The sequence below is a fragment of the Variovorax sp. RCC_210 genome (assembly GCF_041355175.1).
In the GTDB taxonomy this organism is placed as follows: Bacteria; Pseudomonadota; Gammaproteobacteria; order Burkholderiales; family Burkholderiaceae_C; genus Variovorax.
This window is the reverse complement of record NZ_JBFUPJ010000004.1, coordinates 55,783-112,541: the sequence shown is the minus strand read 5'-3', so window position 1 is coordinate 112,541 and position 56,759 is coordinate 55,783. Positions and strand designations below refer to the sequence as shown.

Here is a 56,759-nt window from a genome sequence, read left to right as displayed (position 1 = left end):
CGGGCTTTGCTATGGTCGTGGGTTGCCTTTTTGCCAGCCCGCATTGTTTTCCCGATGACCACCGACCCCACCACCGCCTCCCGCCTCGTCCACGAACTCGTCGCGCTCATGCAGCTCGAACCCCTGGGCGGCGACCGTTTCCTCGCCCAGAGCGAGGACATCGGCACCCCCGCCGTCTTCGGCGGGCAGGTGCTCGGCCAGTCGCTGATGGCCGCCAGCCTCACCGTGGGCGCCGAGCGCCCGGTGCATTCCATGCACGCCTACTTCCTGCTGCCGGGCGAGCATGCGCCCATCGAGTACAGCGTCGACCGCGTGCGCGACGGCCGCAGCTTCACCACCCGCCATGTGGTGGCGCGCCAGCAGGAGCGCATCATCTTCGAGATGTCGGCCTCGTTCCAGACCGTGGACGACGGCGTCGAGCACCAGTTCGACATGCCCGAGGTGGCCGGCCCCGACGGCCTTGCCAGCGAGCTCGACCAGCGCATCGCCCTGGGCGACCGCCTGCCCGAACCGTGGCGCGCCAAGGCCACGCAGCCGCACGGCATCGAGTACCGCCGCGTCGACCCCGAGGACCTGATCGCCCCCGCCGTGCGCCCGACCTCGGCGCAAAGCGCCATCTGGATGCGCGCCATCGCGCCGCTGCCCGATGACCCCATGGTGCACCGCGCGTTGCTGGCCTACGCCTCCGACCACGGCCTGCTGCGCGCGGCCATGCTGCCGCACGGCCTGAGCTTCATGAGCGGCCAGGTGCGCCCCGCCAGCCTCGACCACGCAATGTGGTTCCACCGCGATTTCCGCATGGACGAATGGCTGCTGTACGTGCTCGACTCGCCCAGCGCCGGCGGCGCGCGCGGCCTGTGCCGCGGCAGCCTCTATGCGCGCGATGGGCGGCTGGTGGCGTCGGCGGCGCAGGAGGGGATGCTGCGCATCAGGAAGCCGGCGGCGCGATAGCGCCTGTCGCCCCTGCGTTCCCTCCGGGCTCGTTCATGAGCGTGGGCGGCAGCCCGTCGCGCGTGCGCTCGTCGAGCAGCCGCTGGTAGTTGTCGCGCAGCAGGATGCCCGCGTAGTACACGTGCTCGCGCATCAGCTGCTCGGCGCGCGCGGCGTCCCCTGAAATCACGGCCTGCACGATGCGGTGGTGGTCGTCGTGCGAGCGCAGGATCACGCCGTGGTCGTTCCACAGCATGATGCGGTCCGACGCGAAAGGCACCGCCTGCGCCTGCGCGCCGAAGCGCATCACCCACGGGTTGCGCGCCCCGTGCATCAGCGTGTTGTGCAGCTTCACGTTCATCTGCTGGTAGGGCGCCAGGTCTTCCAGCAGCAGCTGGCCCTTGGCCAGTATCTCGTCGCCTTCGCGCAGGCACTCGCGCAGCAGCGCGGCCGTGGCGTCGTCCACCCCCAGCGCGGCAAAGCGCCGGCAGGCCAGCCCCTCCAGCACCGAGCGCACCTCGTACGCCGCGAGGATGTCTTCGAGCGCGAACGAGCGCACCAGGTAGCCCTTCTTCGGCTGGTGGTCGATCAGCCCTTCCATCGCCAGCGCGGCCAGCGCGGCGCGCACCGGCGTGCGCGACACCTTGAGGCTTTCCGCAATGGGCACCTCCTCCACGCGCATGCCCGGCGAAAGCCGCCCGTGAAGGATCCAGGTGCGCAGCGTCTCTGTGACTTGTTGGGAGAGTGTGTCCATGTCAGGTATACATGATGCCCGTGAATTGGGACGATAGTTCGAGTTATTAGGGAAAACGAGGGCGCACAAGAAGGTTCATGTATACACAATGCGACCCTCGATCAACTTTCAAGCTGCCCCCGGGCGGCCCGGAGACCTTGCAGCCCATGGCGGAACATCATGCACAACCCAACGGCCGGCTGGCCCTCGTGACCGGCGGCGGCCGGGGCATCGGCGAGGCCGTGTGCCGCCGGCTCGCGGCCAGCGGCTTTCGCGTGGTCGTGGCCGACATCGACGGCGACAACGCGCGCAAGGTGGCGCAGTCGCTGGGCGGCGGCCACCAGTTCCGCCAGTTCGACGTGAGCGACGAGGCCGCGGTCGAGGCCGCGTTCGACGCCATCGAGGCCGACCTGGGCCCGGTGGCCGCGCTGGTCTGCGTGGCCGGCGTGCTGCTGATGCCGGGCGGCGAGCGTTCGCTCATCAAGGACACCACGCTCGAAGACTGGGAACGCACCTTCGCCGTGAACGCGCGCAGCGTGTTCCTCTGCGGGCGCGCCTACCTGCGCCGGCGCGAGGCCGCGCCGGTGGCGCACGGGCGCATCGTCACCTTCGGCTCGGTGGCCGCGCAGCTCGGCGGCTACCGCTCGAGCGCCACCTACATCGGCGCCAAGTCGGCGGTGCTGGGCCTCACCAAGGCCATGGCGCGCGAGTCGGCGCACCTGGGCGTCACGGTCAACTCGGTGGCGCCGGGCCTCATCGACACCGACATGCTGCGCGGCACCGTGCAGAGCAGCGGCGCGCTCACGGCCGCGGCCGCCAACATTCCGCTCGGGCGCATCGGCACGGTGGACGACGTGGCCGGCGCGGTCGACTACCTGCTCTCGGAGCAGGCGGCGTACATCACGGGCAACGTGATCGACGTCAACGGCGGCTACCGCATGCAGTAGGCCGGCCGGGTTTTCTTTCACTCACTCGATTCCAACGGAGACACGCTCATGAAAAAGAATTTCCTGGTTTCTGCACTGGCACCCATGGCCCTGGGCGCGGCGCTGTGCGCCGTCGCGGGCGCCGCCTTCGCGCAGGCCGAGCCCGGCCTCACCGACAAGACCATCAAGATCGGCATGTTCTCGCCGATGTCGGGCGCGTCGATGAACTACGGCTTCGACGTCATCAACGCCGCGAAGATGTACTACGACAAGATCAACAAGGAAGGCGGCGTGAACGGCCGCAAGATCGAGCTCGTGGTGGAAGACGACCGCTGCAACGCCAACGACCTGCTGGCCGCGGTGAAGAAGCTGACCGAGCAGGACCAGGTGTTCCTGCTGAACGGCGGCTCCTGCTCGGCCGCGGTGGTGGGCGCGCGCGAATACGTGGAGCGCGCGAAGATTCCGCTGGTGATGCTCAACGCCTCGGGCGACGGCGCGCTGTACCCGCCGTCGAAGTACATCTACGGCGCCTTCTCCATCTCGCAACACGCCGTGGGCGGCTCCATGGTGCAGTTCGCCAGCGAGCAGCTCAAGGCGAAGAAGATTGGCTACATCAACCACGACGACGCCTACGGCGGCTGGAACCTGGAGTCGGCCCAGGCGCAGGCCAAGGCGCTCGGCGGCATCGACCTGCAGGTGCAGTCGGTCAACCCGAACATCACCGACGTGACGGCGCCCATGCTGAAGATCAAGGCGGCCAACCCCGACGTGCTGCTGCTCACCACCTACGCGCGGCCCGTGAGCCTGATCGTCAAGCGCGCCTTCGAGCTGGGCTTCAACAAGCCTATCGTGCTGGCCGTGAACTCCACCGCCGACCTGAAGCAGCTGGTGGAAAACGTGGGCAACAAGGACGCCTTCAAGAACGTCTACATCCAGGAAGTGCTGGCCGACGTGCCCGGCGGCCCCAAGCTGAAGTGGGTGTACGACATGTACAAGGCCGCCTACCCCGACCTGGCCTCCAAGCCCGGCTACCCGCAGGCCTACATGCCCTACGGCATCCCCTCGGCCATGGCCGTGGTCAACGCACTGAAGGCCGCGGGCCCCAGCCCCACGCGCGAGAAGGTGCTCACGGCGCTGTCGACCATGAAGTTCGACTCCGGCGTGATGGCCGGCCCCATCGAGTTCGGCCCCGACGACCGCGCCGCGCAGGAGTCGGCCATCTACATCAAGTTCGACGGCAGCAGCATGGCGCTGGTGCCCGGCAGCTACAAGAGCGTGTGGAAGTACAAGCCCTGAGGGCGCGCGCGACATGAGCCTTTCCGACATCTGGCTTTTCGTGCAGCAGGGGGTGCTGTCCGGCATCGTCACCGGCAGCGTGTACGCGCTGCTCGCGGTGGCGATCGTGATGGTCTTCAAGACCACCGACGTGCCGAACTTCTCGCAGGGCGAGATCTTCATGGCCGGCGGCTACGCCGCGCTGTTCCCCCTGGTGGTGTGGGGCTGGCCCTACTGGGCCGCGGTGCTCGCGAGCATCGTGGTCACGGCGGCGCTCGCCGCCGCGTTCCAGCGCGTGGTGATGCAGCGCGTGACGGCCTCGCGCGGCGTGGGCGTGCAGCTGGTCATCGCCACGCTGGGCTTCGCCTACCTGCTCAAGGGCCTGGTGCGCAAGACCGGCCTGGGCGACACGCCGCGCTCGCTGCCTTCGCTGGTGCCGCAGGACCCGATCATGATCGGCCAGGCCTCGCTCACGCTGCTCGACCTGGCCATCTTCGGCTCGGCCGTGGTGGTGATGGTGCTGCTGTACCTGATGTTCACGCGCACCCGCACCGGCCAGGCCATGCGCGCGGTGGGCATGAACCCGCGCGGCGCGCAGATCGTGGGCGTCAGGCTGGGCACCATCCGCATGAAGATCTGGGCGCTCACGGGCGTCATCTCGGCCATTTCGGCGCTGCTGATCACGCCCAAGATCCTGATCACGCCCGACATCGGCCACATCGCCATCCTGGCCTACGCGGCGGCCATCGTGGGCGGCTTCACCAGCCTGCCGGGCGCGGTGGTCGGCGGCTTCATCATCGGCATCGTCGAGAACCTGGTGGGGCTTTTCATTTCGTCCAACGCCATCGTGGTGGCGCCCTTCGTGGCGATCATGGTGGTGCTGCTGGTGCGCCCGCAGGGGTTGCTGGGCGGCAAGCCCCAGGTGAAAAAGGTATGAGGAAGGTATGAGCGCTTCCACAGTTTCCTCCCCCTGGTGGGACCGCGGCGTGCTGCTGGCCATGGCCGTGGTGCTCGCGGTGCTGCCCTTCACCACCAGCGGCTACGTGCTGTACGTGGTCAACCTGCTGATGGTGTTCTCGGTGCTCGCGCTGGGCATGCACCTGGTGATTGGCGAGACCGGCCAGTTCGCGCTGTCGCACGCGGCCTTCTTCGGCATCGGCATCTACACGGCCGGGCTCATCAACAACCACTGGCAGCCGCCGTTCTTCGTGTCCATTCTTGCGGGCGCGTTGCTGTCGGCGGCGCTGGGCTGGGTCATCGGCCTGCTGGCGCTGCGCATGCGCGACATCTACCTGGCGCTGGCCACCTTCGCCTTCGGCGAAGCGATGCAATGGGTGTTCCTGAACTGGGAGCAGGTCACCAACGGCTCCAACGGGCTGCAGATGAAGCCGGCCTCGCTCGGCGGCTACCAGCTCATGAACGATCTGCAGGCCTACCCCTTCGTGGTGGCCATCGCGGCGCTGATGCTGTGGCTCACCGTGGCGCTCGCGCGCTCGCGGCTGGGCTCGTCGTTCAGGGCGGTTCGCGAGAGCGACGTGGCGGCCGTTGCCATGGGCGTGAACACGCGCGCGGTGAAGGTCACGGCCTTCGTGCTGTCGGCCGCCTTCGCAGGCGTGGCCGGCGGCATGTACACGCTGTTCACCTCGTTCATCCACCCCGAGAGCCTGGGCTTCCAGACCACCATCCTGATCCTCACCATGGTGGTGGTGGGCGGCCTCGGCTCGGTGCGCGGCGCGGTGGCGGGCGCCATCGTGTTCGGCCTGGCGTCGGAGCTGCTGCGCCAGGCCCCGTCGTACCAGGAAATCATCTACGGCGGCATCCTCATGCTCTTCATGATGTTCCTGCCCAAGGGCATGGCGTCGCTGTTCGCGGCGCGCCGCAAGTCGCAGCGCGCGAGCAGCGTCAACGTGGCGGAGAAGCACGCATGAGCGCGACCACGGCATTCCTCGACGTGCGCGACATCAGCGTGGTGTTCGGCGGTCTCAAGGCGGTGAACGGCCTGTCGTTCCAGGTGGAGCAGGGCCGCATCCATGCGCTGATCGGGCCCAACGGCGCGGGCAAGTCGACCACCTTCAACTGCATCTCGCGCTTCTACACGCCGAGCAGCGGCAGCGTGAGCTTCGAAGGGCGCGAGCTCACCAGCGTGTCGCCGCACCGCATGGCCTCGCTGGGCATCGCGCGCACCTTCCAGAACCTGGAGCTGTTCGCCGAGCTGTCGGTGCTGGAGAACGTGCTGCTGGGCACCCACGCCCGCGGCGCGAACACCCTGGGCCGGTTGCTGCGCCGCCCCGACCGCGAGACCGAAGACTTCGCCATGCACCTGCTGGAGCGCGTCGGCCTGGCCGGCGAGCGCCACCAGCCCGCGCGCGACCTCGACTTCGGCCGCCAGAAACTGCTGGAGCTGGCGCGCGCGCTGGCCATCAAGCCCAAGCTGCTGCTGCTCGACGAGCCCGCCGCCGGCCTGCGCAACCGCGAGATCGAAAGCCTGGACCGCTTGCTGAAGGAGCTGGTGGCGCGCGACGGCATCACCGTGCTGCTGGTGGAGCACGTCATGCAGCTGGTGATGTCCATCTCGGACCGCATCACCGTGATGGCCTTCGGCGAGAAGATCGCCGAAGGCACGCCCGCGGAAATCGGCAGCAATGCGCGCGTCATCGAGGCCTACCTGGGCAAGGGAAAAGCACAAGCACATGAAAGGGAGGCCGCGCATGGCTGAAGCCCTGTTGTCCCTTCGCGCCATCTCGGCCGCCTACGGGCGCATCCAGGCGCTGTGCAACGTGTCGGTGGACGTGCCCGAGGGCGAGATCGTCGCGCTGCTCGGCAGCAACGGCGCGGGCAAGACCACCACGCTGAACTGCATCTCCAACCTGGTGGACTGCACCGAGGGCGAGGTGCGGCTCGACGGCGAGCGCATCGACCGGCTCGGCTCCGACGCGCTGGTCAAGCGCGGCATCGTGCAGGTACCCGAGGGCCGGCAGGTGTTCCGCGACATGAGCGTGCGCGAGAACCTCGACCTGGGCGCGTATTTGCGGCGCGACCGCGCGGGCATGCGCAACGACCTCGACGCGGTGTACGCGATGTTCCCGCGCCTGAACGAGCGCCAGCACCAGATGGCGGCCACGCTCTCGGGCGGCGAGCAGCAGATGCTGGCCATCGGCCGCGCGGTGATGGCGCGCCCGCGCGTGATGCTGTTCGACGAGCCGTCCATGGGCCTGTCGCCGCTGCTGGTGGAGCAGATGTTCGGAATCATCGAGCGGCTGCACCGCGAGCAGAAGCTCACCATCCTGCTGGTCGAGCAGAACGTGCAGCTCGCGCTGGCGGTGGCCAGCTACGGCTACATCCTGGAGAACGGCGAGATCTCCCTGCACGGGCCCGCCGCGCAGCTTGCGAACGACGAGGCCGTGCGCCGCGCCTACCTGGGCGTGTGACCCGGTGTGCGCCCCGGCATCTGACACCGGCTCTTTTCAAAGGAAGGTTTTCATGCTTCTCGAAGACAGACTCTCGCTCGTCACCGGCGCCGCACGCGGCCTGGGCGAGGCCATTGCGCGCCGCATGGCCGCCGAAGGCGCGCACGTGCTGGTGGTGGACCGCGACCTCGAAGGGGCGCAGCAGGTGGCCGCGTCGATCCGCGCAGCCGGCGGCCGCGCCGATGCCGAGAGCGTCGACGTGAGCGACGCGGCGGCGGTCGATGCGCTGGCCGCGCGCGTTGCGGCGTCGCACGGCGACATCGACGTGCTGGTGAACAACGCCGGCATCTCCGCGCGCTCGAAGTTCGACGAGCCCGGCGCGCGCGAGGCCTGGGACCGCGTGATGTCGGTCAACCTGCAGGGCGTGTTCAACGTGACGCAGTCGTTCGTGCCCGCGCTCAAGCGCACGCACGGCAACATCGTCAACCTGTCGTCCATCGTGGCGTTCGGCGCGGGCATTTCGTCGGCCGGCTATGTGGTGGCCAAGGGCGGCGTGCGCTCGCTCACGCAGGTGCTGGCGCGCGACCTGGCGCCGTACGGCGTGCGGGTGAACGCGGTGGCGCCGGGCCTCATGGTCACCGACATGACCGCGGGCCAGCGCGAGACCGAGCACGGCACCGACTGGTACCTGAGCCGCGTGCCCATCAAGCGCCACGGCGAGGCCGACGAGATCGCCGGGCCGGTCGTCTTTCTTGCGTCGTCGATGGCCAGCTACGTCAACGGCGTGGTGCTGCCGGTCGACGGTGGCTACCTGGCGGTCTGAGCGCCGCGCTTCAACGGAACAAACATGAACAACAGCAGTGCAGACAAGCCGCTCGTCCTCGTGACCGGCGGCGCCAGCGGCATGGGCCGTGCCATCGTCGAGCGCATGGCGCGCGACGGCTGGCGCGTGGTCATGGCCGACTACAACGGCGCGCTCGCCGCGCGCGAGACGCAGGCGCTGCGCGCCGCCGGCCTCGAGGTGGAATGCCGCGCCATCGACCTGACCGACGAGGCCGCCGTGCGCGCGATGGTGCAGGCGCTGCCGCCGCTCACCGCGCTGGTCAACAACGCGGGCATCTTCGACGAGCGCGCCTTCATGGACGTGAGCTCGGCCGACTTCCGCCGCATGTACGAAGTGAACCTGCTGGCCGTGGCCACGCTCACGCAGGAGGCCGCGCGCAAGATGAAAGACGGCGCGCGCATCGTCAACATCGCCTCGCGGGCCTACCTGGGCGCGAAGAACCACGCGCACTACGTGGCCTCGAAGGCCGCGCTGGTGGGCTACACGCGCGCCAGCGCCATGGAGCTGGCGTCGCGCGGCATCATGGTCAACGCCATTGCGCCGGGGCTCATCGACACGCCGCTGCTGCGCGCGCTGTCGCCCGAGCGGCTCGCCGCCCAGCTGGCGTTGCAGCCCACGGGCGCGGCCGGCAAGCCCGAGGACATCGCCAACGCCGTGGTGTTCTTCGCCTCGCCCGCCACCTGCTTCGTGACCGGGCAGGTGCTTTTCGTCGACGGCGGCAAGTCGCTCGGCGGCTCGGGGTCGTGATGGCCGGGCAGCAGGACAAGACCGCGTACGACGTCGTCGTCATCGGCAGCGGCGCGGGCGGGCTCAGCGCCGCGCTCACCGCGAAGCTCGAAGGGCTCGACGTGCTGGTGGTCGAGAAGACCGACCGCATCGGCGGCTCCACCGCCATCTCGGGCGGCGCCGTGTGGGTACCGCTCAACGACCAGGCCGAGGCCGCCGGCCACCCCGACACGCGCGGCAAGGCCTGGACCTACCTGCAGAACACCGTGGGAGCGGCCGGCGACGAAGAGCTGCGCCACGCCTTCCTGGACGCCGGCCCGCTCGCGCTGCGCTACCTGCGCGAGCGCACGGACGTGAAGCTGGCCGCGCGCACCTACTCGCCCGACTACTACCCCGAGCGCGAAGGCGCCGCCATGGGCGGCCGCTCGCTCGACCCGATCGAGTTCGACGGGCGGCTGCTGGGCGCGCACTTCAAGACCCTGCGCGACCCGCTGCCCGAGTTCTGCGTGCTCGGCGGAATGATGGTCAACATGACCGACGTGAAGCACCTGCTCGGCGTGTGGCGCTCGTTCGCGTCGTGGAAGCACGGCGTGAAGCTGGTGCTGCGCTACGCCGGCGACCGGCTGCGCGGCCACCACCGCGGCACCCGCGTGCTGCTGGGCAACGCGCTGGCGGGCAGGCTCTTCCACAGCGTGCTGCAGCAGGGCATTCCGTTCTGGCTCGACACGCCCGCGCTCGGCCTGGCGCAGGACGCGGGCGGCAGGGTCACCGGCGTGAAGCTGCGGCGCGACGGCAAGGACATCACCGTGCACGCGCGGCGCGGCGTGGTCATCGCCACGGGCGGCTTTCCGTGGAACGCCGCCATGCGCGGGCGGCACTACCCGGCACCGACCGGCCCGTATTCGATGTCGCCGCAGGACAACGTCGGCGAAGGCATCGCGATGGCGCAGCAGGCCGGCGGCGTGCTCGGCACGGGCCATGCGGGGCCGGCCTTGTGGGCGCCGGTGTCGTTGCTCACGCGGCCCGACGGCAGCGTGCTGCGCTATCCGCACCTGGTGTGGGACCGCGCCAAGCCCGGGCTCATCGCGGTCGATGCGCGAGGGGAGCGCTTCGTCAACGAGTCGACCTCGTACCACGAGTTCGTGCGCGGCATGTACCGCGCCAATGAGAAGACTGACGCCGTGCCCGCGCTGCTGGTGTGCGACAGCCCCTTCATGGAGAAGTGGGGCCTGGGCCTCGCGCTGCCCGGCGGGCGCCCGCGCGAGCATTTGGTGCGCGCCGGCTACCTGTACCGCGCCGATACGCTGGAAGATCTCGCAAAGCAGGCGGGCGTGGACCCGACGGGCCTGGCGCGCACGGTAAGCAGGTTCAACCCGCTCGCCGCGCAAGGCCAGGACCCGCAGTTCGGCAAGGGCGGCGACGCCTACAACCGCTACCTCGGCGACCCCGAGCACCAGCCCAACGCCTGCCTTGCGCCGGTGCAGCAGGCGCCGTTCTACGCGGTGAAGGTGTACCCCGGCGACATCGGCACCGCACTGGGCATCCGCGCCGACGGCAACGCCCGCGCGCTCGATGCGCAGGGCGCCCCCATTGCCGGGCTCTACGTGGCCGGCAACGACATGCACTCGGTCATGGGCGGCGAGTATCCTGCGCCGGGCATCACGCTGGGACCCGCGCTAACCTTCGGCTGGGTCGCCGGCATGCACCTGGCGCATGGCGGCGAAGCACACGTTTGAAACCCGACAGACCTCATCTCCTCATCATGCAAATCTTCTTTTCCCCCGCCTCCCCCTTCGTGCGCAAGTGCATGGTCGTGGCGCACGAGCTCGGCGTGGCCGAGCGCATCGAGAAGCTGCCCAGCGCCGCCGGCCCGGTGAAGCGCGACGCGACCATCATCCCGAAGAACCCGCTGGGCCAGGTGCCGACCTTCATCACCGACGACGGCCAGGCGCTGTTCGACAGCCGCGTGATCTGCGAGTACCTGAACGCCACGCAGTCGGGCACGCTGTTCCCCGCCGACGGGGCCGCGCGCTGGGCGCGCCTGACCGAGCTGGCGCTGGCCGACGGCATGACCGGCGCCGCGCTGCTCGCGCGCTACGAGAACGTGCTGCGCCCCGAGCCGCTGCGCTGGGCCGATTGGACCGACGGCCAGCTGGCCAAGGTGCGCACCGGCCTCGAGTGGCTGGAAACCGCGGCACCGTCGTTCGGCGAGCGCGTCGACATCGGCACCATCGCCTTCGGTTGCGCGCTGGGCTACATGGACTTCCGCTTCCCCGACGTGAACTGGCGCGCCGAAGCACCGAACACCGCCAAGTGGTTCGACGCCTTCAACCAGCGCGCGTCGATGCAGGCGACGCTGCCATCGGTGTGAGCGAAGGCGCAGGCGAGTTGACGTTCGGCGACCTGTCGCAGCGCACCGGCATCGCGTTGCCGCCGCTGTTGCGCCAGCTCATCGACAACGGCCAGCCCACGCTGGCCAGCTTCTACGATTTCGAGTGGATCGATGCCAGGCAGGCCAACGAGACCCTCGACGAGTGGCTGGACGCCAAGTGGCAGGGCGGCCGCCGCTTCCTGCCTTTTGCGCAGTCGGGCGGTGGGGATGCGTACTGCCTGGTGCCATTGCCCGGCGGTGTGGTGAGCGATGTGGTGGGCGTGTCGCTCGTGTGGCACGACGACGAGCAGAGCCGCGTCGACCACGGCACGTTCTCCGATTTCGTCTGCGCCATGTTCCTGCAGACCTTCGCCGACATGAGCCATCTGGAAGCGTGGGACCTGTCCGGCCCGGAGATCGCCGAGCGCGTGATCGCGGACGTGGCGGTCGTCACGGCGTTCATGGACGCGAAGACCGCGGGCTGGCTGCAGGGGCTGAGCCGCTTGCCTGTCGAATCGCGGCCTTACAAGGCGGGGCCCCGCGCGAAGCCGGAGCAGGTGCCTTCGCTGATTTCCCAAGCGCAGCTCGATGACGAACTCAAGCGTTTTCAGTTGCAGGGCGCGGAGGCGTTTGCCGTCACGCCGCGTTGGGAAATCGGCGAATAGGCGCGAGCCCTCAGAGCATCCGTTGATCGGCCGCACACCGACATCGTGCCCAGGTGAACAGGGCGTCGGGTGCTTCCCGCAGCGAAATAAAGGAGGAGCGAAGCGGGGGACATTCGCGGAGGGAAGTACCCGGCGGCCTGTTCACACGCCCTGAACAGCAGCGCCGCTCCCTGCCTTCCAAAATCAGAACTTGTAGTTCACCGTCAGCAGCACATTGCGCGGATCCCCGTAAACCCCGGTGCCATAGGAGCCCAGCCCCGGCATGTAGGTCTTGTCGAGCAGGTTGTTGATGTTCAGCGCCAGGCTCAGGTGGCGGTCGAACTCGTAGCGCGCCATCAGGCCGACCAGTGCGTAAGACGGCTGGTCCGCGCGGAAGCCGGTGCCATCGGAGGCCTGGTAGTAGGTGCGGCTCTGCCACGACAGCGAGCCGCCCACGGTCAGCCGGCTCCAGTCGCCCGGCAGCCTGTAGCTGGTGCTCAGCTTCACCAGGTGCTTGGGCTGGTTGGTGTTGACCGCACTCAAAATTTCATCGGGCTGCGGCGGAATGCGCGACATGCGGAAGGTGTAGCCGCCCGCGATGTTCCACGCCGGCGTGAGCTGCCCCGACACCTCCAGCTCCAGCCCCTTGCTGGTGATGCCGTTCACCGCCTTGTAGACCTCGTTGCCCGTGGTGTCGCTGCTGCCGACGTACTGCGCCGCGTTCTTCTGCTTCACGTAGAAGAGCGCCAGGCTGGTGTTGAGCCGGCGGTCGAGCAGCTCGCCCTTGATGCCCACCTCGGCCGCCTGCCCGGTCAGCGGCGCCAGCGCGCGCTCGGAGGCGTCCTTGTAGAAAGTCTGCGGGTTGAAGATGTCGGTGTAGCTCGCGTACAGCGACCACTGGCGGTTGACGTCGTACACCACGCCCGCGTACGGAATGGTCTTGTGGCTCACGCTCAGGTCGTCGGCCACGCTGTAGCTGCCGTCCAGCCCGAGCGTGCTGTCGTGCAGCTTGTACCAGCTCACGCGCGTGCCCAGGATGACCGACCAGTCGTCCGCCGGGCGCAGGCGCACCGCGGCGAAGGCGCCCTTTTCGGCGATGCGCGTCGTGCGCTGTTCCTTCAGCATGAAGTCGGGCCGGGCGAAGTTGCCGTCCCACGCGAAGTAGTTGGGCACCGGGCTGAAGTCGCTCGTGTAGCCCGGCGCGCCGCGCGTCTGGCGCGACCAGCCCAGGCCCATCGACAGCTCATGCTCGCGGCCGAACAGCTGGAAGGGGCCCGACAGCGCCAGGTTCACCGCGATGGTAGTGGCGTCGGTCGGAATCTTGGCCGACAGCACGTTCAGCCCCGCGCCGGTGAAGGCGTCGAGCGAGCCGTAGCTGGCGGCGCCCACCTCCACGTCGCGCGACTGGCGCAGGCGGCTGGCGGAGAGATCGAGCTTCCAGCCGTCGCCGAACTCGTGCTTCAGCGTGCTGAACAGGTTGGTGCTCTCGTTGTTCCAGTAGCTCCAGTTGGTGGCCGGGTTCCAGCGGCGCGAAAAATGCGTCTGCCGCCCGTCGCTGAAGAACAGCGGAATGTGGCCGTAGCTGGCGCCGTGGGCGCGCGTTTCCATGTGGTCCACGCCCAGCGTGAGCAGCGTGCGCGGCGCCAGGTCGACCTCGACGATGCCGTACAGGTTGCGCGTGTCGCGCCCGTAGTTGTTCACGTACGAGTCGGCGTTCTGCGCCGCGGCCACCAGCCGCCCGCGCACGCTGCCGCTCGCGTTCAGCGGGCCCGAGATGTCGGCCACGCTGCGCACCTTGTTCCACGAGCCGATGCCGGCCGACACCGAGGCCTCGAACTCCGGCGTGGGGCGCTTGCGCACCAGGTTGATGGTGGCCGACGGGTTGCCCGCGCCGGTGAGCAGGCCGGTGGCGCCCTTCACGATTTCCACCCGGTCGTAGATGGCGCTGTCGCCCAGCGAGGTGGTGTACTGGCTGGCGCTGTCCATGGTGTTGGGCACGCCGTCGAACTGGAAGTTCTCGATCGTGAAGCCGCGCGCGTAGAAGGTCGAACGCTCGCTGTCGTTGCGCCCCACGGTGACGCCCACGGTCTTCTCCAGGATCTCGGGCACGTTGGTGAGCGCCTGGTCGTCCATCTGCTGGCGCGTGATGACACTGACCGACTGCGGCGTTTCGCGCAGCGACAGGTTCATGCGCGTCGCGCTGCTGCTCGCGCGCGCCGCGTAGGAGCCGGTGCCTTCGCTGGTGTTGTCGCCGGTGGCTGTCACGGTCACGGGCGGCAGGTCGGCGCCGGTGGCCACGGGCGCGTCCTTGAGCGTGAAGAAGCCCGGGCTCGACTGCGTGGCCACGATGCCGGTGCCGGCCAGCAGCCGCTCGAGCGCCTCGCGCGGGGTGTAGCTGCCGGCGAGCGCCGGTGCGCGCAGGCGGGCGAGCTTGTCTTCGTCGAACAGCAGCTGCTGGCGGGCCTGGCTGGCGAAGGCGCGCAGCGCGGCCGGCAGCGGCTGGGCGGCAATGTCGAACTGCACGCGAACCTGCTGGGGCTGCGGCTGCGGCTGCGCGTGCACGGTGCCGGCCGCCGCCAGCAGGGTCAGCACGCCCGCCGACACCGCCGCCATGGTCGCCCGCGAGGCGCCTGCCCCGGCGCGCAGGCCCGTGGCCAATGCACCCCGCGCCACGGCGCCCTTCAAATTCCTTGCTCGCATCTCTTGTGTTCCTGTTCGTTCGTCGGTCCGCGCGTGGCTGTGCCCGCGCCGGTGAGGGAGACCGTTGGCTGGAGAGAACGAAGGCGAGGGGCCGTCGAGCTGCTTGGCTGGCAGTCGGGAGGGGGCGAAGCATTCGCGGCCCTCACAGGTATAGAACGCAGGTTCCGCGAAAGTCAGAACCCGGCGTGCTTGAAAAAAGCGAAATGAATTCGCCGGCGCCCGTTCACTTCCGGGCAATGCGCCAGCTGCCGTCGGGCTGCTGCTGCACGCGCAGCGGCAGCAGGCCGGGCAGGGCCTGCAGGAAGGCCTCGGGCGTGGCCGTGGCCGCGACGCCCGAGATGGGTTGCAGCGCCAGGTCGGCGCTGGCGAGCACCACCGGCCGGCCCAGGTAGCGCGACAGCTCCTGCGCCACCTCGCCCAGCGGCGTGCGCTGGAACTGGATCTGGCCGGTGCGCCAGTCGCCGACCGTGGCGGCATCGGCCGGCACGCCGCGGTGCGCGCGCGTGGCGGGGTCGATGGCCACGCCGGCACCGGGCCCCAGCACCAGCACCTGCGGCTCGCGCGCGTCGCGGTCCGGTCGCACCTCGACCCGGCCCGAGCGCACCTTGACGACGATCTCCGGCGGCGCGGCGCGCACGTTGAAGGCGGTGCCCACCACCTTGACCTGGCTGGCGCCGCTGTCCACGGTGAAGGGGCGGCCGGTGTCGGGCGCCACCTCGAAGAAGGCCTCGCCCCGTTCGAGCGCCACCTCGCGGCGGCGCGGAAAGTAGCGCACCCGCAGGGTGCTGTCGGTGTTGAGCGCGACGTGGCTGCCGTCGGGCAGGTCGACGCGACGGGTCTCGCCGTGGGCGGTCGCGACCTCGGTGGTGAAGGTGGCGGTGTCCGCCCAGCGGTGCAGGCCGTAGCCGCCGACCAGCGCCACGACGGCAAAGGCGGCGAGTGCGGCGAAGCCGGTGGAAAGCGTGCGGGCCGATCCGCGACGAGCACGGCGCACGTCGGTCTTTCCAGATGTCGCGCGCGTGGCGGGTGCGGCAAGTGCGGCAGGTGCAGCCGGTGCGGCAGCCGTGCGCCAGGACCGGTCCGCGGCCAGCGGAATCTGGTGCAGGTCGTGGCTGGTGAGCGCCATGCCGTCGTAGACCTCGCGGTGCAGCGGGTCGGCCGCCAGCCAGGCGTTCAGCGCGCGCTCGTCGCTGCCGGTCCAGCTGGTTTCGTGGCGCCGCATGAACCACGCGGCGGCCGTCTCGTGCAGGGCGACGAGCGCCTGCGGGGACAGGCCCGGGGGAGTCTCAGCCGTCGCGGTCATGGGGCCTCCTGGCGCTCTTCGGCGCCGGCATCGCGGGAGTCGGTGGAATCGTGGGCATCGCGTGCGTCGTGGGCGTCGTCCTGCACGTGCAGCTGCGTCATCTGCTGCAGGCTCGGGTACTTCACGCGCAGCTGGCAGTAGGCCATCGCGCGGTTCAGGTGCTTGGCCACCATGCGCGCGGAAATGCCCATGGCCGCGGCCACCTCGTCGTGGCTCAGGCCGTCGATGCGGTTGAGCAGGAAGGCCTGCCGCTGGCGCTCGGGCAGCTCGGCCACGGCGGCGTCCAGCCGCTGCAGGCGCTCGCGGTGCGCGGCGAGTTCGAGCGGCGACTGGCGCTCGTCCGCGGGCAGCGCGGCCAGCTCGGGGCCGGCGGTTTCCATCGACACGAGCTCGGGGCCTTCGCCGCGGCCGTCGCGGCGCCATGCGTCGAGCGCCACGCTGCGTGCCGTGGTGCGCAGGTAGGGGGCTTCTTCGTCGGGCGCGAGCGACTTGCGCGCGACGGCCATGCGCACGAAGACGTCCTGCGCGGCGTCCTCGGCCTTGTCGTGCTGGCCCAGGCGCCCGCGAAACAGGCGCACCAGCGGCTTGCGCCAGCGTGCGTACAGGCTGGCGAGCTGGCTTTCGGCGCCGGCCGGGTCGTCGGGGTCGTTGGCGGGGAGGAACATGGGCACGCGGGCAGCCAGGCAATCTTGAGAAGGGCGGGGAAAGCACCTTGATCCGGATTGGCGGTCCCCTGCGCCGTGGGGAACGGCGAGGGGCGGACGGGCCTGGCTACGTGCGGATGTCTGGGGGCGGTGAGAAACCGGCGGCGATTGTATCGACGGCCGAATGGCGATCCTTGGCTAAATTCGGGAGTTCATCGCCAACCAAGGAACCCCGCATGTCAGATCAAAAAGTAGCCATCGTCACCGCCGGCGGCAGCGGCATGGGCGCCGCCGCGGCGCGCAAGCTGGCCGAAGACGGCTTTCGCGTCGCCATTCTTTCGTCGTCCGGCAAGGGCGAGGCGCTGGCCGCCGAGCTGGGCGGCATCGGCGTGACAGGCTCCAACCAGTCGAACGACGACGTCAAGCGCCTGGTGGACCGCGTGAGCGGCGAGTGGGGCCGCGTCGACGTGCTGGTCAACAGCGCCGGCCACGGCCCGCGCGCCCCCATCCTGGACATCACCGACGAGGACTGGCACCGCGGCATGGACGTGTACCTGCTGAGCGCGGTGCGCCCCGCGCGGCTGGTGGCGCCGCTGATGGTGAAGCAGGGCGGCGGCAGCATCATCAACATCTCGACCTTCGCGGCCTTCGAGCCCGACCCGGTGTTCCCGACCTCGGGCGTGTTCCGCGCGGGCCTGGCGGCGTTCACCAAGCTGTTCGCCGACAAGTACGCCGAGCACAACGTGCGCATGAACAACGTGCTGCCCGGCTTCATCGACAGCCTGCCCGAGAAGGCCGAGTTCCGCGCGCGCATTCCGATGGGCCGCTACGGCAAGAGCAGCGAGATCGCGGCCGTCATCGGCTTCTTGGCGTCCGAAGGCGGCGGCTACATCACGGGGCAGAACCTGCGGGTGGACGGCGGCATCACGCGCTCGGTGTGAAGCCCGGCGGCGGGCAAAGGAAAGGCCCCGCTGCCTAGAATCGCGCCCCATGTGCCCGAGGATGCCCCGCTTTCCCATTCGCCGCCGCCAGTCCGGCTGCTCGCGGCCGACGCCTCCTTGACGCCGGTGCACTGACGCACGCCGCGGACTTCCGCGGCAACCCTCGCGGTGACCCTCGCTGCGGTTCACCAGCCCCTGTCATGCACCTGTCCCGCACCGCCGCGCACGCTTTGCCGGCGGCATGCGGGCTGCTTTCCTTCTTCCTCATGTCTTCCCAACCCAGTCGCTTGCGCACCGCGTGGTGTCCCAGCATTCCCCGCGAGCTGATGGCCGGCGCCGTCGCCACCTTCGCGCTCATTCCCGAGGTCATCGCCTTCTCGTTCGTGGCCGGGGTCGATCCGGCGGTCGGGCTGTTCGCTTCTTTCATCATCGGCATCGTCATCGCCTTCACGGGCGGGCGGCCGGCCATGGTGTCGGCCGCGGCGGGCTCGGTGGCCCTGGTGGCAGCGCCGCTGGTGCACGCGCACGGCCTGCCGTACCTGCTGGCGGCCGGCGTGCTCGCGGGCGCGATGCAGATCGTGTTCGGCCTGCTGCGCCTGGGCGTGCTGATGCGCTTCGTGTCGTCGTCGGTGCGCACGGGCTTCGTCAACGCGCTGGCCGTCCTGATCTTCGCGGCGCAGATGCCGCACTTCATCGGCGCCAACATGGCGACCTGGGCCATGGTGGGGCTCGGGCTGGCGGTGATCTACCTGCTGCCGCGCCTCACCACGGCCGTGCCCTCGCCGCTGGTGTGCATCGTGGTGGTCACGCTGGCGGGCCACTGGCTGGGCCTGCCGTTGAAGACGGTGGCCGATCTGGGCCAGCTGCCGAGCGCATTGCCGGCCTTCGCGCTGCCGCAGGTGCCGTTCACGCTCGACACGCTGCGCATCATCGCGCTGCCCGCCTTCGCCATCGCGATGGTCGGGCTGCTCGAATCGATGATGACGGCCAGCGTGGTCGACGAGCTCACCGACACGCCCAGCTCGAAGAACCGCGAGTGCAGCGGCCTGGGCGTGGCCAACGTGGCGGCCAGCTTCTTCGGCGGCATCGCGGGCTGCGGAATGATCGGCCAGACCGTGAGCAACGTGCGCTACGGCGGGCGCGGCCGGCTGTCGACGCTGTTCGCGGGCGCGTTCCTGCTGGTGTTGATGGTGCTGCTCAAGCCCTGGGTGTCGCAGGTGCCGGTGGCGGCGCTGGTGGCCATCATGGTGATGGTGTCGGCATCGACCTTCGACTGGGGCTCGCTGCGCACGCTGGTGCGCCACCCGCGCATGTCCAGCGCGGTGATGCTCGCGACGGTGGCCGTCACGGTGGGCACCGACAACCTGGCGGCGGGCGTGGCCGTGGGCGTGATGCTGAGCGGCGTGTTCTTCACGTTCAAGGTGGCGCGGCTGCTGAACGTGCAGGCAGTGAAAGAAGCCGACGGTGCCCTCGTGTACCGGGTCACGGGCCAGGTGTTCTTCGCCTCGGCCGACATGCTGGTGGACGCCTTCGACGTGCGCGAGATCGACGCCGCGCCGGTGCGCATCGACGTGTCGCAGGCGCATTTCTGGGACGTGACGGGCGTGGCCGCGCTGAAGAAGGTGGTCGAGCGCCTGCGCAAGCACGGCAGCACGGTGGACGTCACCGGCATGAACCAGGCCAGCCGGGACCTCGTGCTGCAGCTGGACGCGGCGCCCGACTGAGGCTGTAGAAGCTGGTCGACACGTTGCCGCTCGGCAACAAATTGAAACAAAACCGGTGCTTTACAGGCTGGATTTCGTCAGAAATTCAGCCTTTTGTTTACACCTGATTACTATTGGCAGCGATTCTGAACATCGCTGCCCTCGCGCCTCATTTGTTCAGCCCACGGTGTAGCTGGAAGAAGAAATGAGCCGAAGCTTGATGAGACAGTGGGTTCGATGCGGCGTGGCCGCCACGGTGGCGATGGCCGTCCTGGGCGGCACCGCGGCCCATGCGCAGGGCGAGCGCTTCGACATCGCGCGCTTCCAGGTCGAGGGCGACACGCTGCTCGGCGCCGCCGAAGTGCAGCGCCTGGTCGGCGGCATCGCCGGCCCGGGCCGCGCCTACGGCGACATCCAGCGCGCGGTCGATGCGCTGCAACAGGCCTATGCGCAGGCCGGCTACAGCACGGTGAAGGTGTCGGTGCCCGAGCAGGAGCTCACGGGCGGCATCGTCACGCTGAAGGTGACGCAGGCCGTCATCGGCAAGGTCACCGTCAGCGGCAACACCCGCTTCAGCGAGCAGAACATCCGCGCCAGCCTGCCCGCGCTGCAGCCGGGCCGCGTGCCCGACCTGCGCGCGATTTCGGGCTCGGTGCAGCTGGCCAACGACAACCCGGCCAAGCAGGTGGGCGTGACGCTGGGAGACGGCGCCGCCCCCGGCACCCTGGACGCCAAGGTAGCCGTGACCGACAACGACCCGCTGCGCGTGATCGCCACGCTGGACAACACCGGCACGCCCGCCAGCGGCCGCTGGCGCACCGGCGTGGCGCTGCAGCACGCCAACCTGTTCGACCGCGACCACGTCGGCACGCTCGCGTACACCACCTCGCCCGACAGCCCCTCGGGCATGCGGCTGGAGCTGTACTCGCTGGGCTATCGCATTCCGCTGTACGCCCTGGGCGACAGCATCGACTTCGTCTACGGCAAGTCCAGCGCCAACTCGCCCGCGAGTTCGCCCACGCTGGGCGGCGTACTGGGCTTTACCGGCAAGGGCGACATCTACGGCCTGCGCTTCAACCACTTCCTGGGCCGCAGCGGCGAAAGCAGCGCGAAGCTGGTGCTGGGCATCGACCGCAAGCGCATCGACTCGCGCTGCGACGTGGGCGGGCAAGAGGTGAGCATCGCGCCGCCGACGCCGCCCATCGCGGCCTGCGTGCCCTACGTGACCGCGCCGCTGAGCCTCACCTACGTCGGCCAGCGCGAGAGCGTGGGCGAGACGCCGGGCTACAGCCTGGGCGTGTCGCGCAACCTGGCGAGCGGCACGCGCTACACCAACCTCGACGGGCGCACCGACCGCTACTCGTACCTCACGCCCGGCAACCGCGACACGCGCGACGGCTTCGTGGTGCTGCACGGCGCGGCCTCGTGGTTCAAGGGCCTGTCGAACGACTGGCAGCTGCGCCTGAACGGCAGCGCGCAGTACGCCAACGCGCCGCTGGTGGCGGGCGAGCAGTTCGGGCTCACGGGCCTGTCGCTGGTGCGCGGCTTCCAGGAGCGCGCGGTGGCGGCCGACAGCGGCCTCGTCGCCAATGCCGAGCTCTACACGCCCGAGCTGGGCGGGCCGGCCGGCAACCTCGGCATACCAGGCCAACTGCGCCTGCTGGCTTTCTACGACGCCGGCTACGGCGCCAACAAGCGCACCGCCGGCACGCTGGTGCCCAGCCACGTCACGGTGGCGAGCATGGGCGTCGGCGCGCGCTACGCGTGGGGACGCAGCTTCAACCTGCGGCTGGACATCGCCCGCGTCAACGACGCCGGCAATGCCTTCACCGAGAAGCGCGGCGACTGGCGCGCCCACCTGAGCGCCATGGTGGCGTTCTGAAACCGCTGATCCCTTTGATCCCTTTGATCCCGTTGATCCCGTTGATCCCGTCGACCGATTCGGCCTCCTAGAACCTCAGGCAGACGACCACCATGCGCTCGCACTCCAAACTCCCGCCCCGGCTTCGGCTCCTCCCGCTCACCATCGCGGCCCTGTGCGCGGCGGCCGGCGCGCCCGTGCATGCGCAGCTCGCGGTGGGCGCGCTGCCCACGGGCTGGAACGTCGGCTCGGGCAATGTGTCGATCGTGCAGAACGGCAGCACGCTCAACATCCAGCAGCTCACGCCGCAGGCGCTGGTCAACTTCGCCACCTTCAATGTGGGCGCGGGCGCGCTGGTCGACATTCGCCAGCCCGGCGCCGCCGCGGCGCTGCTGGCGCGCACCACCGGCGGCGACCCCTCGCAGATCTACGGGCAGATCAAGGCCAACGGCGCGCTGTGGCTCATCAACCCGGCCGGGATCATGGTGGGCCAGGGCGCGCGCATCGACGTGGGCAGCTTCATCGCGAGCACGCTCAACGTGAGCGACAGCGACTTCCTGGCGGGCCGGCTGAACTTCAAGGCCGGGGGCACGGCAGGCGCGGCGGGTCCGGCGGGTGAAGTGCGCAACGCCGGCACCATCACCGCGGCCAGCGGCGGCAGCATCTACCTGGTGGCGCCCCGCGTCACCAACACCGGCACGCTGAACGCGCCCAACGGCGAAGTGCTGCTGGCGGCGGGGCAGAACGTGCAGCTGGTGGACACCGGCACGCCCGGCGTCTCGGTGGCCATCACCGGCGCGGCCGGCGAGGTGAAGAACTTGGGGCGCATCGCGGCGGAAGCGGGTCGCATCGGCCTCGCGGCGGGCCTGGTGAGCAACAGCGGCAGCATCAACGCCGACAGCGTGGTGCGTGAAGGCGGGCGCGTGTTCCTGCGCGCCTCGGGCGACCTGAAGACCACCGCTGCCTCCGACATCAGCGCCAACGGCACCACCGGCGGCAACGTGCAGCTGTACGCCGACGGCGCGGCCCGCATCGACGGGCGCGTGTCGGCCACCGGCAGCGCGGGCCGCGGCGGCTACGTCGACACCTCGGGTAAGAAGTCGCTCGACGTGGTCAACGCGCCGGTGGTAGGCAAGGGCGGCGAGTGGCACATCGACCCCTTCGACATCGAGATCGTGGACGGTTCCCTGGGCAGCGGCACCAGCGGCGGCATCGAGAACGGCCAGAGCGTCATCGTGTCGAACGAAGGCGGCGCGCGCATCGGCGCGAACACCATCAAGGCGCAGCTGGACGACGGCGTCAACGTGTCGATCACCACGGGCGCGGGCCCGGGCGAGTTCGGCGCCGGCGACATCACCGTGAACGGGGCCATCGTCAAGACCGGGGCCGTCGACTCGACGCTCACGCTCAACGCGAGCAACAACATCTACATCAACGCGGCCATCAGCAGCAGCAAGAGCACGCTCGGGCTCAACCTGAACAGCAACCTGGCGAACGCAGACGCCAAGGTCAGCCATGCGGCGCAGCTCAACGCCAACCTCGACCTGCACGGCGGCGTGCTGACGGTGTCGCAAGGCGAGGGCACGGGCAACGGCACGCTCGACATCGTCGGCGGCACCACCTTGCTGAGCATGCCGACGTCGGCCATCGTGGCGGACACCGTCAACGTGGGGGCGAACGGCACGCTCGCGGTGAACCGCGCGGGCTCGGCCCTGTCGGGCGCGCTGAACAACGCGGGCACCGTGTCGGTGGGCGGCGGCACCGCGCTGTTCGACCACAGCGGCACGCACAGCGGCACGTTCAACGTGGCCGCGGGGTCGAGCGCATCGTTCTCTGGCGGCCACAGCTTCAACGCGGGCACCGTCTTTACCGGCATGGGCACTGTCGAGTGGGCCGACAGCGTCAACCTGGGCACCTCGCTCAGCTTCGGCAAGGGCAACGGCGCGCTGGTGATGCACGGGCTTTCGGTCTCCACCAGCAACGCCAGCGTGCTCACCACGCAGGGCATGGGCAACGTGGTCGACAGCCAGATGGACCTGCAGGGCGGTGCCACCTGGGTGAACAACGGCAGCGTCGACGTGCGCGGCGACGGCGCCATCATCGTCTACCAGGCGGGCAACCGCTTCGAGAACAACGGCACCGTCACCACCTCGGGCACCTTCGACAACGTGCTGGTGGGTTCGACGGCTGCGAGCACCTTCGTCAACAACGGCACCATCGTGAAGAACGGCGTGGCCGCGCAGAACTACTTCGACATCACCAACACCGCGGGCAGCACCCTGCGCGTGGACGCGGGCGAGTTGCTGCTGCAGCACTCCACGCAAGGCGGCACCGTGCAGGTGGCGGCCGGCGCGCACGCCACGTTCTACGGCCTCGCGCTGAACAGCGGCGTCGTGTTCTCGGGCGCTGGCGCCGTCACGTGGAACGGCGCGGTCACGCTGCTGGGCGACGTGGACATCGGCGCGGCGGCGCCTGCGCTGTCGGGCGGCCCGCTGACCTACCTGCAAGGCAACGGCCACCAGTTCACCACGCGCAACGTGGTGAACATCACCGACAACGCCAGCTGGGTGCTGACCGACGCCACGACCTGGAACAACCTGGGCAGCGTGAACGTGGGCACCGCGGGTGCCGCGCGCGGCGAGGTGGGCCCGGGCACGCTCGAGTTGCAGGGCAGCGGCGCCTTCAACAACCGCGCGGGCGCCGCGCTGACCGTGTCGCCCGGCTCGCAGTTGCGGCTGGCCGCCACCGGCGTGGTCACCAACGACGCCGGCGGCACCGTTCGCCTGGTGAGCGATGGGTCGGACTCGGGCCCGGTGTTCCGCAACCCCGCCAACGGCCATCTGCTGAACAGCGGCACCGTGGTGAAGAGCGGCGTGGGCAGCACCGCCGCGCCGCTCACCAACCTGGCCGGCGGCACGGTGCGCATCGAAGAGGGCGAGCTCGACGCGCGCATGGGCGCCGACAACCCGAACAACGGCGCCATCGTGCTGCTGCCCGGCAGCACGCTCGGCAGCGGCGACACGCACCTCTACAACAACGGCAGCATCACCGGCAGCGGCACCGTCGCGCTGGGCGGCGACGCCACGCTGTTCAACAACGGCACGGTCGCCCCCGGCAGCGCGGACGCGCTGGGCCGGATCGCCGTGCAGGGCAGCTATGTGCAGGGTGCCAACGGCGTGCTGAACATTCGCCTGGGCAGCGACGGCGTCGACCTGCTCGACATCGACGGCGCGGCCACGCTGGGCGGCACGTTGAACCTGGGCACGCTCGGTGGCTTCATGCCGGCGAACGGCGCCATGGCCGACTTCGTGGTGGCGCGTGGCGCCGGCAGCGGCACCTTCGCGCAGGTCAACGCGCCCGGCCTCGCGTCGGCCAGCAGCACGGCCACGCTGAGCGTGAGCTACCCCGCGGCCGGCGCGAGCGAGGGCACCGTGGCGCGCGCCACGGCCGCCGTGCTGCCGTCCGTTGGCGTGTGCACGTCGAACGCCGCGCTGCCCGGTTGCGACAGCGTGCTGCCGACGCTGGCGCAGTGCGTGGCCAACAGCATGCTGGACGGCTGCTCGGCCCGGCTGCCCAGCGTGGCCATGTGCACGGTGAGCCCGTTGCTGCCGGGGTGCCCGTCGCCGCCGGTCGCCACGCTGCCGCCCGCGCCGGTGCCTGCACCCGCGCCGTCGGCCGACATCTGCACCATCGCCCCGAACTCGGCGCTGTGCCAGGTGCTGTCGCCGCCGACCGCGTCCCAGCCGGTCAAGCCGGTGCAGCAGGCGGCCGACGAGGTCATCAAGACCGTGGTCGCGTCGCAGCCCAAGACCGATTTCGACCAGGTGGCGTTCCTGGACACGAAGAAGACCGCGACGCCGGGTGGTACGTCGGCGTCGGGGTCCGGCGGTGACACAAAGAGCGACACGAACAGCGACACGAACAGCGACACGAACAGCGCCGGATCGAAGACCGGCACCGTGAACGAGCCCGCCAAGAAGATGTATTGCAACTGAGGCAGACCCACGCATGAAAGCAACCCCATTCCTCGCAGGCCTGCTGGCCTTCGCCTCGTTCGCCCTCATGGGCGCGGCCCAGGCCCAGGGTGCGTCGCCGGTGGTGGGCACCGTCGCCAACCTCTCGGGCGTGCTGGTCGTTCGCACGGCCGAAGGCGCCACCCGGCTGCTGGCCGTGGACTCGCAGATCCGCCAGGGCGACACGCTGACCACCGAGAGCCGCGCCTACGCGCAACTGAAGTTCAGCGACGGTGCCGAGCTGGTGCTGCAGCCGCAGTCGATGCTGGTGGTCACGCGCTACAGCTACGACGCCGCGCAGCCGCAGCGCGACGGCATCGAGCTCGGCCTGGCGCAGGGCGGTTTCCGCAGCACCGCTGGCGCGGTGGGCCAGCGCAGCAAGGACGCCACCGTCATCAACACGCCCATGGGCGCGCTCAAGGGCAACGCCAGCATGGTCGTGTCCCTGCAGCAGCCGTGAACCGCACTCACCTTCGCGAGACACCGATGAAAAAACGCTTCCTTGCCCTGCCTGCAGCGCTTGCCGTGCTGGCCACCGCCGCGATGCCTGCCCTGGCGCAGCAGGCGCTGCCCAAGACCCCTGTCTCGACCCCGCCGCTGCCGCCGGGCCTGTACGTGCAGGTGATCGACGGGCTGATCAACGTGACCAACAAGGGCGGCAGCCAGACCTTTGCCCCAGGCCAGTTCGGCTTCACACCCACGCCGGTGCAGGCGCCGGTGGTCGTGCCGAAGAACCCCGGCCTGCAGTTCACGCTGCCGCCCGCGTTCAGCGCACCCCCGACGGTCACGGGCAGTTCCAGCGGGCCCAAGTCGAACGCCGTCGACTGCGAGGTGCGCTGAGCGCTCACGCCGCGGCTTGTGGCCGTGGCGGATGCGCCGGATGTTGCGCCCGCGCCCGCGTGCGAAAGCGCCCCGGGCTCTCGCCGATCTCGCGCTTGAAGGCCGCGCTGAACGCCGTTTCCGACTGGTAGCCGATGCGCTCAGCGATGCGCGCGATGCCTTCGTCGCTGTGGCGCAGCGCGTTGCGCGCCACCGTCATGCGCCAGCCGCCCAGGTACTCCAGCGGGGTCGATCCGGTCAGCGCCTTGAAGCGCACCGCGAAGGCCGTGCGCGACATGCCCGCGGTGTGCGCCAGCCGCTCCACCGTCCACGGCTGCGCGATGTCGCCGTGCATGCGCGACAGCGCCTGGCCGATGCGCGCGTCGGCCATCGCACCCAGCCAGCCCTCGGGCTGCGGCGCGTTCGCCAGGTACACGCGCAGCGCCTGCACCAGCACCAGCGCCGCGAGGTGGGTGCGCGCGATGGAGGCGCCGGGGCGCAGCTCGGCCGTTTCCCAGCTCATCAGGTCGAGCAGCCCCGCGAGCGGTCGCGTGCCCGGGTCGCTGGCGCGCAGGTGGATGAGCGGCGGCAGGTGGCGCAGCAGCAGCTCGCCCGCTTCGCCGTCGAGCGTGAAGCGGCCGGTGGCCATGGTGACCATCGGGGCGCTGGCCTCGTCGCCTTCCGTCTCGCTGCCTGTGCCGTGGCCCTCGAAGCGCATCACGCCGTCGGCGCCGCGGTGGTCACGGCTGGCCTGCACGCCGTCCTGCAAGGGGCCCGGCGGGTCGCTGCACGCCATGAAGGGCTGGCCGTTGGTCAGCAGGTAGAAGTCGCCGGCCGCCATGGAGACGACATCGGCCGCGGCATCTGCCGTGTTTTCGATCTGCATCCGCAGCCGCCCCGTGAGCACGCAGCCCAGCTTGATGTGCGAGGCATAGCGCGGATACCGAAAGCCCCAGCGCCCGCGCGCCTCGAAGCGCGAAGACAGCGTGCTGCTCACCGTGAGCATCGACAACACATCGGACAGCGGATCCATGGTCTTTGGCTCTTTGTGTACGGTTGAATAGGAAAAGCGCTATTTTGATTATTCAATCATTCAGCGCCAAGCGCGAGCATGGGCGCATGACCACTTCCGACACCTCCGACACCTCCAGGGCCCCACTGTCCCGCTACGCCATCGTGCTGGGCCTGCTCACCGCCATCGGCCCCAGCGCCATCGACATGTACCTGCCCGCGCTGCCCGCCATCGGCCGCGCGCTGGGCGCCGATGCGCATGCGGTGCAGGCCAGCCTGATGGCCTTCTTCATCGCCACCGGCGCGGGCCAGCTGGTGGCGGGGCCGCTGTCGGACATGTTCGGGCGCAAGCGGCCGATGTACGTGGGCCTGGCGGTGTTCGTGCTGGCCAGCATCGGCTGCGCGCTGGCGCCGGGCATCGGCACGCTCATCGCCTTTCGCTTCCTGCAGGGGCTCGGCGCCTGCGCGTGCATGGTCACGCCGCGCGCCGTGGTGCGCGACCTGCACACCGGCACCGAGGCGGCGCGGCTCATGTCGCTGCTGATCCTAGTCTACAGCGTGTCGCCCATCCTCGCGCCGCTGGTGGGCAGCCTCGTGGCCGAGGCGGCCGGCTGGCGCGCCGTGTTCTGGGTGATCGGCGCGCTCGCGGTGCTGGCCGTGGCGATGGTGGCGGCGCTGCTGCCCGAAACACGCCCGCCCGCGGCGCGCGCGCAGAGCAGCCTGCGCGGTGCCATGGCGGGCTACGGCGTGCTGCTGCGCGACCGGCATTTCCTGGCCGTGGCCTTCATGGCCTCGCTCACGCTGTCGGGCTTTTTCGTCTACGTGGCCAATTCGTCGTTCGTGATGAGCACGCACTTCGGCGTGTCGCCGCGCCTGTACGCGGTGCTGTTCGCGCTCAATGCCGTGTCGATGATCGCCGCCTCGCAATTCAACGCCCGGCTCGCCGCGCGCTTCGGCATCCGGCGCGTGCTGCGCACCGCGGTCGCCGTGCATGCCGGAGTCGCGGCGGTGCTGCTGGTGCTGACGCTGGCGGGCGTCGACCGGCTCGGCGTGCTGGTCGCGCTGCTGATGGTGGTGTACGGCCTGAACGGCGTGATCGTGCCCTCGGCCTTCGTGGTGGCGATGGAAGGGCACGCGGCGCGCGCGGGCACCGCGTCTGCCTTGCTCGGTACCTTGAACTTCGCGGGCGGCGCGGTGGTGGTGGCGCTGGTGTCGCCGTTCGCCGATGGCACGCCGCTGCCGATGGTGGCGGGGATCGCGGGGTGTTCGTTCGCGGTGGTGGTGCTGGCTTTGCGTGGGTTGGGTGCGCCGCCTGTCTTGGCGCCCGTGCTTGCGCCTTCACTAGAGCCTTCGGTCAAAGTCCCGCCAGCCTCCGAAGCTTGCCGATGAGGCCCGGCACGCGGCCCTGGTCGGCGGCGTCGGGCCGGAAGAACATGGGCAGCTGGTCGACGAACGATTCGTCGGCCAGCAGCGCGTCGAACTCTTCCCGTATGAAAGCCTTCGCGGCCTCCGGCGCCTCGTCGACCTCGCCGCAAAGCTCGATGCGGCCATCGACCAGGTTGACGATGTCTTCCATGTCGTGGTGCATGTAGTCGCCGTTGCCGCGGCCGTGGAAGGCCACGAGCTTGGTCGCGACGAACAGCGGCGCGGACACCACCAGGATCTCGAGCGCGCTCGGAAGCCGCAGCTTCGTGGCCGACCTGACGACCTCCGCATACCAGCGGTTCGTGGAGTGCCCCAGCACGTGCTCGTGCGAGGGCATCACGTCGAGAACGAGGTCGCCGTGCTTCCAGCGGCACATGTTCGCCTCGTCGGGGCATTCCCGGAAGCCCTGGGCCCGGAGCTTGGGAATCAGCGCCTGGTAGTACGCGCCGATGGACGCCACCTCCGCCACCAGGTCGACATCGATGGTCTGTCGAACGGGTGGGCGGCCGCGGTCGGTGATGAGCAAGCCGACCGAGCAGCCGCCGACCAGCACCAGCTCTTCCCGCAGCGGCCCCAGCGCCTGCGCGACCAGCTCGACGATGGTGACGTTCGGGTCTTGCAAGCTCACAGCAGTTCGCCCAGCCGTTCCAGCGCCATTTCGCGTTCCCTGGCCGCACCCACCCTGACGGCGTCGAACAACGAGAGCACGGCATAGAGCTTGGGGTCCAGCCTCGCGGCGGCGGGCACGCCGGGATGCAGCGCGGTGAGGCCCGGCCCCCAGCTACCGCCCTCTGTGTCGGGCCACACCGGCGGCAGGTTCGCGGACCCTTCGAACAGCGGGGCCAGCACGGGTCCGCCGATGGCCGTGGGCAACCCGCGCACCATCGCGCCGAGCTGCCCCGGAAAGCTGTACTTCGCGCCGTACATCACGAATTCCCTCACGGCGGGCTTCGACGCTCGCAGCGAGCCGGATGCCCGGCTGAGCAAGCGGGCCTGCTCGGCGCGGCGCGCCGAACCGTGGATCAACGACACGGCGATGCCGAGCTCGCTTGCCAGGTCGACCAGCAGGAAATCCTTTCCCGGGTTGACCGCCACCTTCAGGACCAGCAACAGGTCCTGCGGCTTGAGCGCGAGTTGCTTGCTGTTGTTGCCGGCCATGGATTCCTCTTTCTGGAAACTGGAAAAAGACGGTTATGCGCACGCTGGACAAACGGTAGCAGGAATTTTCGTGTTTCTGGAAAAAAGAAATTGCTGAAAATCGCCTGAAGCTGCGTATAAATTCCAAAACTAAGTTTTCAATATACTTAAATAAGTTTAAACATACAATTGACTCCTGTTTTCCCAGACGTTCTGAAACGGAACCACGATGGCCGAACCCCGAAAAAAGAGCCCACGCGCGCCCTCGATGGCGTTGGACGAAGCGCTGGACCGGGCGATGAAAGCCTATGACAAGGAGCGACTGCGCCCCGCGTCCACCGACGAGATCGCGCAGCACATCGGGTACAACTCCGCGAACAACGGCGCTGCGTTGAGCGCGCTGGCGTCGCTGCGCTACTACGGCCTGCTCGAACGCCCGCGCGACGGCGTGCTCGCGGTCAGCAGGGACGTCGAAGCGTTCCGGTTTGCGTCGTCGGAAGAACTGCGTCGCGCCTTCATGTTGCGCTTCCTGCGAACGCCGCCCCTGTTCGCGGAGTTGCTGGATGCGCATCCGGCAGGCCTCCCCGTGGAGAGCGAGCTGAACGCCGAGCTGCTGCAGCGTGGATTCCTGCCGGCTGCCGCGACGGCGCTGGCCGAGGTGTTGCAGCGGTCCGTGGATTTCGCGCGTTACTTCGATGCACCCGAGCCCGCGGAGCGTACCGAGGCGCCAGAGGCGGACGCCGGTTCCGCGCCGCATCCTCCGCAGCGCGAGCCACAACCCGAGCCACAACCCGAGCACCAGGCTGCGGGGGACACGCCGTTGCACGACCGCATTCCGATACGCCTGCCGGGCGGCCGGCGTGCCTGGCTGGAGATTCCGCCCGTGTTCTACGAAGCGGACAAGGCGAGGATCAAGGCGCAGATCGATCTGCTGCTGACCGAAGACGGGGACGGCGCCTGAGACGAGCGGCAGCCGCCAACGGACTTACACCCCCAGGTACCGCGTCCACAAGGACCGATCGGCGTCCAGCGCCGCCGAGTCCCCCTGCCACACCACCCGCCCGCGCTCCAGGATCACGTGCCGGTTCGCCAGCGGCAGCAGGCGCTGCACGTACTTGTCGACCACCAGGATCGCTTCGCCCTCGGCTTTCAGCGTGGCGATGCAATGCCAGATCTCCTCGCGGATGACCGGTGCCAGCCCTTCGGTGGCTTCATCGAGGATCAGCAGGCGCGGGTGCGTCGACAGCGCGCGCGCAATGGCCAGCATCTGCTGCTCGCCGCCCGAGAGCTGGTTGCCCGCGTTGGCCTTGCGCTCCGCGAGGCGCGGAAACAGCCCGTACAGCGCCTCGACCGTCCAGCGCGGCGCGCTGCCCGGGCGCGGCCGCGCGAAGGCGCGCAGGTGTTCTTCCACGCTCAGGTTCGGGAACACATGCCGCCCCTCGGGCACGATGGCCACGCCGCGCCGCGCGATGGCATCGGGCTTCATCGACTTGTCAGGCCCGCCGATGGCCGCGCCGCCGAAGTGCACGCTGCCGCGCATCGGCGAGAGCGTGCCGGTCAGCACCTTCAGCAGCGTGCTCTTGCCCATGCCGTTGCGCCCCAGCAGGGCCAGCACCTCGCCGGGGCGGATGTCGATGTCGATGCCGAACAGCACCTGGCTGGCGCCGTAGCCGGCCTCGATGGATTTCGCTTCGAGCAATGTGGATGCCGCGCTCATGAATGTCCTTCTGCCTCGGTACCCAGGTACACGGCCTGCACGTCGGGGTGGCCGCGCACTTCGTCGGCGGTGCCGCTCATCAGCACCTTGCCCTGCACCAGCACCGTGAGGCGGTCGGCCAGGCGGAACACGGCGTCCATGTCGTGCTCGATCAGCAGGATGGCCATCGACGCACGCAGCGACTCGATCAGCTCCACCATGCGCGCGGATTCGTCGGGGCCCATGCCGGCCATGGGCTCGTCGAGCAACAGCAGCTTGGGTTCAGCGGCGAGCGCCAGCGCCACGTCGAGCGCGCGCTGCGCGCCGTGCGGCAGCGTGCCCGCGATGCGCGCGCGTTCGTTGCCCAGCCCGACGCGGTCGGCCAGCGCCACCGCACGGTCGACCAGGCCGCGCTCCTTCGCGCGCGGCGCCAGGAAGCGCAGGCTGCTGCCCGCATGGGCCTGCGCGGCGAGCATCAGGTTGTCGTGCACGGTCTCTTTCGGGAACACGCGCGTCACCTGGAAGCAGCGCGACATGCCCGCGGCCACGCGCTGGTGGTCCTTCAGCGCGGTGATGTCCTTCTCGTCGAGCAGCAGCCGGCCGGCGTCGGCCTTCAGCAGCCCGGTGATCAGGTTCACCAGCGTGGTCTTGCCCGCGCCGTTCGGCCCGATGAGCGCATGCACTTCGCCGCGCTCCACGGTGAGGTTCACATGGTCGGTCGCCAGCAGGCCGCCGAAGCGCTTGACCAACCCTTCGATTCTGAAAAGGCTCATGGTGCGTTGCCCGCCTTGGCTTCGGTCGAGAGCGTCGGGGTCAGGGTGGTGGGCACGCGGCGCTTGTACAAGGCGGCCAGCCCCTTCGGTGCCCACAGCGCGACGGCGATCAACAGCAGCCCGAGCGGCATGTGCCAATGGTCGGTGTGCTGCTTGAGCACCTCTTCGAGCAGCAGCCACACGACCGCGCCCACGGGCCCGCCCCAGCTGCGCCCCAGCCCGCCGATGACCACCATCACCAGCAGCGTGGCCGACTGCGTCCAGTGCATGGTCGCCGGGCTCACGAAGCCGTTACCGCCCGCCAGCAGCGCGCCCGCAAGGCCGGCGATGGCGCCCGCGATGGCGAAGGCCACCAGCTGCAGCCGGAACACCGGGTAGCCCAGCGCGCGCATGCGCGTCTCGTTGTCGCGGATGCCCATGAGCGCGTGGCCGAAGCGCGACTGCGTGGCGCGGTGCAGCCACCACAGCGCCAGCGCCACGATCACCAGCACCACCCAGTAGAAGTTGGCCTCGTTGCCCAGGTCCAGCCCCGGCAGCAGCACGGGCCGGCTCATGAGCGTGTAGCCGTCGTCGCCGCCATAGCGGCGCAGCGACACCACCACGAAGTACAGCATCTGCGCGAAGGCCAGCGTGGTCATGATGAAGTACACGCCGCGCGTGCGCAGCGCCACCGTGCCGATCAGCGCGGCCACCGCGCCCGCGACCAGCGCCGCGGCCGGCCACAGCAGCCAGCCCGACACCACGCCCGCCTCGCTCAGCGCCACCAGCGTGTACGCGCCCACGCCGATGAAGCCCGCGTGCCCCAGCGCCACCATGCCGCCGAAGCCGAGAACGAAGTTGAGGCTCGCGGCCGCGAGCGCCACGACGAGCACGCGCCGCACGAAGCCGATGTAGAACTCCAGCCCGAACAGCGGCGCCACCAGCGGAAACACCGCCAGCAGCACCAGCAGCAGCCCGAGGCCCAGGTAACGAGGAGATGACAGAAGAGAAGGCTTCATGCGCGCGCCGAGAAAAGACCGGAGGGCCGGAAGATGAGGACGACCACCATCAGCGCGTACATCGCGACTTCGGCAAACAGCGGCCCCAGGTCGGCCGCGGTGGCCGGCGGCAGCGTGGCGCGCAGCAGCATCGGCACGAATGCGCGGCCGATGGTGTCGACCACGCCCACCAGCAGCGCGGCCACGAAGGCGCCGCGCACCGAACCGATGCCGCCGATCACCAGCACCACCAGCGCCGGAATCAGGATGGCCTCGCCCATGCCCACCTGCACCGCGACGATCGGCCCCATGAGCGCGCCCGCCAGCGCGGCCAGCGCCGCGCCCAGCAGGAACACGCCGTTGAAGATGCGGCCCACGCGCACGCCCATCAGCTCGGCCATCGGCCGGTCCGACGCGCCCGCGCGCACACGCATGCCGATGCGCGTGTGGTTCACCAGCAGGTACAGCGCCAGCGCCACCAGAAGCCCGCCGACCAGGATCACCAGCCGGTACGAGGGGTAGGGCAGCCCGTCCATCAGGTTGACCGGCCCGGAGAGCGCGGCGGGCGTCGGCGCCATCACCGGCGAGGGTCCCCACGCCATCGTCACGATGTCGTCGGCCACCAGGATCACGCCGAAGGTCGCGAGCACCTGTGCCAGGTGGTCGCGCGTGTAGAGGCGGCGCATCAGCAGCACCTCGAGCAGCAGCGCCACCATCACCGTGACCGCCACCGCGATGACGATGGCCGCGGTGAACGAGCCCGTGCGCGTGTGCGCCTCGGCCGCCACGTAGGCGCCCGCCATGAACAGCGAGCCGTGCGCGAGGTTCAGCACGTCCATGATGCCGAACACCAGCGTGAGCCCCGCGGCCAGCAGGAACAGCATCAGCCCGTAGCCGAGGCCGTTGAGCAGCTGCTCTAGAACAAGAATTCCACTCATAGAAGAACCAACAGGTGTGCCTGCATTGTCATTCGAGGAACACCGAGGAACCGGCTTCGCCGGGCCTCAGGTGTTGCCCCCGGTAGGGGGAAGGAGAAGCGACACGAAGTGCGCGCAGCCTGGGGGCGAGCTTTATTTCAGTGGGCACTTGTCGGCGTAGCTGTCGCCGTAGTTGGTCAGCACCGTGTTGATCAGCTTGTTCGTGACCTTGCCTTGCGCGTCCTTGCCGATCACGCGCAGGTAGAAGTTCTCGATGGGGTAGTGGTTGTTCGCGTACTTGAAGCTGCCGCGCGTGGACGCGTAGTTGGCCTTCTTCAGCGCGGCCACCACGGCCTCGCGGTTCTGCGCGTTGCCGCCGGCCTGCTTCACGGCCGCGTCCATCGCGAGGATGGCGTCGTAGGCCTGCGCCGCGTACACCGACGGGTAGCGGCCGTTGTATTCCTTGCGGAACGCGGCCACGAACTGCTTGTTGGCCGCGTTGTCCAGGTCGTGCGCCCAGTGCGAGGTGTTGAACAGGCCGAGCATGGGCTCGCCCACGGCGCCGATCACGTCCTCGTCGGCCGAGAAGCCGCTGGTGACCAGCGTGATGTCCTTCGACAGGCCCGCGCCCACGAACTGCTTGATGAAGTTGATGCCCATCGCGCCGGGCAGGAAGAAGTAGATGGAGTCGGGCTTGGCCGCGCGCAGCTGCGCGAGCTCGGCGGCGTAGTCGATCTGGCCGAGCTTGGTGTACAGCTCGTCGGCCACCTGGCCCTTGAACTGGCGCTTGAAGCCGCCCAGGGCGTCCTTGCCGGCCGGGTAGTTGGGGGCGATGAGCACGGTCTTCTTGAAGCCGCGGTCTTGCGCGAACTTGCCGGCGGCCTCGTGGAACTGGTCGTTCTGGTAGGCGGTGCCGAAGAAGTAGGCATTGCACTGCGCGCCCGCGAACTGGCTGGGGCCGGCGTTGGCCGACAGGTAAGGGACCTTGGCGTTGAACAGCGTGGGGCCCACGGCCAGCGCCACGTTGGAGCCGATGGGGCCGCTGAAGATGTCGATCTTGTCGCGCTGGACCATGCGGTCGACCAGCTGCTTGGCCTGGTCGGGGCTGCCGGCCATGTCGGCCTGCACGAACTCCACGTCTTGCCCGCCGAGCTTGCCGTTGAGCTGCTTGATGCCCAGCGCGAAGCCGTCGCGCGCTTCGGCGCCCAGCGCGGCGAATGGCCCTGAGATGTCGAGGGCCAAGCCCACCTTCACCGGCGCGGCCAGCGCCGACACCGAGGTACCGAGGGCTGCGCCGCACAGCAGCAGCGAGAGCAGGGTGCGCGGCAGCGCGGGCGACTTCGGGGACAGGTGGCTCATGGATTCTCCGGCGAGGAATGGTGAAACGAAGCACCGGCGCCGCTCCCTGCGGCACCGTCAACATCGAACCGTTGATAGCTAAATACTTTAACCATAAACAATTCGGTGTCAACGGTACTAGCACGAATGGTGCCAGTGCTTCATGTCACTTCCTGGTGCGCGCGCCCGTTTCGCCGGGTGGGGCGCGGGCCTTTTCAGCGGGTCAGCCGAAGGGGTTGGCCGTGGCGAACCACAGGCCGATGCCGGTCGCGATGATGAAGGCGCCGTCGGTCACGCCCGCCACCAGGAAGAACTTGGTCTGCAGCGTGTCGACCAGCTCGGGCTGCCGCGCGGTGCTCTCCAAAAACTTCTGGCCGACCAGCCCGATGCCCAGGCACGAGCCGAGCGCGGCAACGCCGATCAGCAAGGCGACGGCGAGGGGAAGGATGTTGAAGCCGGTCATGGTGTTTTCTCCTGGTGGTTAGTGAATCGATGGAGGTACTTTCCCAGACCGGCTGCGTGCGGTCGATGACCTGGGAGGTCATGCGCGGGGCGCAGCGCGAACGAAAAAAAGCCGCCCCGGGGGCGGCTTTCGAAAGGAGCAAGCTCGCGTCGATCGCTCAGGGAACCTGCGCCCAGTTCTGGTTGTTGCCGCCGTTGCAGGTCCAGGTGATGAGCGCGGTGTCCTGCGTGGTGGAGCTGTTGGGCACGTCGAGGCACGAGCCCGAGGCCCGGTTCTTCAACGCCCCGCCGACCACGCTCCACTGCGCGGTGTTGCCCACCGAGCAGGCCACCTGCACCACCGGCGCGTTGGTGGTGGCCGTGCCGTTCTGCGCCAGGCACAGCCCGCTGTGCTCGGCCACGAACTGCACGTAGCCCCCGAGGATCGGCGTCACCGTGAACTTCTCGTGGCTCGCGTTGCCGCAGGGCCATTGCACCGCGGTGGTACCGCTGGCCGCCGCGCCGCCCTTGATGTTCACGCACATGCCGCTCAGCTCCGAGCGCAGCCGCGCCACGAAAGGCGGTGCCGTGTCCAGCGAGCGCACGTACTCGCGCAGCGCCACCACGTCCGATGCCGGCAGGCTCGACGCGTTGCCATGGCCGCCCGCCAGCACGTCCTGCAGCGTGGCCGCCTGCCCGTTGTGGAAGTACGAGGCCGCGTTCCACGTGCCCGACAGCGTCGGCGTGTCGAAGCCCGTGCCCGCCAGCGGCAGGTTGCTGCCCTTGCCCGACGAGAGCTGGATGGTGCCCACGTCGTGGCGCAGCCCGTCGCGCAGCGTGCCGCCGGTGTGGCAGGTGGCGCACTGCGCGGTGTTGAACACGGTCTGCCCGCGCACCGCCTCCACGCTGAGGTTGCCGTCCGCCATGCGCGCCGGGCTGCGCATGTACTTGCTCAGCGAGTTCAGGTAGGCCGCCAGGTCGTCCAGTTGCGCGTTCTTGCCGGCCTTGGGCGCGCCCAGCGGGTCGGACGTGGCCGCGAAGTCGGCGTTGCTCAGGAAGCCGGTGCCGCCGAACTCGTTGCGGATGTCGTTCTCGAAGTCCTGCAGCTCGTCGAAGTTGGCCGTCCAGTGCAGCTTGCCGTGGCTGGTGCCGCGCTTGCCCTGCAGGCTGATGGTGCGGCGCAGGCCTTCTCCGCGCTGGGTGAAGTCCCACACCATGCCGTCGTCGCCCCCATCCGCATGGCAGCTCGCGCAGGAGATGTAGTTGTCCTTGCTCATGCGCCGGTCGGAGGCGTTGTAGAACACCTGCTTGCCGCGCAGGGCCGCCGCGGCCAGGGGCTCGCTGGCCACCGTCTGCACGGTCTGCAGGAAGGTGGGCGCGTTGCTCTCGGCGCTCAGCACCGTCGCCACGTCGTGCACCGTCACCGAGCGCGCGAGGAAGTTGTTGACGAACAGCCGCTTGCGCACCGCGTCCAGGTACAGCCCATGCGGCGCGCTGCTCGCGTTGATCTCGCCGCGAACGGAGCGCGTGTAGCTGTCGACGATGGCCACGCGGTTGCCCTCCATCTGCGCCACGAACAGGTAGTCGCCCGCCGGCGAGAACAGCGCGGCGCGCGCGGGTGCGCGGTCGTCGAAGTCGATCTGCTCGTCGAACCTCTCCGCCGCCTGCTGCAGGTCGACCTGCGACAGGATGGAGCGCACCGTCTGGTCGTGCACCAGGTTGTTGCCGTCCCTGAACTTGCCGCGCACGATGTTGTCCTTCTTCGAAGGCAGCACGGCGCGCGTGCCGTCGGGCGAGATCACCACCTGGCTCAGGTAGTTGGCCACGCCGCGCGCGCGACTCTCGGTGTCCACCGTGGTGGTGTCCACCGGCAGCGCGATGACGCCGATGGCGCTCAGGCCCTGCAGGTTCACCTTGTGCAGCTGGCCGCCGGTGAGCTTCGACTTGAAGCGCGTCACGTAGGCCACCTGCGAGTCGGCGCTCACCGCAATGCCGCGCACCTCGCCCTGCAACGGCACGGTGCCGGTGGCGTTGCCGTTGGCCGGGTCGAAGCTCATCAGCGCCGACTTGCTCTCCAGCGTGAGCAGGCCCTTGGTGCCGTCGGGCGTGAAGACCACGCCGTAAGGGCCGCTGCCGTAGCCCAGCGACACGCTGGCCGACACGGCGCCGTCGGCCGCGTTCAGCGCCACCAGCTTGTCTTCGCCGTGCACCGACACCCAGATGCGGCCGTCGGGCCCCACGGCCAGCGTCTTGGGCTCGTCGCCCACGCGCGTTTCCCAGCGCTTGGCCAGTGTCTGCGCGTCGATGGCGGCCACCGTGCCGCTGTCGGGGTTCACCGAATACACCGAGTTGGCGTCGCCCGCGATGTTGGTGGTGTGCGTGGGCGCGCGCGCGGTGACCGGCGCGATCACCGTCACGTTGTAGGTGTAGTAGGTCTCGCGGCCCTGCGCGTCGCGCACCGTGAGCGTCACCGTGTAGTGGCCGGGGCTCGCGTAGGTGTAGGTGTAGTTCGGCTGGTTGGAGAAGGCCGTCTGCGTGCCGTTGCCGAAGTTCCAGCGGTACTGCGCGCCGTTGGCGCCCAGCGTGGCGGGGTTGAATACCAGCTGCCCGTTGACGACCTTCGGCCCGCCGCCGATGCCGGGGTCGCCGATGATGGCCTGCGCGCGCAGCGCGGCCACCTCGGTGTCGTTCAGCACGCGGCCGTACACGCGCACCTCGGCCAGCGTGCCCTTGAAGAGCGCGGTGTTGCCCTGGATCTGCCCCAGCAGCTGGAACTTGTTCGACAGCCCCTTGTTGCCCGTGAGGCCGGCCGAGGTGGTCTTCGCGCCGTCGACGTACACCGCTTGCGCGCCCGAGGCCGCGTCGCGCGTCAGCACCACGTGGTGCCAGGCGCCGTCGTTCACCACCGCGGAAGAAGCAGTGCCGCCGTCGTTGCCCACCGACAGCTTGATGCGCCCGGTGCTGTCGAGCCAGCCCCAGAACACGTCGTCGGTGCCGTTGGCCTGGTCGCGCCCGAACAGGCCGGGCGCCGACCACGCGTTGCCGGCGCCCGGCTGCGTGGTCTTCATGTAGAAGCTCAGCGAGGCGGTGCCGCCCAGCACGGTGGCCACCGTGTCGTTCTTCAGAGGCACGCCCGCGGTGCGGTTCGCAAAGCTCAGGCCGATGCTCTCGAAGGCATCGCCGGTGGCCGGCGTGCCGTTGTTGGCGCCGATCTGGTCGGACAGGTTGCCCGCCAGCGTCCAGTGGTGCATCAGGCTGATATCGGTCGCGTTGCCGGTGTGGAACACCGACCTGTAGTCCGCGCCGATGGCGTTGCCCGCATAGTCCTTCAGGCCGTTGGCCGGCAGGAACACCTCGTAGCTGGTGCCCGGTTGCAGCGGCTGCTCGGGGTGGAAGTTGACGATGCCCAGCTGCACGCTGTACGTGCCCGCCAGCGTGTTGCCGCCCACCGGCCGCACGATGAAGGTGTTGGCGTTCACGCTCTCGGGGCGGATGTTGTCCGTCATGCCCAGGCCGATGCGCGAGCTCAGTGCCTGCTGCCTGGCGCCGTTCACGGGCGAGACCTGCTTCACTTCAGGCTTGGTGGTGTCGGGGTCGACCTGGTGAACGATGAAGCCGCTGCCCGAGCCGTGGTCGTTGCCCACGAAGACCAGGTTGCCGAACATCGCGACCTGGCCGTTGTCCGAGTGCGAGAAGTTCGGGTCGTCCTCGCGCAGGATGCTGCCGCGGCCCACCTCCACGTGGTTCAGCGGATTGCTCACGTCCACCTTGTGGATGCGGGTCTGCGCGCCCTGGATCACGTAGTTGTCCTGCGTGGCGCAGTACAGCTGCTCGTCGATGACGAGCCGGTTGTCCTCGGCCACGAAGCGCGAGCGGTCGCTCAGGTCGTAGCTGTACATCTTCGCGCCGCTGTTGCGCGTGGAGGCATGCAGGTTGCGCCCGTCGAAGCAGGTCGCGTAGTAGAACGGCGTGCTGCCCACGATGGTGTCGAGCACCTTGGGGTTGAGCGGGTCGGAAATGTCCAGGCTCGCGAAGCCGCCGTTGCTTTCCATCGCGGTCAGCACCATGTGGTTGCCGATGGTGAAGATGGGGCCGATGCGAAAGCCGCCGAGCTCGCCCGTGGGAACCGGGTTGGGCTTGCCCGCGCCGCGGTTCGCGACCACGGCGTTGGCGGGGTCGGCCGCATCGACGATGAAGATGCCCCGGCCCGCCGAGGCCACGTACACGTAGGGCGCCTGCCACCACAGCTGCCAGGCCACGTTCTCGTAGTCGCCGCCGTTGACGCCGGGCAGCGCGAGCTTCTTCACCTGCTTGATGTCGTTGATGTCGCTGAAGTCCCAGAACTCGATGCCATTGATGCTGGGCAGCGTCACGTAGGTCTTGCCGCCGATCTTCGCGGTGCCGAAGGAGTGCGTCTCGCGGAACTCCTTGGTACGACCACCTGTAGCGTCGTCAGGCTCGTAGATCTTCTTCACCAGCTTGATCTGGCGCGGGTTCGACACGTCGTACAGCAGGAAGCCGCCCGGGCCGAGGCCGCTGTCCGGCGCGAAGGAGGTGAGGAAGTAGCCGTTGAGCATGATGCCGGCGTTCATGCCGTAGTCCTTGCGGCCCGGGTACGTGGCCGGCACCTCGCGCGACTCGTAGGCGCTGCTGTGCGCGGGGTCGAGCGGGTGCGCGGGGCTGGTGATCATCGACACCGGCTTGAAGAGCTCGGCCGATGTGTAGGTGAGGTTGCCGAGGCCCGGCCCCTGCAGGGGCAACGGGTCTGCAACGGCCTGGGCCACCGCGGTGGCCATGTTGTTCAGGGTCGTCATCGGACTGACCCCGGTGATTGCCGCATGCGTCAGCAGCGTGACGAATGGCAGCAGGAACGCCATCACGTAGTACCGGATTTTCATCGTCGCCTCCAGGTTGTTGGGTTCTCTCGACAAAGCGCGCGCGCAGGGGCGCACCCGGCCGGCGACGAGCCCGCCGCCGGCCGTACAGCCTCTCCCTCTCTCTCTCCCTCTCTCTCCTCTTTTTTTCTTCGACGGCGGGCAGGTCGTCAGTTCACGTTGCCCTTGCGCTCGTTTGTGCCCTGGGCTTCGCGCTCGCCGCCCGATTCGTAGATGTCCCACGCCGCCTTGGCGCTCGCGCCGCGGTGGATCATGGCCATCAGCGCATCCACCACCGCCGACGGGTTGGCGTGCTGGTACACGTTGCGCCCGTACACCATGCCGACCGCGCCCTGGTCCATCAGCACGCGCGAGCGCGCGAACACCTGCTGCAGGTCTTCGCGCCCGCCGCCGCGCACGAGCACGGGGCAGCGCGCGGCCTGCACCACACGGTGGAAATCATTGGGGTCGGTGGTGGGGTCGGCCTTGACGATGTCGGCGCCCATCTCGCGCGCCAGGCGCACCAGCGTCACGATCTTTTCTGCGTCGCCGTCGACCATGTAGCCGCCTTGCTCGCTGTGCGGGCGCATCACCAGCGGCTCGATCATCAGCGGCATGCCGTAGCGGTCGCAGTCGGCGCGCACGCGCGCGATGTTCTGCACGCACTGGCGGAACAGGTCGGGCTCGTTGGGCAGCATGAACAGGTTCACCACCACACAGGCCGCGTCGCGCTGCACCGCGGGCAGCACCGGGTCGTGCTCGTTCTGCAGCAGCGCCCACATCACGCGGTGCGCGGTGGCGTTGTAGGGGTTGCCCATGTCGATGCGCTGCACCAGCGCGGGCTTGTCCCGGCCCGGGCGGTCCTGCAGCAGGTCGGCCTGGCCGTAATTGAGTTGCAGCGCGTCGGGGCGCGCCGCCACCAGCCTGTCGACGATCGCGGGCATGTCTTCCAGCCCGTTGAGGAACGAGGGCTCGTTGCACACGCCGTGGTCGAGCGCGATGTCCAGGCAGCGCCCGTTGTTCAGCAGCCGGTTCAGGCGTGCGGTCTTGTCCTTCGACATACGAAGAGGTCCTTGTGTGAGGTGTATGGGATGTGCGGGGATGTGCGGGGATGACGCAGATCGGCCGCTCAGGCCAGCGCGTGCAGGTGCCTGGCCGCCGCCGCGTCGATGAGCAGCAGCGCGTCGTCGCGCAGCGCGAGCGAGCCGGCGGCCGCGTTCTCGCTCGCCTGCTTGCTCACGCGCGCGCCGCACAGCGCCACCTGCACGCTGCCGCGTGCCAGCGTCCACGCGATCATCAGTTGGCCCAACGAGCATTCGAGGTGCTGGCGCAGCGGCTCCAGCTCGTCGAAGAAGGCCTTGAGCTTCGCGCGGTTCTGCGCGCTGAAGCGCGGGTTGCTGGCGCGCTGGTCGTCGCCGGTGAACTGGCGCGCAGGGTCGATGGGGCCCGCCAGCAGGCCGAGCGCCAGCGACGAGTAGCCCAGCACCGCCACGCCGTGCTCGGCGCACAGCGGCACCAGCGCCTGCTCGATCTCGCGGTCGATCAGGCTGTAGCGCTCCTGCGCCGCGTCGACCGGGCCGTACCGCAGGTACTCGGCCAGCGTCTCGGGGCTCACGTTGCTCACGCCGATGGCGCGGATCTTTCCCTGCTTCTTCAGCGCGAGCAGCGCATCCATGGTCTCGGCCACGGGCGTGGTGCTGTCCTGCCAGTGCGTGATGTACAGGTCGATGTAGTCGGTCTGCAGGCGCTTCAGGCTCTCTTCGCATTCATGGAAGATCGACTCGCGCCCCAGGTAGCGGTACACCGGGTGGCCGTCTTCTTCGAAGAATTGCGTTCCCTTCTGCGTGTGCCACACCAGCCCGCACTTGGTCGCGACCACGGCCTGCTGGCGGCGGCCCTTCAGCGCGGTGCCGACGATGCTCTCCGAGCGCCCGAGGCCGTAGGCCGGCGCGGTGTCGATCAGCGTCACGCCCGCGTCCAGCGAGGCCTGGATGGCCAGCACCGCGGCGGCGTTGTCCCCGCCGCCCCACATCCAGCCGCCCATGGCCCAGGTGCCCAGGCCGATGGCCGCGCATTCGATGCCCGAGGGGCCCAGGGTGGTCTTCTTCATCGACGGGTTGTTCATCGCTTGGTCTTTCGGGTGTTCATGAGGTGGTCGATGGTCACGGCCGCGAGCAGGATCAAGCCCTTGATCACGTCCTGCCAGTAGGGCGACACGTCCAGCAGGATGAGCGAGCTGGTCACCACCGACAGCAGCGCCAGCCCCAGCACCGCGCCCAGCACCGTGCCCGAGCCGCCCTTCAGGCTGGCCCCGCCGATGACGGCCGCGGCGATCACGTTGAGCTCCATGCCCATGCCGAAGGTGGGCGTGGCGGCGCCGAAGCGCGCGGTGTAGATCACGCCCGCCAGGCCCGCCGATGCCGCGCACAGCACCGTGACCCAGAACTTGACGTGCCCCACGCGAATGCCCGAGTACAGCGCGGCCTTCTCGTTGCTGCCCGTGTAGAACACGCGGCGCAGCAAAGTGGAGCGGCGCAGCACGAAGTCGCTGACCACCACGATCGCCAGGAAGATGAGGATGACGGCCGGAATGCCGAACACCGTGCCCTGGCCGATGAACTTGAACTCCGCCGGCAGCGAGAACAGCGACTGCGGCGTGCCCTGCGTGAGCGCCAGGCACAGCCCGCGCACGATGACCATGAAGGCCAGCGAGGCGATGAAGTGGTTCAGCCCGATGCGCGTGACGCAGCCGCCGATCATGGCGCCGATGCCCGCGCTCGCGGCAATGGCGATGAGCCCCGCCGTCCATGGGTCGAAGCCCATCAGGAAGAGCTTGCCCGTGACCACCATCGCGAAGCACACCACCGAGCCCACCGACAGGTCGATGCCGCCGACGATCAGCAGGATGGTCATGCCCACCACCACGATGCCTTCGATGGAGAACGACAACAGCATCGCGCGCACGTTGTCCCAGGTGAGGAAGTAGGGCGACGCGAAGCTCATGCCCACGCACAGCACCGCGATGATGAGCAGCAAGCCCATCTCGCGCATGCTGGTGAGCTTGTTGGCTGGCTTCACGGGGCCGCCGCCTTGCTGTCGGGGCGCCAGGCCCGCGGGCGCGCCCGCGTCGAGTTGTGCCGGGTAGTTCATGCTGTTTCCTGTTCGCAAAGTCCGGAGGCCAGCCGCAGCAGGGCCTCTTCCGTCATGTCGTCGTCTTGCACTTCGCCGGCGAGCCGGCCGTCGCGGATCACCAGCGCGCGGTCGCACAGCCCGATGATCTCGGGCAGCTCCGAAGAGATCACCACCACGCCCACGCCCTGGTTCGCCAGCTCGCGCAGGATGTGGTGGATCTCCGACTTGGCGCCCACGTCCACGCCGCGCGTGGGCTCGTCCATCAGCAGCACCGAGGGGTGCGTGGCCAGCAGCTTGGCGATGGCCACCTTCTGCTGGTTGCCGCCCGACAGGCTGGCCACGTCGATGTCCACGCCGTCGCTCTTCAGCTTGAGCTTGGCGCCCAGCTCCACCGCCAGCCTGTGCTCGGCCGCGCGCTGCAGCAGGCCGAAGCGCGAGCTCACGCGCTTCAGCGCCATCGACGCGATGTTCTGCGCAATGGGCAGGTCGAGGTACACGCCCGCGGCCTTGCGGTCTTCGCTGAGGTAGGCGATGCCCTCGCGCAGCGCGTCGCTGTACTTGCGGATGGCCAAGGCCTTGCCATTCAGGCGCACCGTGCCGCCCGTGGCCGCGCGCAGGCCGCACACGGTTTCGGCGAGCTCGCTGCGGCCCGCGCCCATGAGGCCCGCGATGCCGAGGATTTCGCCGCGCCGCAGCGTGAACGACACGCCGTGCACGCGCTCGCCGTCGGCGATGTCGCGCACCTCGAGCACAGGTTCGCCGTGCGGGCCGCCGTGTGAGCCGCCGTGTGGTGCGCCTTGCTGCTCGCCCAGCTTCGGCGGGTAGTAGTTGCCCAGGTCGCGTCCCACCATGCGGCGCACCAGGCCGTCGGCGTTCAGCTCGGCCAGCGGCCCGCTGTGCACGTTGCGCCCGTCGCGCAGCACCGTCACGCGCGAGCAGTGCGCGAAGATCTCGGCCATGCGGTGGCTGATGTAGATGATGCCGATGCCCTGGTCCTTCAGGTCGTGCAGCACCTTGAACAGCGCGGCCGATTCGTTGTCGGTGAGCGCCGCGGTGGGCTCGTCCAGTATCAGCACCTTGCAGTCGAGCGTGAGCGCCTTGGCGATCTCGATGAGCTGCTGGGTGGAAATGCTCAGGTCCTTCACCAGGCAGGCGGGGTCCACGTCCTGCCCCAGGCGCTGCAGCACCCTGGCGGCGCGCTCGTTCAGGCTGGCGTAGTTCATCCACGCGTGCTTGCCGGCGTTGATCTCCGGCATGAAGATGTTCTCGGCCACCGTGGCGTCGGCGCACAGCGCGATCTCCTGGTGCACCAGGCCGATGCCCAGGCGCATGGCGTGCGCCGGGCCGTCGATGACCACCTTGTGCCCGTCCAGCGAGATCTCGCCTTCGTCGGGCCGGTGGATGCCGTCGATGATGTTCATCAGCGTGGACTTGCCCGCGCCGTTCTCGCCGCACAGCGCGTGGATCTCGCCGCGCTGCAGCGAGAAGTCCACGCCCGTGAGCGCGCGCGAAGCGCCGAAGCGCTTGCTGATGCCGCGCAGTTCGAGCAAGGAGCTCACTCCCCGATTCCCTTGGTGCCGCGGCGCGCGAGGTACTTGTCCCAGTAGAAGTCGTCGGCGTTCGCCTTGCTGACCACCGCCAGGCCGTTGTCCAGGAAGGGCACGGCCATCGGGTTGGTGCCGTTGCGCTTGGCGTCGTTCATCGGGTCGATGAGCGTGGGGTTCTTCGCCAGGAACAGCATCATCATGCCCATGTAGCCCTGCATGCCCTGGTTGGGGTTGATGGAGCCGAACACGTCGCCCGACTTGATCATGTCGAGAATCTTGGCGTTCACGTCGCAGCACATCACCTTGATGTTCTTCTTGGTCTCGACCTTGGCCTGCGCCGCGCCCAGCGCCGAGTTGGCTTCGGGCATGAAGAGCGCGCCCAGGTTCGGGTTGGCCTGCGCCAGGCTCAGCACGGCCTGGTAGGCCTTGTTGGGGTCCTGGTTGCTGGCGGCGCGGCCCACCAGCTTCATGCCGGGGTGCTTGGTCTTCATGCGGTTCACGAAGGCGGCGATGCGGCGGTCGTGGTTGTCCTGGCCGGGGTTCTCCAGCACGGCGTATTCGCCCTTGCCGCCCATCGACGCGGCAATGGCGTCGGCCGCTTGCGTGCCTTCGCGGTCGTTGTCCGAGGTGATGAACGAGGTGCGCTTGGAGTTGGGCGAATCCGCCGCGAAGGTGACCACCGGAATGCCCATGGCCGCCGCCCGGTTGATGGGCTCGATGAACGGGTCGGGGTTCATCGGGTGCAGCAGGATGCCCGCGGGCTTGCGCGCCAGCTCCTGCTCGAAGGACGCGAGCTGCTTGTTCACGTCGTACTCCGGCGTGCCGGTGTAGCGGGTGCGCACGCCCAGCGTGCGGCCGAGCTGCTTCATCATTTCGTAGACCGGAAACCAGTACTCCACGCCCGACACCATCACGTTCATCACGTAGACGTCGCTGGCGTTGCCGCGCAGGCCGGCACCGGCTGCGCCTGCTGCAGGGGTGGCCGCTGGCTGCTGCGCGAATGCGCTCGCGCCCGCCAGGCCGATGCCGGCGGCCGCTGCGGACTTCAGGAAATTACGCCTCATTTTTTGTCTCCTCGCGTTGGGTGGCTCAACTTGCGGTGCTGCCCTTTCGGGGCAACCCTCTGATCCTCTTTGTCACGACAGTTGTTATGACAGGTAGAATGTAAGCGCTGGTCGTTTGAGCCGATAACTAGGGGAAACGCTACTGGCAACGCGCTTTTATTCAGCCGAAGCTGTTATGACATGAAGCCCAACATACTCATCGGCATCGACATGGGGTCGAGCAGCCTGAAAGCCCTGGCCCTCGAGGCCGGCAGCGGCCGGGCCGTCGCCCTGTCCCGCATGCCATTGCCGCACGACCGGTTGCCTGGAGGGGGATGCGAGGTGGCCGCCACGGCCATCCGCGCAGCCCTGACCCATGTGCTGCGCGACGTCGCCCACCAGCTCGGCGCCCGCGTGGCCGAGGTCCGCGCCATCGGCTGCACCGGCCACGGCGCGGGGCTCTACGCGCTCGACGCGAAGAACGAACTCGTCGGCGGACGGGCCGTGGCCTCCACCGACCAGCGCGCCGATGCGCGGGCACGTTCGCTGGCGCTGAGCCACGGCAAGGCGCTGTTCGCCGACGTCGGCTGCCAGCCGTGGCCGGGCCAGCCCACGGTGATCGCGGCCGAGCTGCTGGGCACCGACGCCGTGCAGCGCGGCGCGGTGCGCCGGCTGCTCTTCGCCAAGGACTACCTCGGCTTTCTGCTGACCGGCGAGATCGCCACCGACGCAAGCGACGCGAGCACAGCGGGGCTGGTGTCCATCGCCACGGGCACGTGGTCGCAGGCGGCGTTCGACGCCTCGGGCATCGCCGACCTCGGGCCCCGCGCCTTCGGGCCGCTGGTGCCCAGCGGCAAGGTCGTCGGCACGCTGCTGCCTTCCGAAGCCGCGCTGTGCGGGCTGCCCGCGGGCATTCCGGTGGCGATGGGCGCCATCGACCTGCTGGCGTCGATGACCGCCATCTGCGCCGAGGGAAGAGGGCGCGCGGTGGCGGTGTTCGGCACGTGGTGCGTCAACGCGGTCATCGGCCCGGTGATCGAGCCCAAGCCCGATGTCGCGGCCGTGGTGAACTTCGGCCGCGCCGACAAGCGGCTGTACATGGAGAACAGCCCCTCCTCGATGGCCAACATCGCGTGGCTGGCCGGCGTGCTGGGCCTGCCCGATGCGCGCGCGGTGGTCGACCTGGCGATGTCGGTGCCGCTGGGCGCCGGCGGGCTGCGCTTCCTGCCGTTCGTGAATGGCGGAGGAGGCGAAGGTGGCGAAGGTGGCGTGACTGCAGGCTTCGTCGGCCTGAAGAGCCACCACACGCGCGGCGACATGGCGCGCGCCGTGGTCGATGCCGTGGCCGCGCTGCATGCGCGCCACACGGCGCGGCTCGCGGCCTGCGGCCTGCCGGTGGCCGCATCGACCGTGCTCGGCGGCGGCGCCAGCGACACGCGGCTCGTGCGCCTGCTGGCTTCGTTCCTCGGCCACCCGGTGGAGCGCTGCGCCGACGACGAGACCGGCGCGCGCGGCGCCGCCCTGTACGCCGCCCTGTCGCAAAGCATCGACGACGCCGCGCAGGGCAGCGCCTTGCTCGCGCCCTGCGACACGGTCGAACCCGACGCCGCGCAGGCGCGCGCCCACGCCGACTTCAACGCCGGCTTCAACGAACTGATCGACACCATGTCCCCTGTGTTTTCCCACCTGTCGGGAGCCGCGCGATGAGCGCGTGGCAACTGCCCTTCGTGCGCCCCGCCGCGCTGGCCGACCGCCATTTTTCGACCGTGATCGTCGGTGCCGGCATCAACGGCGTGGGCGTGTTCCGCGACCTGTCGCTGCAGCGCGTGGATTGCCTCATCGTCGACAAGGGCGACTTCAGCGCGGGCGCCAGCAGCGCGCCGTCCCGCATGATCCACGGCGGCCTGCGCTACTTAGAGAACGGCAGCTTCTCGCTGGTGGCCGAGGCCACGCGCGAGCGCAACCTGCTGCTGCGCAACGCGCCGCACCTGGTGCAGCCGCTGAAGACGGTGGTGCCGCTGTCGAGCTTCTTCGGCGGGCTGATGAGCAGCGCGCTGAAGTTCTTCGGCCGCACGCCGCCGCAACGCACGCGCGGCCTGCTGGCCGTGGCCGCGGGCCTGCGCCTGTACGACCTGCTGGGCCGCCGCCAGCGCGTGATGCCCAACCACCGCATCGCCCGCGTGCCGGCGGCCGACCGCAACCTGTTTCGCGCCGCGGTGCGCTGGACCGCGACCTTCTTCGATGCGTGGATCAGCCACCCCGAGTGGCTGGTGCTGGAGCTCATCGGCGACGCCTGCCGCGACCAGCCGCGCTCGGCCGCGTCCAACTACTGCCGCGTGATCGGGTGCGCGGGCAACATCCTCACGCTGCGCGACGAGATCACCGGCGCGCTGGTGCGCGTGACGGCCGACACCGTGGTGAACGCCAGCGGCGCCTGGCTGGACCGCAGCACCGCCGTGCTGGGCGGCGCCGGCTCGCGCATCAAGTCGCGCGTGATGGGCACCAAGGGCTCGCACCTGGTGCTCGACCACCCTGCGCTGCGCGACGCGCTCGAGGGGCGCATGGCGTACTTCGAGGCTGTGGACGGGCGCGTGTGCATCGTCTACCCCTTTCTGGACCGCGTGCTGGTGGGGTCCACCGACATTCCGGTGGACGACCCCGATCAGATCGGCACCGAACCGGCCGAGGTCGACTACCTGCTCGAGGTGCTGGCCGAGGTGTTTCCCAACCTCGCGTTCGGCCGCGGCGACGTGGTGTACACCTATGTCGGCGTGCGCCCGCTCGCGCGCTCCGACGCCGACAAGCCCGGGCAGATCTCGCGCGACCACTCGGTGGTGCTCGACCTGCCGAACGCGACGCGCGACATTCCCATCATCGGCCTGGTAGGAGGCAAGTGGACGACTTTCAGGGCGCTGGCCGAAGAGGCCACCAACGAGGTGCTGCAGCAGCTGGGCCGCCCGCGCACCGCGTCGACCGAGGGGCTGCCCATCGGCGGCGGCGCGGAGCTGCCGGCCGATGCGCAGGCCACCGAGCGCTTCATCGAGCGCATGGTGGCGTCTTCGGGCGTGGGCCGCGCGCGGGCGCACACGCTGCTGCGCCGCTACGGTTCCAAGGCGATGCCGCTCGCGCAGCGCCTGGGCGCGTCGGGCGACGTGCCACTGCAGCATGCGCCGACGTATTCGGCCGCGGAGCTGTCGTACCTGTGCCTGGAGACGGGCGTGATCCACCTGGACGACCTCGTCATCCGCCGCACGCTGCTGGCCATTCGCGGGCTCGTCACCGACGCCGCGCTCGCCGAAATGGCGGGCATCGCGGCCGAGGCGCTGGGCTGGGACGCGCAGCAGCAGCACAAGGAACTGCAGGCCTGCGCGAGCGCCTTGCGCGAGCGCCACGGCGTGCGGCTTTCAGCGGTGGTGGCCGATGCGCCGCCGCCTTTCGATGCATCATTGACGACCCCTCAGGCCCTGGGCCAGCCCCAAACGTGAACTCTGCGACAGACATCCCGACCGTGCTCGACCGGAGCTCCGAATCCCCCCTGTGGGCCCAGTTTCGCGACGCGCTGCGCCTGCAGATCCTGCAGGGCGTGTTGCCCATCGGCGCCAAGCTGCCGTCCGAGGCCGAGCTGGGCGAGCAGTTCGGCATCTCGCGCATCGTGGTGCGCGAGGCGCTGGCCGACCTGGTGCGCAACAACCTCATCTACAAGATCAAGGGCCGCGGCGCCTTCGTGTCGGCGCGCGAACGCGACGAAGACTTCGTCTCCACCGTGCTCGGCTTCTCCGACGAGATGGAGCGCAAGGGCCGCTCGGTGCGCACGCAGATCCTCACGCAGGAGCTGCGTGCGCCCACCGAGCAGGAGGCCGCCTCGCTGGGCCTCACCGACGACACGCAGGTGGTGGCGCTGAAGCGCCTGCGCAGCGTGGACGGCGAGTTGCGTTTGCTGGTGGAAACCGTGGTGCCCGCCGACCTGGCGCCGGGGCTGCACCGCACCCGGCTGGACGACCGCTCGCTGTACGACGTGCTGCGCCGCCAGTACGGCTTGCGGCTGGTGCGCGCCGAGCGCTGGATCGACGCGGTGCTGCCCGACGCCGCCACCTGCGAGCTGCTGAACCTGCCCACGCCCGAGCCGCTGTTGCGCATCGAGTCGATTGCCTACGGCGCCAACGGCCGGCCGCTGGAGCACTACCGCGCGCTGCACCGCTGCAAGACCAGCCGCCTGCACGTGCAGACGACGACCTGAGCGTCCGCGCTCAGGCCTTGGCGGCGGCCGCGCGCGCGGGCAGCAGCACCGAGGCGATGGCCACCACCATCAGCACCACCGCCACCCAGTCCTGCCAGTGCACGGCCTCGCCGAGCCACACCGCGCCGCTGAACACCCCGAGCACCGGGATGAACATCACGCTCAGCGTCGACGCGATGGGCGGCAGGCCGCGCGCCAGGTAGAACCATGCCGCGTGCGCGAAGCCGAAGATCAGCACCGCGTTGTAGCCGATCGACCCCCAGGTCACCTGGCCGGGCCAGTAGAGCTGGTCGCGCTCGAAGAGCAGCGAGAGCACGGTCATCACCACCGCGGTCATGGCCGTCATCCAGAACGAGATCGTGAGCGTCGGCAGGCCGATGCGCGTGTGGCGCAGCAGCTGCGTGCCCAGCGCCCAGGTGGCCGCGGCCACCAGCGCCAGCGCCACATAGCCGGGGCGGCCCGACAGGTCCGTGAGCTCGTGCCACAGCAGCAGACCCACGCCGACCGCGCAGGCGCCCACGCCCAGCCACGCGCGCCGCGCGAGCACCGCCGAGAACAGCAGCGCGCCGATCACCGCGGAAAACACCGGCATCGTGTAGCCCAGGATCGCCGCGCGCCCGCCCGACAGCGCCTTCACCGCGAGGATGATGCAGGCATGCCAGACGAACATGTTGGTCGCGCCCAGCCACACCAGCTCGGGCCACGCGCTGCGCGGCACGCGAAACGGCACCTTCAGCCACACCAGCGCCAGGGCCAGCACCGGCAGGCCGAGCCAGATGGAGATGGCACGGAACCCGAGCGGCGGATAGTCGGCCACGCCGAGCTTCATCACCGGCCAGTTGAAGCCCCAGACGAGGGTCAGGAGGACGAGGAGGACGAGCTGGCGGGGGGTGAAGGAAGGCATGGGCCGCGATTGTGGCGTGGGGCGTGCATTCGTGCCGGATGGCCGAGGGCGTTCCCGCGCTGGCCCCCTGCAAGAAAAGGGGCTCGACCCCTAGAATGAAACGATGGAAGCGCAAGAGTTGCTGATTGCTTTGCACGACGAGTCGGCCGGGTATGAAATCTCGCCCGACCGGGTGCCGCTGTCCGTGTTGCGCAGCTTTGCCAGGGACGTGGACGAATTCCTTCGCGGCGACAGCAACGACGTCGACACCAGCGCACTCGATGTGTCCGTCGAAAAAGGATCGCTGGCCATTCGCACGGCACCCACCGCCAACCCTGTCTTGCTGAACGACCTGCGCAAGCTGGCCGGCAGCCAGGAGATGGATGGCATCGGGCTGAAGCGGCGCGCCGTGATCGAGCGGTGGCAAAAAAGTGCACGCGGCGGTCGTCGCTGGCGCGTGAGCATCGCGGCGGACTTTCTGCCCGCCGCCATCGTGATCAGTGCCGAGTCGGACTTTCGCGCCGACGATGCGGACCAGTGGGTGCGCGTAGAGCGCTATGTGCGTGGCGAGATCGAAGACATGGGCGGCCACACCAAGCCGAACGCCCACATCCGCCTGCCCGACGGCAAGGCGCTGCTGGTCGATGCGGCCCGTGAAATGCTGCGTGACGAAAAGGTCAATCGGCTCTACAAGCCGGCCATGATCCGCATCGTTGCCGAGTACAACGTCATGACGCGGGAATACCGGGGCGCCAGGCTGCTGGAGTTCGTGGAGCACGAAAGCCGGCTCGATGAAAAAGACCTCGATCGCCTGACGCAACGCGGGGCCAAGGCATGGCGCGATGTGCCCGATGCGGGAACCTGGATCGACGAGCTTCGGGGAAGCAAGGAGTGAGCGCGATCCTGCTCGACACGAGCTACCTGATCTCGCTGGCCGATCCGGCGCGTGCGCACCATCAGGCTGCGGTCGACTACCTGCGGGAGGCATTGAGGCGCGGCGTGCCCGTGTACCTGTCCGCGATCGCGGCGTCGGAGTTCCAGGTCAAGCAGGCCGTGACCGACCTGCCGCTGCGCAATTTCGAGGTGCTCCCCTTCAACATCGACCATGCGATGACTGCAGGATTGCTGATGCGCGACCTGAAGCGGGACGGCACGGACGACCGAAGCGCCGTCAAGGACGACATCAAGCTGATTGCCCAGGCCATCTGCGAATCGCTGACTCACATCCTCACCGAGGACGCGCAAACGCTGGTGAAGTACCTGCGCCGGTTGAACGAGGCCGGCATCAGCACGGTCAAGCCGATACTGCTGGCGGACGGTTTCGATTCAGCGTGGTTCGACAATGGCCAGCGAGGCCTGTTGTGCGATTAGGCGACTAGGCATCGGGGGACTAGGCAGCAAGCGCCACAACGCAGCACTCGCCGCCCGGTCAGTTCTCGAGCAGCCGCTTCAAATACCGCCCCGTGTGGCTCGCCTCGTTCGCCGCGATGTCTTCCGGCGTGCCTTCGCCCACCACCGTGCCGCCGCCCGCGCCGCCTTCCGGCCCCATGTCGATCAGCCAGTCGGCGGTCTTGATGACGTCCAGGTTGTGCTCGATCACCACGATGGTGTTGCCCGCGTCGCGCAACTGGTGCAGCACCTTCAGCAGCAGCTCGATGTCGGCGAAGTGCAGGCCGGTGGTCGGCTCGTCCAGGATGTACAGCGTGCGGCCGGTGTCGCGCTTGCTGAGCTCCAGCGCGAGCTTCACGCGCTGCGCCTCGCCGCCCGACAGCGTGGTGGCCGACTGGCCCAGCTTGATGTAGCTCAGGCCCACGTCCAGCAGCGTGCGCAGCTTGCGCTCGATGGTGGGCACGGCCTTCAGGAACTCGTGCGCGGTCTCCACCGTCATCTCGAGGATCTGCGCGATGTTGCGGCCCTTGTAGAGCACCTCGAGCGTCTCGCGGTTGTAGCGCTGGCCGTGGCACACCTCGCAGGGCACGTACACGTCGGGCAGGAAGTGCATCTCGACCTTCACCACGCCGTCGCCCTGGCAGGCCTCGCAGCGCCCGCCTGCCACGTTGAAGCTGAAGCGCCCCGGGCCATAGCCGCGCTCGCGCGCGGTGTTGGTCTCGGCCATCAGCTCGCGAATGGGCGTGAACAGGCCGGTGTAGGTGGCCGGGTTGCTGCGCGGCGTGCGTCCGATGGGGCTCTGGTCGACGTTGATGACCTTGTCGAAGTACTCGATGCCCTCGATGGCCTCGTGCGCCGCCGGCTCCTCGTGCGCGCGGTACAGCGTGCGGGCCACGGCGGTGTAGAGCGTGTCGTTCACCAGCGTCGACTTGCCCGAGCCCGACACGCCCGTCACGCAGGTCAGCAGGCCGACCGGAAAGGCCACGCTCACGTTCTTCAGGTTGTTGCCGCTGGCGTTGACCACGCGAATTTCCTGCAGCTCGCCCTGCGAGGCCAGGTGGGCCGCCTCGCGCGCGGCGCGGCGTTCGGCCGCGGGGCTGGGCGCGAAGCGCGAGGCCTTCTTGCCTTCGTTGAACGCGGGCTTGCTCACCACGGGCAGCCACGCGGTGCGGTGCTTCGGCACTTCGATCTTGCGCGTGCCCGACAGGTACTGGCCCGTGAGCGACTCGGGGTTGGCCGACACCTCGGCGTAGGTGCCCTGCGCCATCACGCGGCCGCCGTGCACGCCGGCGCCGGGGCCCATGTCGATGACGTGGTCGGCGGCGTGGATCATGTCCTCGTCGTGCTCGACCACGATCACGCTGTTGCCGATGTCGCGCAGGTGCTTCAGCGTGCCGATCAGGCGGTCGTTGTCGCGCTGGTGCAGGCCGATGCTGGGCTCGTCGAGCACGTACATCACGCCGGTGAGGCCCGAGCCGATCTGCGAGGCGAGGCGAATGCGCTGCGCCTCGCCGCCCGACAGCGTCTCTGCGCTGCGGTCCAGGCTCAGGTAGTTCAGGCCCACGTCGTTCAGGAACTTCAGCCGCAGGCCGATCTCGCGCACCACCTTGTCGGCGATGTCGGCCTTGGAGCCGCGCAGCTTGAGGTTCTGGAACCAGGCCAGCGAGTCGCGCAAGGTGAGGTGGCTGAGTTCGAAGATCGCCATGCGCGAGGGTTCGGCGCCTGCGGCCTGGCCCTCGCCAACGTCCGCCGGCCGGCCCGACTCGTCCACCAGGAACACGTTGCGCGCTTCGCGCCGCAGGCGTGAGCCGCCGCAGTCGGGGCAGGGCTGCAGGTTGCGAAAGCGCGCGAGGTCTTCGCGCACCAGCACCGAATCGGTCTCGCGGTAGCGCCGCGTCATGTTCGGGATGATCCCCTCGAAGGGGTGCTTCTTCGTGAGCTTCTTGCCCGCGAAGTTGCCCGACTCCATCACGTAGTTGAACTTGATCTCTTCCGCGGCCGAGCCGTTCAGCAGCACCTGCTGCACCGAGGCGGGCAACGACTCGAAGGGTGCGTCGACGTCGAACTTGTAGTGCTTGGCGACGCTCTCGATCATGCTGAAGTAGTAGCCGTTGCGGCGGTCCCAGCCCTTGATGGCGCCGCTGGCGATCGACAGCGACGGAAACGCCACCACGCGCGCCGGGTCGAATACCTCGCGGTGGCCCAGGCCGTCGCAGCTCGGGCACGCGCCCACGGGCGAGTTGAACGAGAACAGGCGCGGCTCGAGCTCCGACAGCGAGTAGTGGCAGATCGGGCAGGAGAACTTGGCGTTGAACAGGTGCTCGGTGTCGCTCGCGCCCTCGGCGCCCAGCTCCAGCGCAATGGCGCGGCCTTCGGCCAGGCGCAGCGCCGCCTCGAAGCTCTCGGCCAGGCGCTGCTGCATGTCGGCGCGCGCGCGCAGGCGGTCGATGACCACGTCGATGTCGTGCTTCTCGGTCTTCTTGAGCTTGGGCAGGTCGTTGTATTCGTAGGTTTGCCCGTCGACGCGAAAGCGCACGTAGCCCGCGGCCTGCATCTCCGCGAAGAGTTCGAGAAACTCGCCCTTCTTCTCGCGCGCCACGGGCGCCAGGATCATCAGGCGCGGCTCGCCGGGCAGGGCCAGCGTGGTGTCGACCATCTGCGAGACCGTCTGCGCCTGCAGCGGCAGGTGGTGGTCGGGGCAGAAGGGCGTGCCGGCGCGGGCGAACAGCAGGCGCAGGTAGTCGTGGATCTCCGTCACCGTGCCCACGGTGGAGCGCGGGTTGTGGCTGGTGGCCTTCTGCTCGATGCTGATGGCGGGCGACAGCCCTTCGATCACGTCGACGTCGGGCTTGTCCATCAGCTGCAGGAACTGCCGCGCATAGGCCGAGAGGCTCTCGACGTAGCGGCGCTGGCCTTCGGCGTACAGCGTGTCGAAGGCCAGGCTCGATTTGCCCGAGCCCGACAGGCCGGTGATGACCACCAGCTTGTTGCGCGGAATGTCGAGGTCGACGTTCTTCAGGTTGTGCGTGCGCGCGCCGCGGATGCTGATGCGCTGCTGCGCGAGCACGGCGCCGAGGTAGGTGTCGCGTTCGCGCTGGGCGTCACGTTCGCGTTCTTCGCGTTCGGCGCGCTGTGCGCTGTTTTCGCGGGCTTCGGCTGTGTCAGTGGCTTTGGAATTCAAAGGGTGCGATCGTCCGAGGGCAACCGGACATGATAGTCCGGCGCGCATTTCCTGGCGAGCGGGCGGGCTCGGAAAGCCTTTCGGTGGGGCCGGCATCGGGCACAATCGAGGGTTCTCTTCCTCCTCCTTCATCTACTTATCAGGGGCAGTGCATATGGCATCGGTCAATAAAGTCATCGTCGTCGGCAACCTGGGGCGCGACCCCGAAATGCGGACCTTCCCGAGCGGCGATCAGGTCGCGAACGTCACAGTGGCCACCACCGATCGCTGGAAAGACAAGCAAAGCGGCGAAATGCGCGAAGCCACCGAGTGGCACCGCATCGTCTTCAACGGCCGCCTGGCCGAAATTGCCGGCCAGTACCTGCGCAAGGGCTCGCAGGTCTATGTCGAAGGAAGCCTGCGCACGCGCAAGTGGACCGACAAGGACGGCATCGAAAAGTACACCACCGAAATCCGCGCCGACCAGATGCAGATGCTGGGCAGCCGCCAAGGCCAGGGCGGCCCGTCGGGCGGTCCCGAGGACGACGGCGGTTACTCGCAAGGCGGTGGCGGTGGCTACTCGCAGGGCGGCAACGGTGGTGGTGGCGGCGGCGGCGGTGGTGGCGGTTACGCCCCGCGCGCACCTGCAGCCGCACCACGTGCCCCGGCACCGGCGCCGCGCCAGGCACCGGCCAAGTCGTCGTCGGGCTTCGACGACATGGACGACGACATCCCGTTCTGAAGCCTGGCTTCCCGGTTCCGGACGCAAGGCCGGCCTCGAAAGAGGCCGGCTTTTTTCATTGCGGCGCCGCCTTCAACCCTCGCCCGCGTGCCCCTGGTGCTGCGGCAAGTCATCGGTGATGGTGAACCACGGCGCCTTCGAGCCCACGAAGATGTGCGCCGTCGGCCGGACCGAAGGCGCATCGACCAGCGTGCCCA

Annotated in this window: 48 protein-coding genes (1 of these 48 running past the window's edge); 26 read left to right on the top strand and 22 right to left on the bottom strand. The window is 69.2% G+C overall.

Going from position 1 to position 56,759, the window contains the following annotated elements; all coding sequences use genetic code 11:
- Window positions 1–54: 54 nt before the first annotated feature.
- Window positions 55–951: an acyl-CoA thioesterase gene (locus tag AB6807_RS15370; RefSeq protein WP_371085260.1), complete on the top strand. Its 897-nt coding sequence runs from the start codon at window positions 55–57 to the stop codon at window positions 949–951.
- Here AB6807_RS15370 and AB6807_RS15365 read toward each other — a convergent pair.
- A complete protein-coding gene (locus tag AB6807_RS15365; protein ID WP_371085259.1) occupies window positions 929–1,684 on the bottom strand; it encodes a GntR family transcriptional regulator in 756 nt (251 codons plus the stop codon). The two genes, AB6807_RS15370 and AB6807_RS15365, sit on opposite strands and share 23 nt — an antisense overlap.
- Window positions 1,685–1,830: 146 nt before the next feature.
- Between AB6807_RS15365 and AB6807_RS15360 the strand changes: the two genes are divergently transcribed.
- The 11 genes from AB6807_RS15360 to AB6807_RS15310 are packed head-to-tail and all read left to right on the top strand — an operon-like array spanning window position 1,831 to window position 11,877.
- Window positions 1,831–2,610, top strand: coding sequence for an SDR family NAD(P)-dependent oxidoreductase (locus AB6807_RS15360; protein ID WP_371085258.1), 780 nt, complete (start codon window positions 1,831–1,833; stop codon window positions 2,608–2,610).
- A 48-nt stretch (window positions 2,611–2,658) separates the two neighbouring features.
- Complete coding sequence (locus AB6807_RS15355) at window positions 2,659–3,885, top strand: ABC transporter substrate-binding protein (protein ID WP_371085257.1); 1,227 nt, start codon at window positions 2,659–2,661, stop codon at window positions 3,883–3,885.
- Window positions 3,886–3,898: 13 nt separating this feature from the next.
- On the top strand, window positions 3,899–4,801 hold the full coding sequence (locus tag AB6807_RS15350) for a branched-chain amino acid ABC transporter permease (protein ID WP_371085256.1): 903 nt from the start codon (window positions 3,899–3,901) through the stop codon (window positions 4,799–4,801).
- Between the two features lie 7 nt (window positions 4,802–4,808).
- Window positions 4,809–5,792: a branched-chain amino acid ABC transporter permease gene (locus AB6807_RS15345; RefSeq protein WP_371085255.1), complete on the top strand. Its 984-nt coding sequence runs from the start codon at window positions 4,809–4,811 to the stop codon at window positions 5,790–5,792.
- Window positions 5,789–6,580: an ABC transporter ATP-binding protein gene (locus tag AB6807_RS15340; protein ID WP_371085254.1), complete on the top strand. Its 792-nt coding sequence runs from the start codon at window positions 5,789–5,791 to the stop codon at window positions 6,578–6,580. The genes AB6807_RS15345 and AB6807_RS15340 overlap by 4 nt, the downstream gene beginning before the upstream one ends.
- The gene (locus AB6807_RS15335; protein ID WP_371085253.1) at window positions 6,573–7,292 is read left to right on the top strand and encodes an ABC transporter ATP-binding protein; all 720 of its coding nucleotides are present in this window, start codon (window positions 6,573–6,575) and stop codon (window positions 7,290–7,292) included. The genes AB6807_RS15340 and AB6807_RS15335 overlap by 8 nt, the downstream gene beginning before the upstream one ends.
- A 52-nt stretch (window positions 7,293–7,344) precedes the next feature.
- Entirely contained in the window at window positions 7,345–8,094 is a 750-nt protein-coding gene (locus tag AB6807_RS15330; RefSeq protein ID WP_371085252.1) for an SDR family NAD(P)-dependent oxidoreductase, read from the top strand.
- A gap of 24 nt (window positions 8,095–8,118) precedes the next feature.
- Window positions 8,119–8,862, top strand: a complete 744-nt coding sequence (locus tag AB6807_RS15325) for an SDR family NAD(P)-dependent oxidoreductase (protein WP_371085251.1) — start codon at window positions 8,119–8,121, stop codon at window positions 8,860–8,862.
- Window positions 8,862–10,577: an FAD-dependent oxidoreductase gene (locus AB6807_RS15320; RefSeq protein ID WP_371085250.1), complete on the top strand. Its 1,716-nt coding sequence runs from the start codon at window positions 8,862–8,864 to the stop codon at window positions 10,575–10,577. The genes AB6807_RS15325 and AB6807_RS15320 overlap by 1 nt, the downstream gene beginning before the upstream one ends.
- A 26-nt stretch (window positions 10,578–10,603) precedes the next feature.
- The gene (locus AB6807_RS15315; RefSeq protein WP_371085249.1) at window positions 10,604–11,212 is read left to right on the top strand and encodes a glutathione S-transferase; all 609 of its coding nucleotides are present in this window, start codon (window positions 10,604–10,606) and stop codon (window positions 11,210–11,212) included.
- A 17-nt stretch (window positions 11,213–11,229) separates the two neighbouring features.
- A complete protein-coding gene (locus tag AB6807_RS15310; RefSeq protein WP_371085248.1) occupies window positions 11,230–11,877 on the top strand; it encodes an SMI1/KNR4 family protein in 648 nt (215 codons plus the stop codon).
- A 183-nt stretch (window positions 11,878–12,060) separates the two neighbouring features.
- On the opposite strand, the gene AB6807_RS15305 is transcribed toward AB6807_RS15310, so the two are convergent.
- The 3 genes from AB6807_RS15305 to AB6807_RS15295 all read right to left on the bottom strand — a co-directional run bounded on the left by AB6807_RS15305 (window position 12,061) and on the right by AB6807_RS15295 (window position 16,524).
- Entirely contained in the window at window positions 12,061–14,556 is a 2,496-nt protein-coding gene (locus AB6807_RS15305) for a TonB-dependent siderophore receptor (RefSeq protein WP_371085247.1), read from the bottom strand.
- Between the two features lie 223 nt (window positions 14,557–14,779).
- Window positions 14,780–15,859, bottom strand: coding sequence for a FecR domain-containing protein (locus tag AB6807_RS15300; RefSeq protein WP_371085246.1), 1,080 nt, complete (start codon window positions 15,857–15,859; stop codon window positions 14,780–14,782).
- Window positions 15,856–16,524 (bottom strand): RNA polymerase sigma factor, encoded by a 669-nt coding sequence (locus tag AB6807_RS15295; protein WP_371085245.1) that lies wholly within the window; start codon window positions 16,522–16,524, stop codon window positions 15,856–15,858. The genes AB6807_RS15300 and AB6807_RS15295 overlap by 4 nt, the downstream gene beginning before the upstream one ends.
- A gap of 215 nt (window positions 16,525–16,739) precedes the next feature.
- Here AB6807_RS15295 and AB6807_RS15290 point away from each other — a divergent pair, with 215 nt between their 5' ends.
- From AB6807_RS15290 to AB6807_RS15265, 6 genes are all read left to right on the top strand, one after another.
- On the top strand, window positions 16,740–17,444 hold the full coding sequence (locus AB6807_RS15290; protein WP_116912524.1) for an SDR family oxidoreductase: 705 nt from the start codon (window positions 16,740–16,742) through the stop codon (window positions 17,442–17,444).
- Between the two features lie 266 nt (window positions 17,445–17,710).
- Window positions 17,711–19,168 carry a SulP family inorganic anion transporter gene (locus AB6807_RS15285; protein ID WP_371085244.1) on the top strand — a complete coding sequence of 486 codons (1,458 nt, stop codon included), beginning with the start codon at window positions 17,711–17,713 and terminating at the stop codon, window positions 19,166–19,168.
- 199 nt (window positions 19,169–19,367) lie between these two features.
- On the top strand, window positions 19,368–21,029 hold the full coding sequence (locus AB6807_RS15280; RefSeq protein ID WP_371085243.1) for a ShlB/FhaC/HecB family hemolysin secretion/activation protein: 1,662 nt from the start codon (window positions 19,368–19,370) through the stop codon (window positions 21,027–21,029).
- Window positions 21,030–21,121: 92 nt separating this feature from the next.
- Window positions 21,122–25,003 (top strand): beta strand repeat-containing protein, encoded by a 3,882-nt coding sequence (locus tag AB6807_RS15275; protein WP_371085242.1) that lies wholly within the window; start codon window positions 21,122–21,124, stop codon window positions 25,001–25,003.
- Between the two features lie 13 nt (window positions 25,004–25,016).
- Window positions 25,017–25,481: a FecR domain-containing protein gene (locus tag AB6807_RS15270; protein WP_371085241.1), complete on the top strand. Its 465-nt coding sequence runs from the start codon at window positions 25,017–25,019 to the stop codon at window positions 25,479–25,481.
- A gap of 26 nt (window positions 25,482–25,507) precedes the next feature.
- Window positions 25,508–25,861, top strand: a complete 354-nt coding sequence (locus AB6807_RS15265; RefSeq protein WP_371085240.1) for a hypothetical protein — start codon at window positions 25,508–25,510, stop codon at window positions 25,859–25,861.
- Between the two features lie 4 nt (window positions 25,862–25,865).
- Here the strand turns inward: AB6807_RS15265 and AB6807_RS15260 are convergent, their stop codons facing one another.
- Complete coding sequence (locus AB6807_RS15260; protein ID WP_371085239.1) at window positions 25,866–26,873, bottom strand: AraC family transcriptional regulator; 1,008 nt, start codon at window positions 26,871–26,873, stop codon at window positions 25,866–25,868.
- Window positions 26,874–26,959: 86 nt separating this feature from the next.
- On the opposite strand from AB6807_RS15260, the gene AB6807_RS15255 reads away from it, so the two are divergent.
- Window positions 26,960–28,240, top strand: coding sequence for a multidrug effflux MFS transporter (locus tag AB6807_RS15255; RefSeq protein ID WP_371085238.1), 1,281 nt, complete (start codon window positions 26,960–26,962; stop codon window positions 28,238–28,240).
- Here the strand turns inward: AB6807_RS15255 and AB6807_RS15250 are convergent.
- Complete coding sequence (locus AB6807_RS15250) at window positions 28,206–28,904, bottom strand: hypothetical protein (protein WP_371085237.1); 699 nt, start codon at window positions 28,902–28,904, stop codon at window positions 28,206–28,208. The genes AB6807_RS15255 and AB6807_RS15250 overlap by 35 nt on opposite strands.
- Window positions 28,901–29,434: a hypothetical protein gene (locus AB6807_RS15245; RefSeq protein ID WP_371085236.1), complete on the bottom strand. Its 534-nt coding sequence runs from the start codon at window positions 29,432–29,434 to the stop codon at window positions 28,901–28,903. The genes AB6807_RS15250 and AB6807_RS15245 overlap by 4 nt, the downstream gene beginning before the upstream one ends.
- 208 nt (window positions 29,435–29,642) lie before the next feature.
- Here AB6807_RS15245 and AB6807_RS15240 point away from each other — a divergent pair, with 208 nt between their 5' ends.
- On the top strand, window positions 29,643–30,374 hold the full coding sequence (locus AB6807_RS15240; RefSeq protein WP_371085235.1) for a hypothetical protein: 732 nt from the start codon (window positions 29,643–29,645) through the stop codon (window positions 30,372–30,374).
- A gap of 24 nt (window positions 30,375–30,398) precedes the next feature.
- Here the strand turns inward: AB6807_RS15240 and AB6807_RS15235 are convergent, their stop codons facing one another.
- The 12 genes from AB6807_RS15235 to AB6807_RS15180 all read right to left on the bottom strand — a co-directional run bounded on the left by AB6807_RS15235 (window position 30,399) and on the right by AB6807_RS15180 (window position 46,172).
- Window positions 30,399–31,130: an ABC transporter ATP-binding protein gene (locus AB6807_RS15235; protein WP_371085234.1), complete on the bottom strand. Its 732-nt coding sequence runs from the start codon at window positions 31,128–31,130 to the stop codon at window positions 30,399–30,401.
- Complete coding sequence (locus tag AB6807_RS15230; RefSeq protein ID WP_116912516.1) at window positions 31,127–31,882, bottom strand: ABC transporter ATP-binding protein; 756 nt, start codon at window positions 31,880–31,882, stop codon at window positions 31,127–31,129. The genes AB6807_RS15235 and AB6807_RS15230 overlap by 4 nt, the downstream gene beginning before the upstream one ends.
- Window positions 31,879–32,880, bottom strand: coding sequence for a branched-chain amino acid ABC transporter permease (locus AB6807_RS15225; protein ID WP_371085233.1), 1,002 nt, complete (start codon window positions 32,878–32,880; stop codon window positions 31,879–31,881). The genes AB6807_RS15230 and AB6807_RS15225 overlap by 4 nt, the downstream gene beginning before the upstream one ends.
- Window positions 32,877–33,797 carry a branched-chain amino acid ABC transporter permease gene (locus tag AB6807_RS15220; RefSeq protein WP_371085232.1) on the bottom strand — a complete coding sequence of 307 codons (921 nt, stop codon included), beginning with the start codon at window positions 33,795–33,797 and terminating at the stop codon, window positions 32,877–32,879. Before AB6807_RS15220 ends, AB6807_RS15225 begins: the two co-directional genes overlap by 4 nt.
- A 132-nt stretch (window positions 33,798–33,929) precedes the next feature.
- Window positions 33,930–35,135 carry an ABC transporter substrate-binding protein gene (locus AB6807_RS15215; RefSeq protein ID WP_371085231.1) on the bottom strand — a complete coding sequence of 402 codons (1,206 nt, stop codon included), beginning with the start codon at window positions 35,133–35,135 and terminating at the stop codon, window positions 33,930–33,932.
- Between the two features lie 202 nt (window positions 35,136–35,337).
- A complete protein-coding gene (gene atpE / locus AB6807_RS15210) occupies window positions 35,338–35,577 on the bottom strand; it encodes a F0F1 ATP synthase subunit C (RefSeq protein ID WP_012745530.1) in 240 nt (79 codons plus the stop codon).
- Window positions 35,578–35,734: 157 nt separating this feature from the next.
- Complete coding sequence (locus tag AB6807_RS15205) at window positions 35,735–40,453, bottom strand: RICIN domain-containing protein (protein WP_371085230.1); 4,719 nt, start codon at window positions 40,451–40,453, stop codon at window positions 35,735–35,737.
- 146 nt (window positions 40,454–40,599) lie between these two features.
- A complete protein-coding gene (locus AB6807_RS15200) occupies window positions 40,600–41,490 on the bottom strand; it encodes a class I fructose-bisphosphate aldolase (RefSeq protein ID WP_371085229.1) in 891 nt (296 codons plus the stop codon).
- Between the two features lie 68 nt (window positions 41,491–41,558).
- Window positions 41,559–42,539, bottom strand: a complete 981-nt coding sequence (locus AB6807_RS15195) for an aldo/keto reductase (RefSeq protein ID WP_371085429.1) — start codon at window positions 42,537–42,539, stop codon at window positions 41,559–41,561.
- A gap of 11 nt (window positions 42,540–42,550) precedes the next feature.
- On the bottom strand, window positions 42,551–43,579 hold the full coding sequence (locus AB6807_RS15190; protein ID WP_116912510.1) for an ABC transporter permease: 1,029 nt from the start codon (window positions 43,577–43,579) through the stop codon (window positions 42,551–42,553).
- Entirely contained in the window at window positions 43,576–45,120 is a 1,545-nt protein-coding gene (locus AB6807_RS15185; protein ID WP_371085228.1) for a sugar ABC transporter ATP-binding protein, read from the bottom strand. The genes AB6807_RS15190 and AB6807_RS15185 overlap by 4 nt, the downstream gene beginning before the upstream one ends.
- Window positions 45,117–46,172, bottom strand: a complete 1,056-nt coding sequence (locus AB6807_RS15180) for a substrate-binding domain-containing protein (protein WP_116912508.1) — start codon at window positions 46,170–46,172, stop codon at window positions 45,117–45,119. The genes AB6807_RS15185 and AB6807_RS15180 overlap by 4 nt, the downstream gene beginning before the upstream one ends.
- 180 nt (window positions 46,173–46,352) lie before the next feature.
- On the opposite strand from AB6807_RS15180, the gene AB6807_RS15175 reads away from it, so the two are divergent.
- From AB6807_RS15175 to AB6807_RS15165, 3 genes are read left to right on the top strand one after another with little or no spacing between them, the layout of a single operon-like run.
- Window positions 46,353–47,858: an FGGY family carbohydrate kinase gene (locus AB6807_RS15175; RefSeq protein WP_371085227.1), complete on the top strand. Its 1,506-nt coding sequence runs from the start codon at window positions 46,353–46,355 to the stop codon at window positions 47,856–47,858.
- Entirely contained in the window at window positions 47,855–49,636 is a 1,782-nt protein-coding gene (locus AB6807_RS15170; RefSeq protein WP_371085226.1) for a glycerol-3-phosphate dehydrogenase/oxidase, read from the top strand. Before AB6807_RS15175 ends, AB6807_RS15170 begins: the two co-directional genes overlap by 4 nt.
- A complete protein-coding gene (locus AB6807_RS15165) occupies window positions 49,633–50,388 on the top strand; it encodes a GntR family transcriptional regulator (protein WP_116912505.1) in 756 nt (251 codons plus the stop codon). The genes AB6807_RS15170 and AB6807_RS15165 overlap by 4 nt, the downstream gene beginning before the upstream one ends.
- Window positions 50,389–50,398: 10 nt before the next feature.
- On the opposite strand, the gene AB6807_RS15160 is transcribed toward AB6807_RS15165, so the two are convergent.
- The gene (locus AB6807_RS15160; RefSeq protein ID WP_371085225.1) at window positions 50,399–51,292 is read right to left on the bottom strand and encodes a DMT family transporter; all 894 of its coding nucleotides are present in this window, start codon (window positions 51,290–51,292) and stop codon (window positions 50,399–50,401) included.
- A 103-nt stretch (window positions 51,293–51,395) separates the two neighbouring features.
- Between AB6807_RS15160 and AB6807_RS15155 the strand changes: the two genes are divergently transcribed.
- Together AB6807_RS15155 and AB6807_RS15150 are read left to right on the top strand one after the other, a co-directional pair.
- Window positions 51,396–52,166, top strand: coding sequence for a hypothetical protein (locus tag AB6807_RS15155; protein ID WP_116912503.1), 771 nt, complete (start codon window positions 51,396–51,398; stop codon window positions 52,164–52,166).
- Window positions 52,163–52,642 carry a type II toxin-antitoxin system VapC family toxin gene (locus AB6807_RS15150; RefSeq protein ID WP_371085224.1) on the top strand — a complete coding sequence of 160 codons (480 nt, stop codon included), beginning with the start codon at window positions 52,163–52,165 and terminating at the stop codon, window positions 52,640–52,642. The genes AB6807_RS15155 and AB6807_RS15150 overlap by 4 nt, the downstream gene beginning before the upstream one ends.
- 58 nt (window positions 52,643–52,700) lie before the next feature.
- Here the strand turns inward: AB6807_RS15150 and uvrA are convergent, their stop codons facing one another.
- Window positions 52,701–55,727: an excinuclease ABC subunit UvrA gene (gene uvrA / locus AB6807_RS15145; RefSeq protein WP_371085428.1), complete on the bottom strand. Its 3,027-nt coding sequence runs from the start codon at window positions 55,725–55,727 to the stop codon at window positions 52,701–52,703.
- A 268-nt stretch (window positions 55,728–55,995) separates the two neighbouring features.
- Between uvrA and ssb the strand changes: the two genes are divergently transcribed.
- Entirely contained in the window at window positions 55,996–56,562 is a 567-nt protein-coding gene (gene ssb, locus AB6807_RS15140) for a single-stranded DNA-binding protein (protein WP_371085223.1), read from the top strand.
- Window positions 56,563–56,634: 72 nt separating this feature from the next.
- On the opposite strand, the gene AB6807_RS15135 is transcribed toward ssb, so the two are convergent.
- On the bottom strand, window positions 56,635–56,759 hold the final stretch of the coding sequence (locus AB6807_RS15135) for a GFA family protein (protein WP_371085222.1). The gene runs 274 nt beyond the window's last position; only the last 125 of its 399 coding nucleotides appear in the window; the start codon falls outside the window, past its right edge — the gene reads right to left on this strand; the stop codon is at window positions 56,635–56,637.

Bases quoted from the DNA above. Each gene is read 5' to 3' on its own strand.
- AB6807_RS15370 (WP_371085260.1), top strand. From the start codon at position 55: ATGACCACCGACCCCACCACCGCCTCCCGCCTCGTCCACGAACTCGTC.
- AB6807_RS15365 (WP_371085259.1), bottom strand. From the start codon at position 1,684: ATGGACACACTCTCCCAACAAGTCACAGAGACGCTGCGCACCTGGATC.
- AB6807_RS15360 (WP_371085258.1), top strand. From the start codon at position 1,831: ATGGCGGAACATCATGCACAACCCAACGGCCGGCTGGCCCTCGTGACC.
- AB6807_RS15355 (WP_371085257.1), top strand. From the start codon at position 2,659: ATGAAAAAGAATTTCCTGGTTTCTGCACTGGCACCCATGGCCCTGGGC.
- AB6807_RS15350 (WP_371085256.1), top strand. From the start codon at position 3,899: ATGAGCCTTTCCGACATCTGGCTTTTCGTGCAGCAGGGGGTGCTGTCC.
- AB6807_RS15345 (WP_371085255.1), top strand. From the start codon at position 4,809: ATGAGCGCTTCCACAGTTTCCTCCCCCTGGTGGGACCGCGGCGTGCTG.
- AB6807_RS15340 (WP_371085254.1), top strand. From the start codon at position 5,789: ATGAGCGCGACCACGGCATTCCTCGACGTGCGCGACATCAGCGTGGTG.
- AB6807_RS15335 (WP_371085253.1), top strand. From the start codon at position 6,573: ATGGCTGAAGCCCTGTTGTCCCTTCGCGCCATCTCGGCCGCCTACGGG.
- AB6807_RS15330 (WP_371085252.1), top strand. From the start codon at position 7,345: ATGCTTCTCGAAGACAGACTCTCGCTCGTCACCGGCGCCGCACGCGGC.
- AB6807_RS15325 (WP_371085251.1), top strand. From the start codon at position 8,119: ATGAACAACAGCAGTGCAGACAAGCCGCTCGTCCTCGTGACCGGCGGC.
- AB6807_RS15320 (WP_371085250.1), top strand. From the start codon at position 8,862: ATGGCCGGGCAGCAGGACAAGACCGCGTACGACGTCGTCGTCATCGGC.
- AB6807_RS15315 (WP_371085249.1), top strand. From the start codon at position 10,604: ATGCAAATCTTCTTTTCCCCCGCCTCCCCCTTCGTGCGCAAGTGCATG.
- AB6807_RS15305 (WP_371085247.1), bottom strand. From the start codon at position 14,556: ATGCGAGCAAGGAATTTGAAGGGCGCCGTGGCGCGGGGTGCATTGGCC.
- AB6807_RS15300 (WP_371085246.1), bottom strand. From the start codon at position 15,859: ATGACCGCGACGGCTGAGACTCCCCCGGGCCTGTCCCCGCAGGCGCTC.
- AB6807_RS15295 (WP_371085245.1), bottom strand. From the start codon at position 16,524: ATGTTCCTCCCCGCCAACGACCCCGACGACCCGGCCGGCGCCGAAAGC.
- AB6807_RS15290 (WP_116912524.1), top strand. From the start codon at position 16,740: ATGTCAGATCAAAAAGTAGCCATCGTCACCGCCGGCGGCAGCGGCATG.
- AB6807_RS15285 (WP_371085244.1), top strand. From the start codon at position 17,711: ATGTCTTCCCAACCCAGTCGCTTGCGCACCGCGTGGTGTCCCAGCATT.
- AB6807_RS15280 (WP_371085243.1), top strand. From the start codon at position 19,368: ATGAGACAGTGGGTTCGATGCGGCGTGGCCGCCACGGTGGCGATGGCC.
- AB6807_RS15275 (WP_371085242.1), top strand. From the start codon at position 21,122: ATGCGCTCGCACTCCAAACTCCCGCCCCGGCTTCGGCTCCTCCCGCTC.
- AB6807_RS15270 (WP_371085241.1), top strand. From the start codon at position 25,017: ATGAAAGCAACCCCATTCCTCGCAGGCCTGCTGGCCTTCGCCTCGTTC.
- AB6807_RS15265 (WP_371085240.1), top strand. From the start codon at position 25,508: ATGAAAAAACGCTTCCTTGCCCTGCCTGCAGCGCTTGCCGTGCTGGCC.
- AB6807_RS15260 (WP_371085239.1), bottom strand. From the start codon at position 26,873: ATGGATCCGCTGTCCGATGTGTTGTCGATGCTCACGGTGAGCAGCACG.
- AB6807_RS15255 (WP_371085238.1), top strand. From the start codon at position 26,960: ATGACCACTTCCGACACCTCCGACACCTCCAGGGCCCCACTGTCCCGC.
- AB6807_RS15245 (WP_371085236.1), bottom strand. From the start codon at position 29,434: ATGGCCGGCAACAACAGCAAGCAACTCGCGCTCAAGCCGCAGGACCTG.
- AB6807_RS15240 (WP_371085235.1), top strand. From the start codon at position 29,643: ATGGCCGAACCCCGAAAAAAGAGCCCACGCGCGCCCTCGATGGCGTTG.
- AB6807_RS15235 (WP_371085234.1), bottom strand. From the start codon at position 31,130: ATGAGCGCGGCATCCACATTGCTCGAAGCGAAATCCATCGAGGCCGGC.
- AB6807_RS15230 (WP_116912516.1), bottom strand. From the start codon at position 31,882: ATGAGCCTTTTCAGAATCGAAGGGTTGGTCAAGCGCTTCGGCGGCCTG.
- AB6807_RS15225 (WP_371085233.1), bottom strand. From the start codon at position 32,880: ATGAAGCCTTCTCTTCTGTCATCTCCTCGTTACCTGGGCCTCGGGCTG.
- AB6807_RS15220 (WP_371085232.1), bottom strand. From the start codon at position 33,797: ATGAGTGGAATTCTTGTTCTAGAGCAGCTGCTCAACGGCCTCGGCTAC.
- AB6807_RS15215 (WP_371085231.1), bottom strand. From the start codon at position 35,135: ATGAGCCACCTGTCCCCGAAGTCGCCCGCGCTGCCGCGCACCCTGCTC.
- atpE (WP_012745530.1), bottom strand. From the start codon at position 35,577: ATGACCGGCTTCAACATCCTTCCCCTCGCCGTCGCCTTGCTGATCGGC.
- AB6807_RS15205 (WP_371085230.1), bottom strand. From the start codon at position 40,453: ATGAAAATCCGGTACTACGTGATGGCGTTCCTGCTGCCATTCGTCACG.
- AB6807_RS15200 (WP_371085229.1), bottom strand. From the start codon at position 41,490: ATGTCGAAGGACAAGACCGCACGCCTGAACCGGCTGCTGAACAACGGG.
- AB6807_RS15195 (WP_371085429.1), bottom strand. From the start codon at position 42,539: ATGAAGAAGACCACCCTGGGCCCCTCGGGCATCGAATGCGCGGCCATC.
- AB6807_RS15190 (WP_116912510.1), bottom strand. From the start codon at position 43,579: ATGAACTACCCGGCACAACTCGACGCGGGCGCGCCCGCGGGCCTGGCG.
- AB6807_RS15180 (WP_116912508.1), bottom strand. From the start codon at position 46,172: ATGAGGCGTAATTTCCTGAAGTCCGCAGCGGCCGCCGGCATCGGCCTG.
- AB6807_RS15175 (WP_371085227.1), top strand. From the start codon at position 46,353: ATGAAGCCCAACATACTCATCGGCATCGACATGGGGTCGAGCAGCCTG.
- AB6807_RS15170 (WP_371085226.1), top strand. From the start codon at position 47,855: ATGAGCGCGTGGCAACTGCCCTTCGTGCGCCCCGCCGCGCTGGCCGAC.
- AB6807_RS15160 (WP_371085225.1), bottom strand. From the start codon at position 51,292: ATGCCTTCCTTCACCCCCCGCCAGCTCGTCCTCCTCGTCCTCCTGACC.
- AB6807_RS15155 (WP_116912503.1), top strand. From the start codon at position 51,396: ATGGAAGCGCAAGAGTTGCTGATTGCTTTGCACGACGAGTCGGCCGGG.
- ssb (WP_371085223.1), top strand. From the start codon at position 55,996: ATGGCATCGGTCAATAAAGTCATCGTCGTCGGCAACCTGGGGCGCGAC.